Source organism: Nocardia aurantia (assembly GCF_009604425.1).
In the GTDB taxonomy this organism is placed as follows: Bacteria; Actinomycetota; Actinomycetes; order Mycobacteriales; family Mycobacteriaceae; genus Nocardia; species Nocardia aurantia.
The window spans coordinates 1-56,692 of sequence record NZ_WEGI01000004.1; the positions used below are offsets into that span (position 1 = coordinate 1).

General features: G+C 68.7%; 56 protein-coding genes and 2 tRNA genes (1 of these 58 cut by a window edge). 16 read left to right on the forward strand and 42 right to left on the reverse strand.

Features of this window, described 5'->3' with window-relative positions; translation table 11 throughout:
• The 4 genes from NRB56_RS09295 to NRB56_RS09310 form a co-directional block, all read right to left on the reverse strand.
• Positions 1-1,102: reverse transcriptase domain-containing protein (locus NRB56_RS09295; protein ID WP_319942763.1), on the reverse strand; the 1,102-nt coding region annotated here is incomplete at its 3' end.
• 578 nt (positions 1,103-1,680) lie between these two features.
• Positions 1,681-2,061 (reverse strand): transposase, encoded by a 381-nt coding sequence (locus NRB56_RS09300; RefSeq protein ID WP_194290786.1) that lies wholly within the window; start codon positions 2,059-2,061, stop codon positions 1,681-1,683.
• Between the two features lie 53 nt (positions 2,062-2,114).
• Complete coding sequence (locus tag NRB56_RS09305; RefSeq protein WP_153340522.1) at positions 2,115-2,321, reverse strand: hypothetical protein; 207 nt, start codon at positions 2,319-2,321, stop codon at positions 2,115-2,117.
• 152 nt (positions 2,322-2,473) lie between these two features.
• Positions 2,474-2,546 (reverse strand) — tRNA-Lys (locus NRB56_RS09310).
• 246 nt (positions 2,547-2,792) lie between these two features.
• Here NRB56_RS09310 and NRB56_RS09315 point away from each other — a divergent pair.
• On the forward strand, positions 2,793-3,983 hold the full coding sequence (locus NRB56_RS09315; RefSeq protein WP_153340524.1) for a L,D-transpeptidase: 1,191 nt from the start codon (positions 2,793-2,795) through the stop codon (positions 3,981-3,983).
• Positions 3,984-3,989: 6 nt separating this feature from the next.
• Here NRB56_RS09315 and NRB56_RS09320 read toward each other — a convergent pair whose 3' ends face one another.
• Positions 3,990-4,235: a hypothetical protein gene (locus NRB56_RS09320; RefSeq protein ID WP_153340526.1), complete on the reverse strand. Its 246-nt coding sequence runs from the start codon at positions 4,233-4,235 to the stop codon at positions 3,990-3,992.
• A 161-nt stretch (positions 4,236-4,396) separates the two neighbouring features.
• The gene (locus NRB56_RS09325) at positions 4,397-5,242 is read right to left on the reverse strand and encodes a 3-hydroxybutyryl-CoA dehydrogenase (RefSeq protein ID WP_319942764.1); all 846 of its coding nucleotides are present in this window, start codon (positions 5,240-5,242) and stop codon (positions 4,397-4,399) included.
• Positions 5,243-5,349: 107 nt separating this feature from the next.
• Here NRB56_RS09325 and NRB56_RS09330 point away from each other — a divergent pair, with 107 nt between their 5' ends.
• Both NRB56_RS09330 and katG read left to right on the forward strand, forming a co-directional pair.
• The gene (locus NRB56_RS09330) at positions 5,350-5,790 is read left to right on the forward strand and encodes a Fur family transcriptional regulator (protein ID WP_319942765.1); all 441 of its coding nucleotides are present in this window, start codon (positions 5,350-5,352) and stop codon (positions 5,788-5,790) included.
• Positions 5,791-5,816: 26 nt separating this feature from the next.
• Positions 5,817-8,039 (forward strand): catalase/peroxidase HPI, encoded by a 2,223-nt coding sequence (gene katG, locus NRB56_RS09335; RefSeq protein WP_153340528.1) that lies wholly within the window; start codon positions 5,817-5,819, stop codon positions 8,037-8,039.
• Positions 8,040-8,141: 102 nt separating this feature from the next.
• Here the strand turns inward: katG and NRB56_RS09340 are convergent, their stop codons facing one another.
• Positions 8,142-9,350 (reverse strand): MFS transporter, encoded by a 1,209-nt coding sequence (locus tag NRB56_RS09340; RefSeq protein WP_319942766.1) that lies wholly within the window; start codon positions 9,348-9,350, stop codon positions 8,142-8,144.
• A 153-nt stretch (positions 9,351-9,503) separates the two neighbouring features.
• Positions 9,504-9,935 (reverse strand): contact-dependent growth inhibition system immunity protein, encoded by a 432-nt coding sequence (locus NRB56_RS09345; protein ID WP_227837457.1) that lies wholly within the window; start codon positions 9,933-9,935, stop codon positions 9,504-9,506.
• A gap of 166 nt (positions 9,936-10,101) precedes the next feature.
• Between NRB56_RS09345 and NRB56_RS09350 the strand changes: the two genes are divergently transcribed.
• Together NRB56_RS09350 and NRB56_RS09355 are read left to right on the forward strand one after the other, a co-directional pair.
• Complete coding sequence (locus NRB56_RS09350; RefSeq protein ID WP_153340532.1) at positions 10,102-10,851, forward strand: TNT domain-containing protein; 750 nt, start codon at positions 10,102-10,104, stop codon at positions 10,849-10,851.
• The gene (locus tag NRB56_RS09355; protein ID WP_319942767.1) at positions 10,848-11,129 is read left to right on the forward strand and encodes a hypothetical protein; all 282 of its coding nucleotides are present in this window, start codon (positions 10,848-10,850) and stop codon (positions 11,127-11,129) included. Before NRB56_RS09350 ends, NRB56_RS09355 begins: the two co-directional genes overlap by 4 nt.
• Before the next feature lie 48 nt (positions 11,130-11,177).
• On the opposite strand, the gene NRB56_RS09360 is transcribed toward NRB56_RS09355, so the two are convergent.
• Positions 11,178-12,071, reverse strand: coding sequence for an SDR family oxidoreductase (locus NRB56_RS09360; RefSeq protein WP_153340534.1), 894 nt, complete (start codon positions 12,069-12,071; stop codon positions 11,178-11,180).
• 85 nt (positions 12,072-12,156) lie between these two features.
• On the opposite strand from NRB56_RS09360, the gene NRB56_RS09365 reads away from it, so the two are divergent.
• Positions 12,157-12,774 (forward strand): TetR/AcrR family transcriptional regulator, encoded by a 618-nt coding sequence (locus tag NRB56_RS09365; RefSeq protein ID WP_153340536.1) that lies wholly within the window; start codon positions 12,157-12,159, stop codon positions 12,772-12,774.
• On the opposite strand, the gene NRB56_RS09370 is transcribed toward NRB56_RS09365, so the two are convergent.
• Positions 12,733-14,400: a methyltransferase gene (locus NRB56_RS09370; RefSeq protein WP_153340538.1), complete on the reverse strand. Its 1,668-nt coding sequence runs from the start codon at positions 14,398-14,400 to the stop codon at positions 12,733-12,735. The genes NRB56_RS09365 and NRB56_RS09370 overlap by 42 nt on opposite strands.
• Positions 14,401-14,414: 14 nt before the next feature.
• Positions 14,415-15,599 (reverse strand): 4-hydroxybenzoate 3-monooxygenase, encoded by a 1,185-nt coding sequence (locus tag NRB56_RS09375; RefSeq protein ID WP_319942768.1) that lies wholly within the window; start codon positions 15,597-15,599, stop codon positions 14,415-14,417.
• Between the two features lie 169 nt (positions 15,600-15,768).
• Here NRB56_RS09375 and NRB56_RS09380 point away from each other — a divergent pair, with 169 nt between their 5' ends.
• The gene (locus NRB56_RS09380) at positions 15,769-18,072 is read left to right on the forward strand and encodes a hypothetical protein (RefSeq protein WP_153340540.1); all 2,304 of its coding nucleotides are present in this window, start codon (positions 15,769-15,771) and stop codon (positions 18,070-18,072) included.
• 6 nt (positions 18,073-18,078) lie between these two features.
• On the opposite strand, the gene NRB56_RS09385 is transcribed toward NRB56_RS09380, so the two are convergent.
• Complete coding sequence (locus tag NRB56_RS09385) at positions 18,079-18,744, reverse strand: hypothetical protein (protein ID WP_153340542.1); 666 nt, start codon at positions 18,742-18,744, stop codon at positions 18,079-18,081.
• 371 nt (positions 18,745-19,115) lie between these two features.
• On the opposite strand from NRB56_RS09385, the gene NRB56_RS09390 reads away from it, so the two are divergent.
• From NRB56_RS09390 to NRB56_RS09400, 3 genes are all read left to right on the forward strand, one after another.
• The gene (locus NRB56_RS09390) at positions 19,116-20,168 is read left to right on the forward strand and encodes a D-cysteine desulfhydrase family protein (RefSeq protein WP_153340544.1); all 1,053 of its coding nucleotides are present in this window, start codon (positions 19,116-19,118) and stop codon (positions 20,166-20,168) included.
• A gap of 223 nt (positions 20,169-20,391) precedes the next feature.
• On the forward strand, positions 20,392-20,637 hold the full coding sequence (locus tag NRB56_RS09395) for a cupin domain-containing protein (RefSeq protein WP_227837513.1): 246 nt from the start codon (positions 20,392-20,394) through the stop codon (positions 20,635-20,637).
• Positions 20,638-20,644: 7 nt separating this feature from the next.
• On the forward strand, positions 20,645-21,631 hold the full coding sequence (locus NRB56_RS09400; protein ID WP_194290788.1) for a TauD/TfdA family dioxygenase: 987 nt from the start codon (positions 20,645-20,647) through the stop codon (positions 21,629-21,631).
• Between the two features lie 18 nt (positions 21,632-21,649).
• Here the strand turns inward: NRB56_RS09400 and NRB56_RS09405 are convergent, their stop codons facing one another.
• The 8 genes from NRB56_RS09405 to NRB56_RS09440 form a co-directional block, all read right to left on the reverse strand.
• Positions 21,650-23,827, reverse strand: a complete 2,178-nt coding sequence (locus NRB56_RS09405; RefSeq protein WP_153340551.1) for an ATP-binding protein — start codon at positions 23,825-23,827, stop codon at positions 21,650-21,652.
• Between the two features lie 8 nt (positions 23,828-23,835).
• Positions 23,836-24,252, reverse strand: coding sequence for a hypothetical protein (locus tag NRB56_RS09410; protein ID WP_153340553.1), 417 nt, complete (start codon positions 24,250-24,252; stop codon positions 23,836-23,838).
• Between the two features lie 264 nt (positions 24,253-24,516).
• A complete protein-coding gene (locus NRB56_RS09415; RefSeq protein WP_319942769.1) occupies positions 24,517-25,251 on the reverse strand; it encodes a DUF6390 family protein in 735 nt (244 codons plus the stop codon).
• The gene (hypD, locus tag NRB56_RS09420) at positions 25,248-26,390 is read right to left on the reverse strand and encodes a hydrogenase formation protein HypD (protein ID WP_153340555.1); all 1,143 of its coding nucleotides are present in this window, start codon (positions 26,388-26,390) and stop codon (positions 25,248-25,250) included. The genes NRB56_RS09415 and hypD overlap by 4 nt, the downstream gene beginning before the upstream one ends.
• A gap of 22 nt (positions 26,391-26,412) precedes the next feature.
• Complete coding sequence (locus NRB56_RS09425; RefSeq protein WP_153340557.1) at positions 26,413-26,685, reverse strand: HypC/HybG/HupF family hydrogenase formation chaperone; 273 nt, start codon at positions 26,683-26,685, stop codon at positions 26,413-26,415.
• A 10-nt stretch (positions 26,686-26,695) separates the two neighbouring features.
• Positions 26,696-27,808, reverse strand: a complete 1,113-nt coding sequence (gene hypE, locus NRB56_RS09430; protein ID WP_153340559.1) for a hydrogenase expression/formation protein HypE — start codon at positions 27,806-27,808, stop codon at positions 26,696-26,698.
• On the reverse strand, positions 27,805-28,491 hold the full coding sequence (locus tag NRB56_RS09435) for a D-sedoheptulose-7-phosphate isomerase (RefSeq protein WP_153340561.1): 687 nt from the start codon (positions 28,489-28,491) through the stop codon (positions 27,805-27,807). The genes hypE and NRB56_RS09435 overlap by 4 nt, the downstream gene beginning before the upstream one ends.
• Positions 28,488-29,240 carry a phosphoheptose isomerase family protein gene (locus tag NRB56_RS09440; protein ID WP_153340563.1) on the reverse strand — a complete coding sequence of 251 codons (753 nt, stop codon included), beginning with the start codon at positions 29,238-29,240 and terminating at the stop codon, positions 28,488-28,490. The genes NRB56_RS09435 and NRB56_RS09440 overlap by 4 nt, the downstream gene beginning before the upstream one ends.
• 382 nt (positions 29,241-29,622) lie before the next feature.
• Here NRB56_RS09440 and NRB56_RS09445 point away from each other — a divergent pair, with 382 nt between their 5' ends.
• On the forward strand, positions 29,623-29,961 hold the full coding sequence (locus NRB56_RS09445) for a hydrogenase maturation nickel metallochaperone HypA (protein ID WP_319942770.1): 339 nt from the start codon (positions 29,623-29,625) through the stop codon (positions 29,959-29,961).
• Positions 29,962-29,964: 3 nt separating this feature from the next.
• A complete protein-coding gene (gene hypB, locus NRB56_RS09450; RefSeq protein ID WP_153340565.1) occupies positions 29,965-30,753 on the forward strand; it encodes a hydrogenase nickel incorporation protein HypB in 789 nt (262 codons plus the stop codon).
• Between the two features lie 134 nt (positions 30,754-30,887).
• On the opposite strand, the gene NRB56_RS09455 is transcribed toward hypB, so the two are convergent.
• The 13 genes from NRB56_RS09455 to NRB56_RS09510 all read right to left on the reverse strand — a co-directional run bounded on the left by NRB56_RS09455 (position 30,888) and on the right by NRB56_RS09510 (position 42,431).
• Positions 30,888-33,458, reverse strand: coding sequence for a carbamoyltransferase HypF (locus NRB56_RS09455; RefSeq protein WP_153340567.1), 2,571 nt, complete (start codon positions 33,456-33,458; stop codon positions 30,888-30,890).
• Positions 33,455-33,697 carry a HypC/HybG/HupF family hydrogenase formation chaperone gene (locus NRB56_RS09460; RefSeq protein WP_153340569.1) on the reverse strand — a complete coding sequence of 81 codons (243 nt, stop codon included), beginning with the start codon at positions 33,695-33,697 and terminating at the stop codon, positions 33,455-33,457. Before NRB56_RS09460 ends, NRB56_RS09455 begins: the two co-directional genes overlap by 4 nt.
• A 6-nt stretch (positions 33,698-33,703) precedes the next feature.
• Positions 33,704-34,174, reverse strand: coding sequence for a hydrogenase maturation protease (locus NRB56_RS09465; RefSeq protein WP_153340571.1), 471 nt, complete (start codon positions 34,172-34,174; stop codon positions 33,704-33,706).
• 4 nt (positions 34,175-34,178) lie between these two features.
• Complete coding sequence (locus NRB56_RS40440; protein WP_406603453.1) at positions 34,179-34,298, reverse strand: DUF6893 family small protein; 120 nt, start codon at positions 34,296-34,298, stop codon at positions 34,179-34,181.
• A 15-nt stretch (positions 34,299-34,313) separates the two neighbouring features.
• Positions 34,314-35,615, reverse strand: a complete 1,302-nt coding sequence (locus tag NRB56_RS09470; RefSeq protein WP_319942771.1) for a hypothetical protein — start codon at positions 35,613-35,615, stop codon at positions 34,314-34,316.
• A complete protein-coding gene (locus NRB56_RS09475) occupies positions 35,612-36,262 on the reverse strand; it encodes a DUF6084 family protein (RefSeq protein WP_153340573.1) in 651 nt (216 codons plus the stop codon). Before NRB56_RS09475 ends, NRB56_RS09470 begins: the two co-directional genes overlap by 4 nt.
• On the reverse strand, positions 36,259-36,882 hold the full coding sequence (locus NRB56_RS09480) for a DUF5947 family protein (protein ID WP_319942772.1): 624 nt from the start codon (positions 36,880-36,882) through the stop codon (positions 36,259-36,261). Before NRB56_RS09480 ends, NRB56_RS09475 begins: the two co-directional genes overlap by 4 nt.
• On the reverse strand, positions 36,879-37,697 hold the full coding sequence (locus NRB56_RS09485; RefSeq protein ID WP_153341225.1) for a NifU family protein: 819 nt from the start codon (positions 37,695-37,697) through the stop codon (positions 36,879-36,881). The genes NRB56_RS09480 and NRB56_RS09485 overlap by 4 nt, the downstream gene beginning before the upstream one ends.
• Before the next feature lie 76 nt (positions 37,698-37,773).
• On the reverse strand, positions 37,774-39,570 hold the full coding sequence (locus NRB56_RS09490) for a nickel-dependent hydrogenase large subunit (protein ID WP_153340575.1): 1,797 nt from the start codon (positions 39,568-39,570) through the stop codon (positions 37,774-37,776).
• Between the two features lie 12 nt (positions 39,571-39,582).
• Positions 39,583-40,638: an NADH-quinone oxidoreductase subunit B family protein gene (locus NRB56_RS09495; protein ID WP_153340577.1), complete on the reverse strand. Its 1,056-nt coding sequence runs from the start codon at positions 40,636-40,638 to the stop codon at positions 39,583-39,585.
• Positions 40,639-40,933: 295 nt separating this feature from the next.
• Positions 40,934-41,554 carry a dihydrofolate reductase family protein gene (locus tag NRB56_RS09500; RefSeq protein WP_153340579.1) on the reverse strand — a complete coding sequence of 207 codons (621 nt, stop codon included), beginning with the start codon at positions 41,552-41,554 and terminating at the stop codon, positions 40,934-40,936.
• Positions 41,554-42,051, reverse strand: coding sequence for an SRPBCC family protein (locus tag NRB56_RS09505; protein WP_153340581.1), 498 nt, complete (start codon positions 42,049-42,051; stop codon positions 41,554-41,556). Before NRB56_RS09505 ends, NRB56_RS09500 begins: the two co-directional genes overlap by 1 nt.
• Before the next feature lie 35 nt (positions 42,052-42,086).
• Entirely contained in the window at positions 42,087-42,431 is a 345-nt protein-coding gene (locus NRB56_RS09510) for an ArsR/SmtB family transcription factor (protein WP_153340583.1), read from the reverse strand.
• Between the two features lie 147 nt (positions 42,432-42,578).
• Here NRB56_RS09510 and NRB56_RS09515 point away from each other — a divergent pair, with 147 nt between their 5' ends.
• The gene (locus NRB56_RS09515) at positions 42,579-43,994 is read left to right on the forward strand and encodes an ATP-binding protein (RefSeq protein WP_153340585.1); all 1,416 of its coding nucleotides are present in this window, start codon (positions 42,579-42,581) and stop codon (positions 43,992-43,994) included.
• A 133-nt stretch (positions 43,995-44,127) separates the two neighbouring features.
• Here the strand turns inward: NRB56_RS09515 and NRB56_RS09520 are convergent.
• Positions 44,128-44,200, reverse strand: a tRNA-His gene (locus NRB56_RS09520).
• A 53-nt stretch (positions 44,201-44,253) separates the two neighbouring features.
• Positions 44,254-44,892: an oligoribonuclease gene (orn, locus tag NRB56_RS09525; protein WP_319942773.1), complete on the reverse strand. Its 639-nt coding sequence runs from the start codon at positions 44,890-44,892 to the stop codon at positions 44,254-44,256.
• Positions 44,893-45,041: 149 nt separating this feature from the next.
• On the opposite strand from orn, the gene NRB56_RS09530 reads away from it, so the two are divergent.
• Entirely contained in the window at positions 45,042-46,667 is a 1,626-nt protein-coding gene (locus NRB56_RS09530) for a helicase HerA-like domain-containing protein (protein ID WP_153340587.1), read from the forward strand.
• A 44-nt stretch (positions 46,668-46,711) separates the two neighbouring features.
• Here NRB56_RS09530 and lysA read toward each other — a convergent pair whose 3' ends face one another.
• The 6 genes from lysA to NRB56_RS09560 form a co-directional block, all read right to left on the reverse strand.
• Entirely contained in the window at positions 46,712-48,055 is a 1,344-nt protein-coding gene (lysA, locus tag NRB56_RS09535) for a diaminopimelate decarboxylase (protein WP_153340590.1), read from the reverse strand.
• A 144-nt stretch (positions 48,056-48,199) separates the two neighbouring features.
• Complete coding sequence (gene cmrA / locus NRB56_RS09540) at positions 48,200-48,997, reverse strand: mycolate reductase (RefSeq protein ID WP_319942774.1); 798 nt, start codon at positions 48,995-48,997, stop codon at positions 48,200-48,202.
• A 174-nt stretch (positions 48,998-49,171) separates the two neighbouring features.
• Positions 49,172-49,999: a VOC family protein gene (locus NRB56_RS09545; RefSeq protein ID WP_153340591.1), complete on the reverse strand. Its 828-nt coding sequence runs from the start codon at positions 49,997-49,999 to the stop codon at positions 49,172-49,174.
• Entirely contained in the window at positions 49,996-52,026 is a 2,031-nt protein-coding gene (locus NRB56_RS09550) for an NADPH-dependent 2,4-dienoyl-CoA reductase (RefSeq protein ID WP_319942775.1), read from the reverse strand. Before NRB56_RS09550 ends, NRB56_RS09545 begins: the two co-directional genes overlap by 4 nt.
• A gap of 4 nt (positions 52,027-52,030) precedes the next feature.
• Positions 52,031-52,579: a PadR family transcriptional regulator gene (locus NRB56_RS09555; RefSeq protein WP_153340593.1), complete on the reverse strand. Its 549-nt coding sequence runs from the start codon at positions 52,577-52,579 to the stop codon at positions 52,031-52,033.
• Between the two features lie 167 nt (positions 52,580-52,746).
• Entirely contained in the window at positions 52,747-54,159 is a 1,413-nt protein-coding gene (locus tag NRB56_RS09560; protein ID WP_153340595.1) for an MFS transporter, read from the reverse strand.
• 101 nt (positions 54,160-54,260) lie between these two features.
• Between NRB56_RS09560 and NRB56_RS09565 the strand changes: the two genes are divergently transcribed.
• Positions 54,261-55,181, forward strand: a complete 921-nt coding sequence (locus NRB56_RS09565) for a helix-turn-helix transcriptional regulator (RefSeq protein WP_153340597.1) — start codon at positions 54,261-54,263, stop codon at positions 55,179-55,181.
• Between the two features lie 93 nt (positions 55,182-55,274).
• Here NRB56_RS09565 and NRB56_RS09570 read toward each other — a convergent pair whose 3' ends face one another.
• Positions 55,275-55,895 carry a TetR family transcriptional regulator gene (locus NRB56_RS09570; RefSeq protein WP_227837458.1) on the reverse strand — a complete coding sequence of 207 codons (621 nt, stop codon included), beginning with the start codon at positions 55,893-55,895 and terminating at the stop codon, positions 55,275-55,277.
• Positions 55,896-56,090: 195 nt separating this feature from the next.
• Between NRB56_RS09570 and NRB56_RS09575 the strand changes: the two genes are divergently transcribed.
• On the forward strand, positions 56,091-56,692 hold the 5' portion of the coding sequence (locus NRB56_RS09575; protein ID WP_153340599.1) for a ferredoxin reductase. The gene runs 463 nt beyond the window's last position; the window shows 602 of its 1,065 coding nt (coding positions 1-602); its start codon is at positions 56,091-56,093; the stop codon falls past the right edge of the window.

The window sequence follows — 56,692 nt, forward strand, 5'->3', positions numbered from 1 at the left end:
CGACTCCTACCGCATGAAACACCGCACGAAAGCAGGTGACCACCCCTGACCTGACCACCCCCACCCCCGCCGGGGGGTGGGGACTTCCCACCGGCCACCAGCGGCGACTCACAAATGGCCATTGACAGGTGATCAGGGTCTTCTCCGGCGACAGGCGCAAACCCATCGCCGTCATGACCCCGGCGATCTCCTCACGCAGGGCTTCGGCGTCGGCACGAGTGCCCGACACCATCAGGCACCAGTCGTCGGCATAGCGGACCAGCCGATAGTTCGGCAGTCCCCGGCGACGGCGCCTGGCCCGTTCGACCTTGCCGGCGGCCGGGCCGCCGGGCGCCTGGGCGATATGCTCGTCCAGCACCGACAACGCGATATTCGCCAGCAGCGGCGAGAGGATCCCGCCTTGCGGGACACCCGCAGTCGCGTCCTGCAACCGGCCTTCCTCGGTGAGGATGCCCGCCTTCAGAAACGCTTTCACCAACGCCAGAACGTGTTTGTCTCCGACACGCCGGCACACCCGCTCCATCAGAGCGGGGTGGTCGATCTCGTCGAAACACGCCTTGATGTCGCCTTCGACGACCCAGTGATAATTCCGGGGCCGGGTCGTCAGATAGCGCACTTCAGCCACAGCGTCCCACGCCCGGCGGTTGGGCCGGAAACCATACGAGCACGGCAGGAAATCCGCCTCGAAGATCGGCTCCAGCACCAACTTCAACGATGCCTGGACCACCCGGTCGGCCACGGTCGGGATCCCCAACCGGCGCAACTTGCCACCGGCTTTCGGGATCATCCGCTCACGCACCGGCATCGGGCGGAAGCTGCGCTGCTTCACCTGCGAACGCAACTGGCCGAGGAAGTCCCCGACCCCCTCGAACACCGCGACGGACAAGGCTGTTCGCCCATCCACCCCGGCAGTCCGGGCACCGGTGTTCCCGCTCACCCGATCCCACGCCACCACCAAGAACGCAGGATCACACACGAGGTTGAACAGATCATCGAACCGGCGACGAGGATCGCCGCAGGCCCAACGGTGCAGCTTCGTCTGGATATTCAGTACCCGTCGGCGAGCCTGCAACAGCACCACCTCCGGATCGTCGGTATTCACCGGCGACACACATTCCTCCTGATCTTCCAGTCCATGAAACCGCTTGTCTCGCTGACCCCCTTCGCCCTGCGGCCGCTTCTCGCGGCCTCCACGGCGGGTCGTCACTCCCGCGACTACTACGGGGCCTCCGCCCCACCGCTACGGTCCTCGACCGGAACAAGTCTCCCGATCCCGCCCGGATCGGCTATCCGGAACGAAATCCACGGTCCCGCACGATGGTTCCCACGTTCACCAGGTAATCGATCGGTCAGGGAGGCACCCAGCTCTACTCCGGCAGCACCGCCACGGCTACGCCGCAGACCTTCACCATGGCCACCTCACCGCACGAGATACACGGTTTCGGAGCCGAAACCCTTGGAGCTAGAGAGTTCCGAGCACTGCACACCGGCCCACATCCGCCAGGTTGGAGCCGGCTTCGCTGTTACGGAGCTTCGACCACTGGTTCGCTCACGCTGCACCTTCTGACCTCGCCCAACGGGCCCGCACCGTCTGGCAGTTCCAGCGCGACCCGCCCTCGTCGGGGCCGCTTGCCACCCGAACCGGCCGTTCCTCCGGACCAGGCTGCCCCCAGGCTTCACTCAAGCCGCTGCGACGACCCGAGGGAGACGGCCTCTCACCACCTCTCGACTATCCCAGCGCCTCGTGGCGCACAGCTCCCGCGCGAAGAAAGCCGACGCCAGCTTGAGAATCTCGTTGGCCTGCTTCAGATCTCGTACTTCTCTCCGCAGTTTCCGCAACTCGTCACGCTCGGCCGGCGACAGACCCGAACTCGTCGGTTTGCCCGGTCGCGCGCCCTCATCGAGGGCTTTCTTGATCCAGATCCGCAGTGTCTCGTAGTGCACATCGACCAGCGGGGCGATGGCCTGCGCGGCGGCATACGGGGATCCGTACTCATCGAGACGCTCGAGAGCCAGGCGTACAGCCTTCTCCCGAACCTCGGGCGGGTAACGCTTCGACATGATGGGAACCATCTTCCACTAGGAAGAAGCGGCCCCCAACCCGTGACGGTTCATCACAGCGCACCCCGTTCCAGGTCTTCTGCGGCTTCACGAAGCTTCGCGGCGGTGACCCTGGCCGGAACCAGGTCGTCGTCGGAGTGGAACGACTGGACTCGCATGTGGCCGGGCCGGTCGGGGTCCGGGCCGATGGTGATCACGGTCGACGCGTAGTACACAGCGTCGAGAAGTTCGGCGGGGGTGGCGTGGCCGGATGCGCTCACGACGAAACCCCCTGTGCCGTAGACGGCAAGAGGGTGTGACGGTGTGCTTTGTGCCGACGGGGATCGGTTAGGATGCGGGGATGACCACCGCAGAGCATGGGCGCCAGCGCCCGGCCGTTCATTTCGAAAATGAACAGCCGGAACGCGCTAGGTGCGCCATCAGGGACTCGAACCCCGAACCCGCTGATTAAGAGTCAGCTGCTCTGCCAATTGAGCTAATGGCGCTTGGTGTCGGCGCCGTTTCCGGCGCGAGGGAAACGATAACAGGATCACCTGCCGAACGTGAAATCGCCTGTTCAGCGGGGGTGGGGGGTGTGAAGTAACGGTTGTGGGCCCAGTTCGGGCTGATTGTCGTCTTCGTGCTGATCGGCTGGCAAAATCAGCGCAGCGCGCGTGCTCTCGTCCGATCCCTGACCCGAGCTGCGACCGGAGTGGTCCGAGTCGCACATCAGACATGGAAACGGGGCTGATATGAGCATTTGTCGAGGTGGGCGGTCTCTGGGGTCGCTGACCGCGGTGTCGCTGGTGGCGTTGCTTGCGGTCGGGTGTGACCGGTTGCACGACGCGTCGCCGGCGGGGCAGGTGCATTCCGCGTTGGAGCAGATAAGACCGAAGGTCGCCGTGCCGATCAAGGACGGTGACCTGGAAGTTTCGCCGGGTGTTCCGGTCAAGGTGCAGGTGGAGGATGGGACGTTGCTGTCGGTCAGTCTGACCGCGGCGGACGGGACCGTGGTGCCGGGGCAGTTGACGCCCGACGGGCACAGCTGGGAGATCACCCAGCCCCTGGATTTCTCGACCGCTTATCGGCTGCGGGCCGAGGCGGTGGGGTTGGGGGGTAAGACCACCTCGAACATGAATTTCGCCACACTCACGCCGCGGGTGAAGACCCATCCTTACCTCGATCCGAACGACGAGGAAGTGGTGGGGGTGGGGCAGCCGGTCGCGCTGCGATTCGACGAGAACGTGCCGGATCGCAAGGCGGCGCAGGATCTGGTGAAGATCACCACTACGCCGCCGGTCGAGGGGGCGTTCTATTGGATCAACAATCGTGAGGTGCGGTGGCGGCCCGAGCATTACTGGGCGCCGGGCACGCAGGTGACCATCGATGTGAACGGCTACGGGAAGAGTCTCGGCGAGGGAGTGGTGGTGGACGGGGACGTCCATTCCGCCTTCACCGTCGGCGAGGCGACGTTCTTCAATGCCGACGATTCCACCAAAACCGTTGTGGTGGAACGCAATGGGCAGGTGATCCGGACCATGCCGACCTCGATGGGCAAGGATTCGACCCCCACCGAGAACGGCATCTACATCATCGCCGACCGCAACGAGCAGATCATCATGGATTCGTCGACGTACGGGGTTCCGTCGAGCTCCCCGGACGGGTATCGGACGCCGGTCGACTACGCCACCCGGATGTCGTACAACGGGACCTTCATGCATTCGGCGCCGTGGTCGGTGGGCGCGCAGGGGTCCTACGACACCAGTCACGGCTGCCTGAATCTCAGCCCGGAGGATGCCCGCTGGGTCTACGAGAACGCCAAGCGCGGTGATGTCGCCGTGGTGCGCAACACGTCCGGCGATACGTTGTCGGGTGTGGACGGACTCGGGGACTGGAACATTCCCTGGGCGGAATGGAAGGCCGGGAACGCCGACAATCGGTGACGCGGGTCAGGGCGTGCAGGAGAGGTGGGTGCTGCCGAGGAGTGAGATCGCGCTGCCGGAGATGACGCAGAAGGCCTGACCGGCGGCCGAACCGGTGCTCACCACATCCTGGGCCGCGGGCTTGCTCGACGCCGGGGCCTCGGAGTTGGGCGTGGTGCTCGGCTCCAGCGGGATGGCCGCACCGGCGGCGGCGCCGGTCGCGGACAGCAGCAGGGCGCCGGCGAACGCGGCGGTGAGGGCATGTCGATTCACGGTCACGACTTTCTGCGGCGGGAGTTCGTGACGAGTCTACGGAAATCGGATGTGCCGGGAGATGTTTCGGTGATCTTCACAAGCGGCCGCGGGCGGATGCCACCGCCGCCACAAATCCGCTCGGTGCCAACGGATTCAGTGGTGGCGGCGGTGGGATCGGATCAGTAGGTGTAGAAGCCGCGCTTGGTCTTCCGGCCGAGGTAGCCCGATTCGACCATGCGGCGCAACAACACCGGGGGTGCGTAGTGCGGCTCGCGGAACTCCTCGTACAGCGATTCGGCGACGGCGAGGGTGACATCGAGGCCGATGGTGTCGGTGAGCCGCAGCGGGCCCTGCGGGTGGGCGCAGCCGGACACCATGCCCTCGTCGATGTCCTCGGCGCGGGCGAAGCCGGTTTCCAGCATGCGGATCGCCGAGCACAGGTAGGGGATCAGCAGCGCGTTCACGATGAACCCGGCCTGATCCTTGGATTCGATGGTGCGTTTGCCGAGGGTGTCCCGGGCCCATGCGGTGGCCTTGTCGGCCACCGCGCGGTCGGTCTTCAGGCTGACCACGATCTCGACCAGCGGCAGCACCGGCACCGGGTTGAAGAAGTGGATGCCGAGGACCCGTTCGGGGCGGGTGGTGGCGTTGGCGATCCGGACCACGGGGATCGAGGAGGTGTTCGTGGCCAGGATGGTCTCGGGTGCGACGAGCGCGTCGAGCTTGGCGAAGAACTCGGTCTTCAGCGACTCGATCTCGGGGGCCGCCTCGACCACCAGTTCCCGGTCGGCGAAATCGTCGATCGTGGTGGTGAGGGTGATCCGGGCGCGCGCCTCGTCCGCGGCCGCCTGTTCCAGCCGGCCGGACTTCACGGCCCGGGCCAGTGAGGTCTCGATCCGCGCGACGGCCGCGTCGGCGGCCTCCCGGTCGCGCTCGAGGACCAGCACGTTACCGCCGTTCCGGGCCGTGACCTCGGCGATCCCGGCCCCCATCGTGCCGCCGCCGATGACTCCGATGCGATCCACGCTTGCCGCTCCTTCGTTCGTGGGATGCTCTGGGCCGAGCCTATCGGCGGGGGGTGATTCGCCGGAATCCCGCCCCATCCAGTCTGGAATGAGTCATACTTCTGAATGTGTCCACTGTGTCGGACTTCGAGCGGATGCTCCGGGCGGCCGCTCTGCGTGTGACAGCACCGCGACTGGCGGTGCTGGCCGCGGCGCACGACCATCCGCACTCCGATACGGACACCCTCATCGGCCTCGTCCGCGAGGCCCTGGAAACGGTGTCCCACCAGGCCGTATACGACGTACTCCGGGCGCTGACCGGCGCCGGTCTGCTGCGCCGCATCCAGCCGACGGGTTCCGTCGCACGGTACGAGACGCGGGTGGGGGACAACCACCACCATGTCGTGTGCCGAGTGTGCGGCGCCATCGCCGATGTCGACTGTGCCGTCGGCGCGACACCCTGTCTGACCGCCGCCGACAGCAGCGGCTTCACCATCGACGAGGCCGAGGTCATCTACTGGGGCCGGTGTCCCGCCTGTGCTCTGCTGCCGACTCCCGACAGCCGTTGATCCACTGTGTGTGAAAGGGAATTCCATTGTCCGAGAGCAACACCGATCACAACATCATCGCCGAGGGACCGGCCGAGACCTCGGGTGGCTGCCCGGTCGCGTCCCGGGCGCCGTACCCCACCCAGGGCAGCGCCAACCAGAACTGGTGGCCGAACCGGCTGAACCTGAAGATCCTGGCCAAGAATCCGGCCGTCGCGAACCCGCTCGGCGGCGAATTCGATTACGCCGCAGCGTTCAACGGCCTGGACCTGCCCGCGGTGAAGAGTGACATCGCCGCGGTGCTGAACACCTCGCAGGACTGGTGGCCGGCCGACTACGGCCACTACGGCCCGCTGATGATCCGGATGGCCTGGCACGCCGCCGGCACCTATCGGATCAGCGACGGCCGCGGTGGCGCCGGCGCCGGTCAGCAGCGGTTCGCGCCGCTGAACAGCTGGCCCGACAACGCCAACCTGGACAAGGCCCGCCGGCTGCTGTGGCCGGTCAAGAAGAAGTACGGCCAGGCGCTGTCCTGGGCCGACCTGCTGGTCCTCACGGGCAACGTGGCGCTGGAGGACATGGGATTCCGGACCTTCGGTTTCGCCGGCGGCCGCCCGGACGTGTGGGAGTCCGAGGAGGACGTCTACTGGGGCCCGGAGACCGGCTGGCTCGACGACGAGCGCTACACCGGTGACCGCGAACTGGAGAACCCGCTCGCCGCGGTGCAGATGGGCCTGATCTACGTGAATCCGGAGGGCCCCAACGGAACTCCGGATCCGCTGGCCGCCGCCGTCGACATCCGGGAGACCTTCGCCCGGATGGCGATGAACGACGAGGAGACCGTCGCGCTGATCGCGGGCGGCCACTCGTTCGGCAAGACTCACGGCGCCGGTGACCCGGACCTGGTCGGCCCCGAACCGGAGGCCGCGCCGCTGGAGGCGCAGGGTCTCGGCTGGAAGAACGCGTTCGGCACCGGTAAGGGCGCCGACGCGATCACCAGCGGCCTGGAGGGCACCTGGACGCCCACCCCGACCGCCTGGGACAACAGCTTCTTCGACACCCTGTTCGGCAACGAGTGGACGCAGACCAAGAGCCCCGCCGGGGCGTGGCAGTGGATCCCGGTCGATCCCGAGGCCACCGTGGCCGACGCGCACGATTCGTCGAAGAAGCATCCGCTGGTGATGCTCACCACCGACCTCGCGCTGCGCCAGGACCCGATCTACGAGCCCATCTCCCGGCGTTTCCACGAGAATCCGGCCGAGTTCGCCGACGCCTTCGCTCGTGCCTGGTTCAAGCTGACCCATCGCGACATGGGCCCGCTCGCACGGTATCTCGGCCCCGAGGTGCCGAATGAGGTTCTGCTGTGGCAGGATCCGCTGCCCGCGGTGGAGCACGAGCTCGTCGACGCCGAGGATGTGGCGAGCCTGAAGCGCAGCATCCTCGACTCCGGACTGACCGTGTCCCAGTTGGTTTCGACCGCCTGGGCGTCGGCCTCGACCTTCCGCGGCAGCGACAAGCGCGGCGGGGCGAACGGTGCGCGGATCCGGTTGCAGCCGCAGGCGGGCTGGGAGGTCAACGAACCCGATCAGCTGGCCGTGGTGCTGCGTGCGCTCGAGGGAGTTCAGCAGGCGTTCAACACTTCGCACACCGGTAAGCAGGTTTCGCTGGCCGACGTGATCGTGCTGGCCGGCGCCGCGGGCGTCGAACAGGGCGCGCGCAACGCCGGTCTGGAGATCGAGGTGCCGTTCACCCCGGGCCGCACCGACGCCACCCAGGAGTGGACCGATGTCGAGTCCTTCGCGGCGCTGGAGCCGGCCGCCGACGGTTTCCGTAACTACCTCGGCAAGGGCCTGCGCCTGCCCGCGGAGTTCCTGCTGATCGACAAGGCGAACCTGCTCACGCTCAGCGCCCCCGAGCTGACCGTCCTCATCGGCGGCCTGCGCGTGCTCGGCGCGAACTACCAGGACTCGTCGCTCGGTGTCCTCACCGACCGGCCGGGATCGCTGACCAACGATTTCTTCGTGAACCTGCTCGAACTGGGCACGACCTGGACGCCGGTCACCGACGAGGCGGAGACGTTCGAGGGTCGCGACGCCGCCGGCGCGGTGCGCTGGACGGGCAGCCGGGTGGACCTGGTCTTCGGCTCGAATTCCGAGCTGCGGGCGCTGGCCGAGGTCTACGCGAGCGACGACGCGCACGAGAAGTTCGTGCGCGATTTCGTCGACGCCTGGGTGAAGGTCTCGAACCTGGACCGGTACGACCTGAAGTGATCGCGCACGGTCCGGCCGGGTCCGTCCCGGCCGGAACCGTCTGCTGTGCAACGATTCTCGCCGCTTCCCGCGAATCCGGGGTGCGGCGAGAATCGTTTCGCGTCAGTCGTGGGTGAGGTGCAGCGGCCGGGACGCGCCGCGTAGCGCCGGAACCAGCAGCACGGTGACGAGGACCGTGATCGCGGCCAGCGCGCCGATGCCGGTCGCCAGTCCGCCGGTGCCCGCCTGTAGCCCGGCGACGACCAGGGCCGAGGCGAACTGGCCGAGGAACAGCGTGCCGGTCCACAGGCCCGTGCCGCGGCCGCGCTGCTCGAAGGTGAGCCGGTTGACCGCCCACACCAGCAGCGTCGGCAACATCAGCCCGGTGCCGAATCCGGTGACGATCGCGCCGGCGATGATCACCGGAACCGCGTGGGTCGCGGCCACGATTCCGAGACCGACAGCGGTGCAACCGAATTCGATCGGCACCAGCCGGGCGGCGGTCGACCCGGAGAGGCGGCCGAACAGGCCCGCGCCGATGGCGGTGGCCAGGGACATCGCGGCGCTGATGCCGCCGATCGCGGCGGTCGAGCCGACCCCGGCGTCGTCGAGAACGAAGGACAGCTCGACGATCAAGGCGTAGAACAGGATTCCGCCGAAGAGGGTGACCAGGCAGGGCGCGGCTAGCTGCCGCCACGGCAGCGCAACCAGTTTCGCGGAACGCGGACCGGAACGTGCCGGCTCCCACAAGATCCGGGCCATCGGCACGGCCAGCAGCGCCGCCGCCAGGTACAGCCAGAACGGGGTGCGCCAGCCCGCGCCGCCGAGTGCGCCCCCGGCGCCGAGGAATACGGTGGCCGCGATCGCGGTGGTGAGCGTCTGCAGGCCCATGTACCGGGCGCGGCGCGGCCCGGACCAGTAGTCGCCGATCATCGTGGTGCAGCTGGTCATGATGGCCGCCTCGCACAGGCCGAGCAGTACCCGGCTCGCCACGATCGCCGGCAGCGAGGGCAGATACAGCGGTGCGGTGCCGACCACCGAGTAGCAGATCATCGCGATCAGCAGCGTCCGGCGGCGGTCGACCCGATCGGCGACGAATCCGGCGAACGGCGCGGTGAGACCGACCAGCAGGGCGGGCGCCGACAACATCAGCGGGGTCAGGACCTCGACCCCGGCGGTCCCGGTGAAGGCATCCTTCACCTGCGGCAACACCGGCGCGAGCAGTGTGGCGCCGAGTACCGGCATGCAGCTCGCCGCCAGCAGCAGCGCCAACTGCGGGCGTCCGGCGGCGGGGGCTTGCGGCGCGGCGAGGGGGACTTGGATTTCCGACACGAGACACCTTCGGTACAACGAGTGAACTGGGCCACAACATGGCGTGGCTCACAGCGTGTCGGAACGGCCCGGGTGAGGGGAACCCAAAATTCGCTATACCCGCCATCCATCGGATGGATCGGCCGCGGTCGCCGAGTCGGGCGGACCCGGGTTCTACAGGATCTCGGCCTTCCGCAGAGCTTCGAGCTGCCGCCAGACTTCGTGGTCGGCCGGCAGGTAGGTGGCGAGATCGTCCTGCGCCGAAAGGTTTTCGGTGACAATACGCAGCCGGGCGGTGGAATTCGCGTTGCCGTACCAGAATTCGAGCGGGATATCGGTGAGGGCGACCAGGAGTCCGCCGGGCAGGAAGTCGCCCGCGGTGAGCGGGTCCTGCTCCAGCAGGGTCAGCGCCCAGGACACCACCGACTCCAGGCTCTCCCGTTGGCGCAGCAGCACAGACAGTTCTTCCGCGCCCAGCGCGCGGATCGGTGTCTGCCGCAGGGTGTGCACCGCCTGCTGTTCCCGCGACGCCCCGGCCGGTGGTTCCGGCCTGGTCTCGCCGTCGAGATCCTCGAGCGTCAAACTCCCCAGGTCGATGGTGTTCATACTGTCCTCGCCGTTCTGCAACCCCTCTTCGACGGTACCCGCCGGACCGATCACCAGGGCAGCGGGCCGGCGTCGGCGAAGAACTCGCACACGATTCGCCGCCGCCGCTCGCTCGTTACAGTCGAACCGGTTCTGTTCGGGTGGTACCGCGTGACGAGAGGCTCTGATGGATTTCGACGAGCTCGGCCTGATCCTGCGCGGGCTCGGGGTGCCCGATTCGGTCGCCTCGATCGGCCGGTACGCCGACGGCCATTACTGTCTGGTGCCCGCCGCGGACGGGAACTTCGAGGTCTGCCGGTTCGAGCGCGGCGCGAAACAGGATCTGTGCGTGTATGCCTCGATGAGTAGCGCGTGCCTGGGATTTCTCGGGGTCATCGGCGGCGGCTTGACCGGGTTGCAGCCGGTGCCACCGGGGCACGGGGTCCGCAACGCGCTGGGCGGGGCGTCCTACGCGCATCCGGCGGTGCAGCGGCTGCTCGCGGACGACAGCGATTCGGTGTTCGGCCGGCTGCCGGAACCGGAGTGGATCCGGCGCTTCGTGGTTCCGGAGGATCGCGCGCTGCCGATCGGGCAGCGCCGGCTGATCTGGCCGGACGCGATCCGGCATCCGGACGGGTTCACCACCCCGTCGGACCGGGCGCCGGCGCGATTGGACGCCGGCAGCGTCCTGGATTCGTTCGGGCCCACCTTCACCCGGGTCCTGTACGAGGCGGGCACCTCGTTCGGCGCCCGGTCGCTGCCCATCGATTACGCGCAGTCGGGCTATCGGCGCTGGCGGGTACTGCAACCGGTACCGGTGTGGACCGGTACGGTCGCGCCCTGGTTCGGCCGCCCGGGCGGCGCGATCCAGCACCGCACCATGACACCGGTGATCGATCTGGCCGGCGCCGGATTCGTCGAGGAACTGCCGCTGTGACCGCGCTCGGTGAGCAACTGCCCCCGCAGGACCCGGTGAGTCAGTTCGCCCTCTTCTCGAAGGTGGACGTGCCGGGCCGGCTGGTGTCGGAAAACGCTGTCCGCGAACAGAGCTGGTGCATCCTGCGCGCCGCGGACGGCTGGTACGAGGTCTTCTACTACGAACACGGTTCGCGCACCGAGAAACTCGGCCGTGCCGCCACCCGGACCGCCGCCCTCCGCCTGCTCGGCGGCCGGTTGCTGCATGCCGACATCCTCAACCGCAGGACCGCCACCTGACCGAAAGCTCCGGCGCCGCAGGCATTTCCGGAGCCTTCGGCCGGAGCGTCACGCCGGGTATCCGCCCGCCGCGATGTCCTCGAGCAGGGTCGGGCCGGTGGGGGTCCAGCCGAGCAGTTCCCGGGTGACGGCGCTGCTCGCGGCGCCGTCGGCGGCGAAGAAGCGGCCGATCCAGCCGAAGTGGCCGGCCACGTCCTCGGGTGCGACGGCGGCGACGGGCAGGTCGAGGGCGCGGCCGATCGCCTCGGCGATCTCCCGGGTGGGCACGCCCTCCTCCGCGACGGCGTGCAGGCGGGATCCGGCCGGCGCCTTCGCCAGGCCGAGGACCGCCATGCGGGCGGCGTCGGTGCGGTGCACGGCGGACCAGCGGTTGGCGCCGTCGCCGGGGTAACCGGAGACGCCGCGCTGCCGGGCGATATTCGCGAGGACCGAGATGAAGCCGTGGTCACCCAGGCCGTGCACCGTCGGCGCGAAGCGCAGGCTCACGCTGTGCACGCCGCGGTCGACGTACTCCAGCGCGAGATTCTCGGTGCCGCCGCGCGGCGCATCCGGCCCGTGGAACGGGCTCGGGTCGGCCTCGGTGGCGGGCCGGCCCTGGGCGAGCCCGGCTGTGCCCGATGCCAGCAGGAACGGCCGGCCCGAGCCGGCGAGGGCGTCGGCGATGGCCTGCACCGCCGCGCGTTCGGCGGCGGCCGTGCCGATCGGGTCGGCGAAGTCGTGCTTGTTCGCCAGGTGGAAGACGGCCTCGGCGGCCTCGGCGCCGGCCCGGATGCCGGCCGGATCGTCGAGATCGCCGCGGCGGACCAGGGCTCCCTTGGCCGCCAGGGCCGCGGCCGAGGCCTCCGACCTGGCCAGGCCGGTGACCTCGTGCCCGGCGGCGAGCAGTTCGTCGACGATCGCGGAGCCGATCCATCCACTGGCTCCGGTGACGAAAACGCGCATGACGAGTTTCTCCTTCGACTGATGTCAGTGACAGACATCAACCTACACCCGAAGTCAGTCGCTGTCATCACCTAGAATCGTCGGCATGGCGCGTTGGGAACCCGGGACCGCGGAGCGGCTGCAACAGGCCGCACTCGAACTGTTCGCGAGCCGCGGCTACGAGCAGACGACCGCCACCGAGATCGCCCAGTCCGTGGGCCTGACCGAGCGGACCTTCTTCCGGCACTTCGCCGACAAGCGGGAGGCGCTGTTCCACGGTCAGGAGCGGCTCGAGCAGGCGTTCCTGAGCGGGATGGACGCCGCGCCCGCGGACGCCGGTCCGCTGGAGATCGTCATGGTCGCCCTGCGCCGGGTGGCGACGGAATTCTTCCCGGACGAACGCCGCGCGCGTTCCCGGACGCGGCAGGCGATCATCGACCGGAACGCGGCCCTGCGGGAACGCGAACTACACAAGCTGGCCACGCTGGCCACCACGGTCGCCGCCGCCCTGCGCGATCGCGGCGTCGGCGAACTGCCGGCGGGTCTAGCGGCGGAATCCGGTATGACGGTGTTCGCGCTGTCGTTCGGGCTGTGGCTCCGCGAGGACGAACAGCGCTCCCTCGCGGACATCCAGGCCGACGTGTTCACCGAACTGTCCGGACTGACCGCGGCCGCGGCCAGGTCAGCCGTGGACGACGTGCAGCAGCGCGAAGTCCAGCGGTAACCGCCGCTGGCCCACCAGTTTCAGGCCCGCCGCGGCGAGCAGCGTGCCGTAGTGGTCGTAACTGCGTTCGCGCCCACCGACATTGCAGAGCATGTGCAGATCCCACGCCGGAGCCAGTGAGCCGGTACCGGTTTCGGGCAGCAGGCGCTCGACGATGTAGAGATCGGCGTGCGCGGGCATCGCGTTCGCGCAGCGCCGCAGGATCGTCGCGCACTGCTCGTCGTCCCAGTCGTGCAGCACCCGCGACAACAGGTAGATGTCGCCGCCGCCGGGCACCGTCGTGGTGAAGTCACCGGGGACCAGATCGCAGCGCTCCAGCAGCCCCGCCGCCCGCAGTCCCGGCCGCGCCTGCTCGAGGGTGACGGCCCGCTCGAACAGCACCCCGCGCAACTGCGGATTCGCCTGCAGCACACCGGCGAGCAGCTCGCCGTTGCCGCCGCCGACATCGACCACCGTGTTCGCGCCGGCGCAGTCGAGCAGCTTGCCGACGCGGCCGAACATCGCGGCGCCGGCGGCCATGGCGTCGTCGAACATCGCCGCGCGATCGGGTTCGGCGGCGAAATAGTCGAAATGGTGCTGCCCGAAGTGATGATCGAAGGCGGTGCGCCCGGTGCGCACGGAATAGCCCAGCTCGGCGAAGGATTCGTAGAAGTAACCACCGTAGAGCCGGGCCAGCGGCCGCAGCGACCGCTCGGCGGTGGTGGCGAGCGGGGCGCCGACATCGGTCAGCGCCCAGCCGTCACCGGCCGGCCGGACCACGTCCAGATCGGCGAGATACCGCAGCAGCCGGGCCAGCGCGTCCGGATCGGTGCCGGTGTGCCGCGCGAGATCCGTTGCGGCGCTGCCCGGTGCGGCGGCGAGCCGGTCGGCGATGCCCAGATCGGCGGTGGCGGCCAGCGCCTGCGTGGCCCACGCGCCGGTGAGCAGCCGCAGCAGCCGGGTGGCCGGATCGGTGGTCTCGGCCAGATGCGCGGCCAGCACCTCCGGATGGTGACCGGCGACGAACAACTCGAGGCGCCGGTGTGCTTCGCGGGCGTGCCCGGTGCCGGCGAAGTACAGCACGGTGCTGTTCTCGTGTTCGTTGTAACCGCCACCGTCGCTGCCCATTCGGCCGGGCCCGGTGAGCAGCGCCCGCAATCCGGTGAGCGTGACGGTGTCGATCGGACCGGTGGCCAGCGCCACATGGTTCTCGTGCGCGGCGTCGCGCTCGGCCGCCGCCACCTGTGCGGGTCCGTCGACCAGAGCGAAAATCTCCACCTCGCACGGTGTTCCGTCGGCGGCGGGTATCCCGGCCCGCACGATCGATACCGGCAGTTCCGCCGCGGGCAGGCCGTGCCGGGCCGCGAGCCGTTGCCGCACAACGACACTCGGCATCGGCGGCCGGGCGGTGACCCGATGGGCGGCCAGCGCCTCGTCCAGCGCCGCCAGATCCGGCGGGAACACCAGGACCGCGGCGTGCGCGAGCCGGCAGTGCGCGGCCACGGCGACGCGCTGGGCCTCGGTCAGATCGGGCACCAGGGCGGCGAGTACCCGTGTGCTGTCGTGGGTTCGGATGAATCGAACGGCCGCGTCCACCTGATCCAGGTCGGCGGGGTCGAGAGTCGATAGTGCCAGCGAACGGGTCATGCGCCCTCCTGGGTTCAGATGTCGACGTAGCTTTCCGCGAAGAAGTCCCGATGAGAGCGCGAGGTGGCCAGGCTGTGCAGTTGCGCGCGCTGCAGATCCCGCCGGAAGGCGGCCGCGGGGCCGGTCGGCGGGTGCAGCAACTCGATCATGCTGTTCGAGAACTGTTGCGCACGGAGAATTCTCGGCAGCAGATCGGCGGAGTAGCGGTCCAGTGCGGTGTGGTCGTAATGCCGGACCGCGCGGGTGAACGCCTCGGCCAGGGCGCGGGCGCCGAGGACGGCCAGATTCGCGCCCTTGGCCGCGGACGGACTGATCGAGGTGGCCGCGTCGCCCGCCAGGAACAGCTTCCCCTCCTGGAGGGGGTCGAGGATCTCCGACCGCAGGTGCACCAGGCTGCGCTCGATGATCGCGCCCTCGCGCAGCGGCCCGTGGCGGTCGGCGCCGAGCCGCCGGGCCAATTCCGCCCAGATCCGCGGTTCTTCCCAGTTCAGCGCGTCGCCGTGCGGAGCGCACTGCAGGTAGTAGCGGGTGATCTCGGCGCTGCGCGGCATCTGCCCGGCGAAGCCGTCCGGGTGCACCCCGTAGACGACCGTCGAGGTGGTGGGCGGGGCCTGGGCCAGCAGCGCCAGCCAGGTGATGTCGTATTCGTTCACCGTCCGGGCGACGGTGACCGTCCGGCGGGCGAGGCCGCGAGCGCCGTCGCATCCACCGATATACCGTGCGGCGAAACGATGTTCGCGGCCCTCGGCATCCCGGGCCTGAACCAGCGGCCGGTCGCCGAAGCGGTCGTGGATCTGCTCGGCGGTCAGTTCGAAGCGCAGATCGCCGCCGCGCCGGAGGAACTCCGCGACCAGGTCGGTGACCAGATTCTGCTGCGGATACACCGTATGTGGCTCGCCGCGCCCCAGCTCGGCGTAGTTCAGTTCGAAACGACCCGCCGCGCTTCGGAATTCACAGATGCCGTGGGTCTGCCCGCCGGCTCGCAGTCCGGCGTCCAGACCGTGCTCGCGCAACACCGCGACACTCTCCGGGGCCAGGAATCCGGCCCGGGCGCGCTGCTCGATATGGGCCCGGCTGCGCCGCTCCAGGATGACGCACTCGACGTCGGCCGCCCGCAGCAGGTTGCCGAGGACGAGACCGGCGGGACCTGCGCCCAGGATGAGAACCGCAGTGGTGTGGGTACTGCCATCGGCGCGCACGATTCGAAACCTAGATCAACTGTGGTGGTTTGTCAGATCAACCCAGGCGTGTCGGCGAATCTGTGGCGCAGGCAACACATGTCCGGCAGGCGGCGCGGATGTGAACGCGCTATGAATCATGCTGCGCGCAATGGTGTTTCACCGAAAGCAGCGACCGTACCCTCGGCCGATGCGGTCATTCGGGCGATCGGCGTGGGGTGATGCGGGGCAGGCTGCCCTGTTCGGGGATGCGGCGCGATGGCGGCCGCGGGTGGTGTGGCGGCGTGCCGCCGAGTGGCTGACCGCCACCCGGGCCCGCCGGGTCGCGGTCCGGCTGATGTCGGGCCTGGCGATGCTGTCCGCGCTCGCGCCGGCCGCGGGGATGGCCGGCGCGGCGACGCGCACCGACGCCGCGGGGACCACCACCATCGACGCGATCTCCTGGATGAACGTGCGGGACTCGTCGGGAATCGCGTTGTCCGACTATGTGTTCGCGACCGACCACGGTTCCCTGCTGCATCCCTCCGATACGGTGCTGTCGACCGTGCTGGACCTGGAGTTCGCCGGATTCATGGCGCTGGTGGTCACGGCGATCTGGCTGATCGGATACGCGATCAGCTTCCGCTGGCTGGACCTGGTGGCGCAACCGTTGAGCGGCGCCGCGGACGCCCTCGCCGGACAGGTGGCCACCACTGCGCTGCTGCTGGTGGCCGCGACCGCCGGGGCGTTTTTCGTCGGCTGGTTCGTGTTGCGCGGCCAGATCGCCAAGGCCACACTGCAAATCGTGACCATGCTGGCCGTGGCGGTCGGCGGGGTGCTGTGCCTGGCCCATCCGCTGGCCGATGTGCTGTCCGGCGACGGGCTCGTGGTGCAGGGGCGCGATGTCGGGCTGGCCGTGGCGGCGGGCCTCAACGGGGACGCCGATCCGAATCCGGCATCGGTGGCGGCCGGCATGCAGGGTACGCTCGCCGACAATTTCGTGCGACATCCGTTGCAGGTGTGGAACTTCGGGCACGTCGTCGACGATTCGCCGGCCTGCCGCGCCGAATGGTCGGCCGGGGTGGCGGCCGGCAGCGACGACCGGATCACCGCCGGGATGCGGCGCTGCGGGGACGCCGCGGCCTACGCGAAGGCCGAGAATCCGAACGCGGGCCAGATCTGCACCGGGTTGCTGCTGTTGCTGTTCGGCGGGCTGCTGCTCGTGTTCGGGGTCTACCTGGCCGGCAAGATCGTGGTGGCCGCCGCGGAGGCGATCTATCACGGCTTCCTGAGCATATTCGGTTTCGCCGCAGGTGGTTTCGTCTACGGGCCGACGCAGGTCTTCCTCGTCCGCAATGTGGTGGACGTGTTCGTCGCGGCCGCGAAGATGGTCGCGTTCACCGTCTATCTCGCGGTGTACTCACTCGTGCTCGACGACGTGTTCCGGCAGGCCGAGGGCCACGGAGTGGCGGTGATCTTCATCGGTGGCGCGGTGATGATCGTCGGGGTGATCCTGCTGCGCCGGGCCGGACGCACGGTGGCGGCGCAGGGCGGCCGGATCACGGATCGACTCGGCAGCGTGCTGGCGACCGGGCAGGCGCCCGCGCCCGCCGGTGCGTCGATGGCCGCGGCGGGCGCCGCCTCCTCGGGCTCGGGCCGCCTGCTCACCGCCCTCGCCGCGGTGAACACCCTCAACGCTAGCCCGGTGACCGAATACCTGATGGGCCGCAGGCGTTTTCCGCTCAGCTCGCGATCGCGGCTGCGGCAGCAGGCGGAGCTCGCGAACATGGAGACCAGTGCCGAGGCCGGCCGGCGGGGCTGGATGCTGAGCTACTACAGCACCCGCGAACAGGTCCTCGATTCGGCCCGGTCCGCCGCTGCCGAGCACGGCCACACCGCACTCGGCGCCGCCGTGGCGGTGGACCGCGTGATCGATCGCGGCGGCAACCTCGGTGATGTCGAATCAGCGCTCGCCGCAGCCGGTTTCGCGGACAAGAGCATGCGGATCGCCGCCATCGAGGCTTACCGTCACCGCACCGGCTGGGCCCCGAACATGTGGGACGGCGACCGCTACCTCGGCGAGGCCATCGCCTCCCTGAACATTCTGAAACTCGGCCGCACCCCGGCGAATCTGGCGCTGTTCCAGCGCACCGCCCATCGGCTGGCGAACGACCGATTCGCCGATCCCGAGCTGCAATTCGCGCGCTTCACCCCCGCGGAGCAGACCTTCCTGCACCGTTATTTCGCGGCCCCGGCGAAGCCGCTCCACGACGCCATCGACCAGGTCGCCACCGGCGCCGCCACCACCATTCCCGGTCTGCCGGGCACGGTTTCGGCGGACCGCGCCGCGATGCTGAACAGATTCCTCAACGTCCACCTCAGCCGGGAATATCTGGCCGCGGCACAGGCCGGCGACCTACCGGCAGCCGCCGAGACGCTGCGGAAGATGGCGCTACCGGAATACTGGGCGGGCACCAGCCGGTTCACTCCGGCCAAGACCATCCCGGCCTTCTGAACGAGCTCAGCCCAGGTCGTAGGTGTATCGGCTCGTCGGGACGACGTCGAGATCACGGTCCGCGCCGAAGGTGGCGACACTGCGCAACATCCGGGTGACCCGCCCCCGCAACTCGTCGTCGTCCCCACCGCTTCCCCAGAACGCGTGCGGATCGGTCATCGCCGCCATCGGGAACAGCTCCTCGACCAGCCCGGCGACCGCGGGCCCGTCGGTGACCGGCTCGACCACCGTGTTCTGGACATAACCGAAGGTGGCCTGGGTCTCGATGGCGACGGCGGTGTGGTTGTCGTGCCAGGTCCGCAGCCAGGTGTGCCGGCTCATCCCGTCCGGGATCCGCAGCAACGCGATATTGGCCAGCGCGTCGCACCGCTGCCCGTTCCCGGTCACCGGCGGCGGCAGCGGCACCCGCTCGTCCACGATCCACCCCGCGAGCCGATCCGCGGTGGCGGACAACAGTTTCGTGATCACGGCATGGTCGGCGCACCACACACTGATGATCGCCGTGACGGGCTCCGGCCCGGTACTGATCCGCGTCTGCGCCGCCGCGACATCGGCATCGGAGACGTTGACCTGCAAGGCCCTCGCCCCGGCGTCGGCCAGCCCGCGATGCAACGCGGACCCGTGCAACGTGGTCTCCAGATCCTCGCCCCACAGGGCATACATCAGTTTCATGGCGCGCCTTTCGATCCTGGTGCCATGATGGTGGCCCCTCGGATCTCATCAGGCAATCATCCGGATAATGGAACGGTCGCCGGCCGCGGTCCGATTCATCGGGATTTTCGTGGCCGGCGGGGTTTTGCCGACCATATCGGTGTGCCAAGCTGGATCGATGGAGCTCGATTGCGTCGAGCCTTCGCTCCGATTCCCTCGTGCGACTCACCGGGTCCCCCTGGTTCTGCTGTCGTGCGTATTCTCTTTCGCGCGTCGTTGCCTCGATCGCAGGTGCGCGCGGTGTTGCCCGATTTCGGAAATTTCTCCCGGATGCGTTGCTGTCGAACCGTGTTCGGGAGATCCGCCTGTCATCTTTTCCCGAGGAGGCCATCATGGTTGAACCACCCGCAGTCGATCTGTCCCGATTTCCCCGTGTCGCACTGGGCAATTGGCCCACGCCGCTCGAGGAGTGCCCGCGGCTGACCAAGGTGCTCGGACCCCGCGTCCTGGTCAAGCGTGACGATGTCAACGGACTCGGCGTCGGCGGGAACAAGTTGCGCAAACTGGAGTTCCTGCTGGGTGCCGCGGTGGCCGAGGGCGCCGACACCATCGTCACCTTCGGTGGGGTACAGACCAACCACGGCCGATTGACCGCGGCGGCGTGCGCGCGCCTGGGGTTGCGCTGCGAATTGGTGCTGACCCGGCAGGTGACCCGGCTGGCCGGTTCGGACGCGCTGGTCGCCCCGCAGGCGGGCGAGGCCTACGAGCAATCCGGAAATGTTGCGCTGGATCGGATCTACGGCGCCCACGTGCACGTGTGTGACGACGACACGCAGGCGGAGGCGACCGCCGATCGCATCGTCGCGGCAGCAAAGGCACAGGGGCGCGAGGTCGTCCGGATTCCCGTCGGTGGCTCCAATGCCGTGGGCGTGCTCGGATATCTCACGGCCGCCGTCGAACTCGCCGGGCAACTCGAGCTGATGGGCGAGCGGGCGGATCGCATCGTGTGCGCCATCGGCAGTGCCGGCACGGTGGCCGGCCTCGCCCTGGGCAGCGGGTTGCTCCGATGGCCGGTGACCGTGGACGCGGTGTCGGTGTCGGGCACCGAATCCGAGTGCCGGGCCGATGTCGACCGATTGGTCCGCGATGCGTCGGAACTGATCGGGGTCGACCCACCCGCCATCAATGTGCAGGTGACCGATCGCGCGGTCGGTGACGGCTACGGGGTGACCACGGCGGCGATGTGGGACGCGGTCCGCCTGTTCGGCCGTACCGAAGGGATCACGCTCGATCCGGTCTACACCGGTAAGGCGGCCGCCGCCCTCGTGGAAGCGGTTCGCGGCGGCGAGATCTCGGATTCCGAGTCGGTGGTGTTCCTGCACACCGGCGGTCTCCCCGGCCTCTTCGGCTACGTCCCGGAGTTGATCGAACAGACCGCGGGCTGAGGGCCGGCGCGCGCCTGGCACGGCAACCGTGTGGCGAAAGATCCTGCGCGCTTTGGCAATTGACTGACTACCGGCCATGGGTGAGAATTGCCGTATGGCCGGTGAGTCACCTGTCCGGGGTGTGGTCGCGCACAAGAGTCTCCCGAATCGAAGTCCCGCGCACGGTTGTGCCGAGAACAGTGTGTTCCCGTGGCCGGAAGCCGGACTTCCGCCGTTCGGTGCGATGAACTGTTGCATCGCGGCGGGCGCGCGATCCGATCCGGACAGTCACAATCAGGATGAAGTCGCATTCGTCTACCGCGGTTCCGGAGAACTCCTGACGGGATCGGAACGGACCGCGCTTCGCGCGGGAGACATGATCTTCCTGCCGCGCAATGTCGAACATGTCTTCAGCAACACCGGCGCCACGGAGGATCTGGCATTCTTCTCGGTGTGGTGGCCGCGGATCGAACCACCGAACCTACCCTGAGGCGAATATGCCGGGAACCGCACCGACGGTGATGGAATATCGACTGTCCATCGAGGAGATCGAATTTCTGCGCCGGCTCGCGGCGTCGCTGGCCGGAACCGGTCGCGATATCGACGACGCCGACTTTCTCACCCGGATCGCCGGGCACGCACCGGCGTTGCCGCACGGCTTGCGCGGTTTCTTGCGCGGCTTCCGGGACGGTGACCGGCCTGCCTGCCTGGTCCGTGGCCTTCCGATCGACGAGGCGCGGATGGGTCCGTCGCCGACGGTATGTAACCGACTGCGCGACAAGGCCTTCGACGAGATCCGGCTCGAAGTCGTACTGGTGCTGCTGGGTTCGTGTCTCGGTGACATCTTCGGCTGGCGGCTCCAGCACGAGGGATCGGTCGTACACGATCTGGCGCCGCGGCCCGAGCACGAGGCCCTCGGCTTCGGCACGGGCAGCCGGCAGCACATCAACTGGCACACCGAGGATTCGTTCCATCCCTATCGGGCCGATTATCTCGGCCTGTTCTGTGTTCGCAATACGTCCGGGGTGACGACCACCGTCGGTGCGCTCGACGCCGGCCGGCTCAGCGCGCACGAGCGCCGGTTGCTGTTCGCGCCGGTGTTCACCTTTCGGCCGGATCCGTCCTACCTCACGGCGGACGCGTCGCCGCTGCCGGATGCCGATCTCGGCGGAATTCTGTTCGGCGATCCCGGCGATCCCTTCCTGCGTTTCGATCAGGACTACATCGAATGGCCGGATGTCGAGGGGATCGGGGCGGCCGTCGAGGCGCTGCGCCGCGCGGTCGAGGCCAGCCTCGTCGATCTGCCCCTGCGGGCGGGAGACTTCCTGCTTCTCGACAATCGCCGCGCGGTGCACGGCAGACCGGCGTTCGTGCCCACCTACCGGGGCGCCGACCGATGGGTCAAGCGCATCAACATCACTCGCGATCTGCGGCGGTCACGACCGCGCCGGCGCTCCGACGGCGATCGCGTGATCCACATCTGACCGGCCGGGTCGTAGCGTTCAGACCTCGACGTCCGCGCCCAGTTCGTCGAGTTCCGCGCGGACCCGCTGGGCATCCTCCGGACGATATTTCTCCCGGTAGATCCGCAACGCCGCGGTCCAGGCGTCGCGGGCGGACTCGGGTCGGCCCTGGCCGGCGTGGATCTGTCCGATCCGGTCCAGGGTGTCGGCCTGGTAGTAGGTGCTGCTGAGGTCGCGGAACAGCGCCAAGGCCTGCTGGTAAAACGCCAGCGCATCCGCCGGTCGGTCGGTGCGCTGCGCCACGTAGCCAAGGCTTACCAGGGTGTTCGCCTCGCCCACCCGATAGTCGTGGCGCCGGCACACGCGTAGCGCCGCCTCGCAATGTTGCTGTGCGCCTTCGAAATCCCCGAGCCGGGATTCGAACCAGCCGGTCGCGTTCAGCATCGCCGCCACCCGGACCGGCTCGCCGAGTGCGCGATACAGGCTCAGGGCGGCGGTGGCGTGTTCCAGCGCGGCGCGATCGTCGTGCTGCCGCCCGCAGGCCCAGGTGAGAATGCGGTGGGCGTGCGCCTGCGAGAGCCGGTCATCCGCCTCCTCGGCGACGCGCAGCGCCTCGCCGAGTTCCCGAAGTGACGCGGCGTGATTGCCGAGATTGAGGTGGACGTCGCCGAGCAGCCGGTGGGCCAGCGACAATACCCGGGGATCTCCGATCGCGCGGGCGGATACGAGGCTGGTCTCCCAGGTGGAACGCCATTCGTGCAGCCGCCCCCGGCGGTAGTGGAAGGTGTCCAGCGACCAGGCGAGTTGCCAGGTGGAATCGTGGCGGCCCAATTCTCCCGCGAGCAATTGAGTGGCCAGCAGATTGGCGTGTTCGGTCTCGAACCAGACATCCGCCGCAGCCAGGTCAGGCAGTGCGAGCGGATTGCAGTCGGCGGCGGGTGGATCGATATCGATCGGGTGCCGGTGCGGGTCCAGCAGCCGCTCGGCGGTGTGCGCGGTGTGTAGATAGAACGAGAGCAGGCGATGCAGGGCTGCCCGGCGCCGATCCTCGGACAGGTTCAGCCGGGCCTGTTCGGTCGCGTACAACCGCAACAGGTCGTGAAAGCTGAAGCGTCCGGGAACCGGCTGACTCACCAGATGGGCCGTCTCCAGCTGGAGCAGCATGAAACGGGCGCGGGCGATGGGGAGGCCGGCGGATTCGGCCGCCGCGGGCAAGCCGATGTCCGGACCGGGCGCCAGACTCAGCAGCCCGAACAGTTCGGCGATGTCGTCGGGCAGCGCGCGATACGAGAACGAGAACACCGCCCGCAGATTCAGCGGGATCTCCCCCGCGTCCAGCGAATCGAGACGGATATTCTGGTCGTGCAGTTCATCGGCCAGCGCGGCGAGCGGAAAATTCGGATGGGCGGTCGCGCGGGCGGCCACGATGCTGAGCGCCAACGGCAGGCCCGCGCAGTAGCGCAGCAGACTGCCGACGGCCTCCGGCTCGGTGTCGAGCCGGGCGGCGCCGATATGCCCGGCCAGCAGCCGGCGGGAATCCTCCTCGGACAGCACGGACAGGTCCACCGACCGGGCGCCATGGTTGACCACCAGACCGGCCAGGCGCAACCGGCTGGTGACCAAGACGGTGCAGGCGTGACCACCCGGCAGCAGCGGGGCAACCTGCTGGGCCTCGCGCGCGTTGTCCAGCACGATCAGCATGCGCCGATCGGCGACCAGACTGCGATACAGCCCGATCTGCGCGTCCAGATCGACCGGCAGTTTGGTGGGATCCTCGCCGAGCGCGTGCAGGAAGCCGCGCACCGCCTCGGCGACCGACATCGGTTCGGCGGTCGGCGAGAATCCCCGGAGATCGACGAACAGCTGACCGTCGGGAAACCGGTCCAGGTGTTCGTGCGCCCAGTGCACCGACAGCCAGGTCTTCCCGATGCCACCGACTCCACCGATCGCCGAGATCACCACGGGTGTAATGGATTCGGTGGCCTCATCGAGCATCTCGGTGAGGACGGCCAGCTCGTCGGCGCGTCCGGTGAACCGATACGGCGCCGGTGGCAGCTGTCTGGGCACGATCCGCTTGCCGGTGTCGACGGTGATGAACTGGTTGTGCTGATCCCGGCCCGATTGGAACACCCTGCCGTCGTCGGCCGCATGGGCCTGTTGCCCGGCCCGCCGCGGTGGATCGTCGTTGCCGCCCTGGGTCGAATCTGCCTGGGACATGGGGGAACTCAGACTCCGTTGTTGTATTGATCCCGACCGGCCTGGAATACGCGGCCGCTGCCGGAGACGGTCGCCGTCTGCACGATGTGCCACACGCGGGCGGAGTCGTCCGCCGACAGTGCCGGGGCCCAGCACTCTTTCAGAATCGTGCGCAGGGACGCTTCGAGGGTGGGATCGGTGGTCAGCAGCCGGCCGAGCTTGCGTTGCCACTCGGTGGCCAGTTCGGCCTCGACCCGCACGTCGCCGGACGTGCGCGCTGCCATGATCTCGTTGCGGACGTCGAGCAGTTCCGCTTCGACGGCGGAAACTCGTTCGGGGTGAATGCGATGCCACAAGGCCGCCGCGGCCGCGCGAACGTCCTTCCACCCGTCGGTGGCCATCGCCGTCACCAGTGTCGTGCCCGCTGTCAGGAGAAGTGGGTCCACGATTCGCGCCCCCCGTGTTCGAGAATCCGAACGATATCCTGCGCCCAGTTTAGGTCGCGCGTCGAAGCGCCGCAGGAAAAATATTCGCGCGCACGCAGCGGAAGACCGCCACTCGGCCGGCGGTCGCCGAGATCGGCATGGAATTCGTCCAGCTCGACGGCGGTCCGCTCGCCTGCTACATCGAGTTGCTGCGGCTGCCACCGCAGTCGCGGTCGATGTTCGACGGCATGGTCCTGCGGGATACCGCAATTCGTGAATGGCCGGCTAACGGCGAGCCCGCACGAGGCGGCGGTTGGTCAGCGTCAGTTGCCGTGCGGTGCTGTTCTCCAGCGCCTCGTGCTGTTCGGCGGTGAGGCGGTCGCACACCCGGCCCCAGTGCAGGGCGACCAGGTCGCCGGGCGCGATCTCGGGCGGGGTGCGTTCGTCGGCGGTGACCCGGGTGGTGACCGGTTCGGTGCGGGTCAGGGTGGTGCCGGTGCGGGTCAGTCGCCGGCATCGGACCTCGAAACCGGCACTGTCGCACGCTGTCACGGTGGCCGAGGTGATGCGGCAGCTGTCGAGCACGTGGAGGGGGTGGTCGTCGTGGCCCGTGACCGGCAGCCGGGTCCACGGGTAGACCCCGAGCACGTGGAAGCAGTGGTTGGCGGCGGCCTCGGCGGCCAGATCCTCGGTCAGATGGGACCATTGGGCGCCGGAGCCGATCGTCGCGAGCAGTTCGGCGGTGAAGGTCAGCGGGTCGATCGTTTCGCCGACTCCGCCGCCGAGCCAATACGATTCGACGAGGCGGTGGTCCAGTGGGTCTGCGATGCCGGTCAGCCGGGACAGCACCCGCAGGTACGGCCAGGCGCCGGAGAAGTGCGGTGCCGCGGCGCGGATCCGGTCGGCGCTGTCCATCGCGGCCGGGTCGGCGGGCCCGCAGTAGCCGAGCCGGTTCGGGGCGCCGGCGTAGCGGGCGAACATCTCCGGTCCCCGGACGTCCCGGGCCGGTGCCGCGGTCACGCCGGCTCGACCTGGACCAGTGCGGCGGCGTCGCGGTGCATGCGGCCGAAGTTGTAGTAGGCGGCGCAGGCGCCCTCCGGCGACACCATGCAGGTGCCGATCGGGGTCTCCGGTGTGCAGGCGGTGCCGAACACCTTGCATTCCCAGGGTTTCAGCACTCCCTTGAGCACCTCACCGCACTGGCAGGCCTTCGGGTCCGCGACCCGTACACCCGGCATCGAGAAGCGTTGCTCCGCATCGAATTCCGCGAAGTCGTCGTGCAGCCGCAGCGCGCTCTGCGAGATGAAACCCAGTCCGCGCCACTCGAAATGCGGCCGCAGGGTGAACACCCGGCCCAGCAGGGCCAGCGCCTCCGGGTTGCCGTCGGGATCCACCACCCGCGCGTACTGGTTCTCCACCTCGCAGCGGCCCTCCCGGATCTGGCGCAGCAGCATCGCCACCGAGGCGAGGATGTCCAGGGGTTCGAAACCGGCCACCACCAACGGTTTCCGATAGACCTCCGGCACGAACCGGTAGGGCCGGTTGCCGACCACCGTCGAGACATGGCCCGGGCCCAGGAATCCCGACAGCCGCAGGTCCGGGGACTCCAGGATCGCCTTGATCGGCGGCACGATCGTGACGTGATTGCAGAACACGCTGAAATTGCGCACCCCGAGATCGCGGGCCCGTACCAGGGTCACGGCCGTCGACGGGGCGGTGGTCTCGAAGCCGAGCGCGAAGAACACCACCTGTTTTCCCGGATTGTCGGTGGCGATCCGCAACGCGTCCAGCGGTGAGTAGACGAACCGGACGTCGGCGCCGGTGGCCTTGGCGTCCAGCAGGGAACCGTGTGAGCCGGGCACCCGCATCATGTCGCCGAAACAGGTGAAGATCACCTCGGGCCGCCGGGCCAGCCACATCGCGTCGTCCACGCGGCCCATCGGGATCACGCACACCGGGCAGCCGGGGCCGTGCACCAGTTCGACGGTCTCGGGCAGCAGATGCTCGATGCCGTGCCGGTAGATGGTGTGCGTGTGCCCGCCGCACACCTCCATGAACTTGAAGCGCTCGCCGTCGGCGCCGCCGTCCGCCAGCTGTTCGATGGCGCGGAGCAGGGTGCGCGCGGCCGCGGGGTCGCGGAATTCGTCGACGAACCGCATTCTCACCTCCGGATCGGGTCGTTCAGCGGATGGCCGACGAGTCGAACGCGTCGATCTCGTCGGTGTAGGCACTGCCGAGCTGCCGGATCGCCGCGAGCGTCAGCGTCGCCTCGGCCTCGTCGATTCGCGCCATCGCGAACCCGACGTGCACGAGCACCCAGTCGCCGGGACCGGGCGGTGCGTCCGCGAGCAGTCGCACGCTGATCGCGCGCTGCACTCCGTCGACCTCGACGGTCGCGAGATGATCCGCGGCGTCGACGATCTCGACGATCCGGCCGGGAATTCCGAGGCACATGCCGTACTCCTCAGCAGATCCGGGGCAGCGGGTCGCCGACCAGGGTGTCCACGATCCTGGTGCCGCCCAACGTGGTTCGCATGACCACGGTCGCCGCCGGTTCGGCGACGATCTCGCCGATCTCGACGGCGTCCGCGCCGAGCGGATGCGACCGCAGCGCCGCGAGACCCGCCGCGCTCTCCTCGGGCGCGACGACGGCGATGAACTTGCCCTCGTTGGCCACGTAGAGCGGGTCGATGCCGAGCATCTCGCAGACGCCGCCGACCTGCGGGCGCACCGGTATCCGGTCCTCGCGCAGCAGGACGCCGTGGCCGCAGGCCCTGGCCAGTTCGTTGCAGGCGGTCCCGACGCCGCCGCGGGTGGGGTCGCGCAGCCAGCGGGTGGACGGCGCGGCGGCGAGCAGCAGTTCCACCAGCGGGCTGACCGCGGCGGTGTCGGAACGGATGTCGGCGTCGATGCCGAGGTCGCCGCGGGCGAGCATGACGGCCGTGCCGTGATCGCCGATCGACCCCGACAGCAGCAGCCGGTCACCGGGGCACACCCCCTGTGGGCCGAAACGCCTTCCGGCGGGCACGATCCCGGTTCCGGCGATGGTGACGAACATCCCGTCGGCGGCGCCGCGCGGCACGACCTTCGTATCGCCGGTGACGATCTGGATCCCGGCGGCGGTGGCGGCATCGGCCATGTCCGCGACGATCTCGTGCAGGTCGGCGATCGGGAAACCCTCCTCGAGCACGAAGGCCGCCGCCATCCAGGCCGGCACCGCACCGGTCATCGCCAGATCGTTGGCCGTGCCGTGCACCGCCAGCCGGCCGATCGAACCGCCGGGAAAACGCAACGGCTGCACCACGAACGAGTCGGTGGACATCGCCACCCGATCGCCGCCGGGCAGTGTGACCACGGCGCCGTCGCCGAGGGCCTCCAGATACGGATTGCGGAACGCCTCGAGGAACACCGCGTCGACCAGTGTCGCCGAGGCCTTTCCACCCGCGCCGTGCGCCATGGTGACGAATTCGTCCCGCAGCCGGGGGCGGCGCCGCCGGAAGGATTCGATCCGTTCGATCACCTCGCCTTCGGCGAATCCGGGACCCGACGCCAGGTATTCGTCGACGGTCTTCCTCATCGGACCTCGCTTCCTTCGGCGTATTCCTGTCGCGAATGGTGTTGCACCGCAAGCCACAACTCGTAGCCCAGCAGCGCCTGCGCCTCCTGGATGCGGTGCACGCTCTGCGAGCGGACCACGAAACAGGTGTCGACGTCCGGGCTGTGCGCGAAGGCGCCGCCGTCGTAACCGGCGAAGCCGATCGTGTACAGGCCGCGCTGCCGCGCCTCCCGCAGCGCCACGGTGAGATCGGCGGAATTCCCGCTGGTGGACATGGCGACGGCGATGTCGCCGGGCCGGGCGCGGGCGATCAGTTGCCTGGCGAAGACGAGGTCGAAGCCCACGTCGTTGCCGAGGGCGGTGAGGACGGCCTGGTCGGTGGTCAGTGACCAGGCCGGGTGCGGGTCGCCGGCCGGGGGCCGGGCGAACAGGGTCGCCAGCGTGGTGGCATCGGTGCTGCTGCCGCCGTTGCCGAAGGTGAAAAGCCTTCCGCCCGAATCGAATCGGCGGCCCAGCTCGGCGGCCGCGCCGGCGATCAGGCCGGCGTTGTCGTCGAGGGTGGTGCGGCGCAGGGTCACGCTCTCGGCGGCCTTCTCCCGCGCCGATCGTGCGAGATCGGCCAGCAGCGTGGCACTATCGTGTTCCGTGGCGTCGAGGAACGGGTAGAGGAATCCGGGCCCCGAGTCCGGTGATTGCCCGCTCATCGCGGTAATCCGATGTCGGCCAGCGATTTCCGATCGTCCACGTGGGTGCCGACCGTGCCGATGGCGGCGCCGGCGTGCAGGACGACCAGATCGTCGGTGGCGACCGGGCCGGTCACGGTGAGTGCCACGGTCTCGATTCCGGTCGCGGTCCGGACCGTCGCGGTGCCGCCATGGGTGGCGATCACCTCCGCGAGGCGGCCCTCGTCGGCGCAGGTGACGCAGACCTCGGCCGGGCATTCCGGCGACGTCAGCAGGCCCGGATGCTCGAAGCACACGTGCGTCAGCTCCCACAGCAGGTGATAGGTGCGCACGAAGCCACCGGCGGCGGGCAGTCGCGGGTCGGGATCGTCGAACCACAGCACGCGGTCCGCGGCGCCGGTCGGCGGCCGGGGGCCGTGGCCGATCCAGACGGTCACCGCACCCCACGCCGGAGCGCGCCGCATCAGCGAGCACACCTCGGGGTCGTCGGCGTCGGCCACCGCGATCAGAATGTCGCCGGGGCGCACCGACATTCGGGCGGCGCCCACCGGATCGTGACCGGTCAGGGCGACCGCCGGCAGGGCGCGTTTCCCCACGATCACCGGATGGACGAATTCGACCGCGATGTGCTGGGCGTGCGGCTCCCACGCCGGGGCCACACACCACAGGGTCGCACCCGCGGCGAATCGGCGGGCCAGGATCAGTGCCGTCGCCGCGAGGTCGGCGGTCGCATCCGCGTCGAGCCCGTGATCGATCACTGTCGTACTCATCTCGATACCGCCCGTTCGTCGTCGAACAGTCGTGCTCCGATTTTCCGGCTGAGATTTCGCGATCGGATCGGAACGACCGGCCCGGGACGGGTGCATCCGGACATTCCGCACTCGGATATCGCCCCGAGCGTAGCGTGAGCAGCGGCTCCTGTCAGAAGAGTCCGCGTAAAATGCCGGACGCGTTGTATCGGGCCGGTCGTACCCGGTCGCTTCGCGGGAAACAACGGTGATGTCACGGACGCGCATTACGGATCGGTGACGAATTCGGGCCGCGGGTGTCGGTGATCCGGGACGGCCGACAGGATTACGGGATTCCGGTACGCGTGCGTGCCGAGAAATCCGCCGTTCCGCCGGGCACGCGCAGATTCCGAGGAGGCCGGTCGTGCACGAACTCGCTGTCTGCGAATCCATCGTGAGCGCCGTGCGAATGCACGCGGACGGGCGACCGGTTCGCACGATCCATCTCCGGATCGGAACACTGCGCCAGATCGTGCCCGACACATTGTTGTTCTGCTGGACGCTGGTCACCGAGGGCTCCGATCTCGCCGATTCGGAACTGCTGGTCGAACGGATCGACGGACGGATCCGCTGCCGCCACTGCCAGGGCGAACGGGTGCTCGACGACTACGTTCTCGCCTGCGATCACTGCGGCGGGGTCGACGTCGAGGTCGTGGCCGGCGAGGAATTCCTCATCACCGCACTCGAACTCACGGAGGCATGAACCATGGGCCGGTTTCATCGTCACGAGGACGACCACAGCCATTCCCACGACCACGGTCACGCGCATTCGCACGACCACGGTGACCATTCCGGATACGGCACCGAGGCCGAACGCGTACTGGTGTTGGAACGTATCTTCCACGAGAACGAGAAGACCGCCGCCGCCAATCGCGCCGATTTCGAGGCCTGCGGCGTGGTGGCGGTCAACCTGATGTCCTCGCCCGGCGCGGGAAAGACGCATCTGCTGCGGGCGGCATTGCGGCACCTGGAGGGCGCCCGCAGAATCGGCATCGTCGAGGGAGATATCGAAACAAGTATCGACGCCGACCTGCTCACCGGATTCGGGGCGGAGATCAGTCTGCTGAACACCGCCAACGGATTCGGCGGCGAATGTCACCTGGACGCGCCGATGGTGCGGTCGGCCCTGCCCCGGCTGCCGCTACCGGAATTGGATCTGCTGATCGTCGAGAATGTCGGGAACCTGGTGTGCCCGGCGGAATTCGAGATCGGTGAACACGCCCGCGTCATGGTGCACTCGGTCACCGAGGGCGAGGAGAAACCGCTGAAGTATCCGGTCATGTTCCGGTCGGCGGACCTGGTGCTGCTCAACAAGATGGATCTGCTGCCGCACCTGGATTACGACCTGGAATTGTTCTACGCGAATCTGCGCGCGGTGAATCCGCGGGTCACCGTCATCGAGACCAGTGCGCGCACCGGCACCGGGATCGGCGCCTGGTGCGACTGGCTGACCGAACTCCAGCCGGTGCGCCGGGTGACGACCACCTCGGCCTGATCGCGGCGAAACAGGTTGTGGTACCGGCAGTTCGGCGGTCCGGGTGCGGACCGCCGAATCGGTGGGCTGGGTGGTGTGCGGTCTCCGCCGGAGGTCACAACGGGTGTCGCCGAGCGGGCCGGTCGCCGCTTTGCTCAGCCGGCCCCCGCGACCAGTAGTTGGCCGAAGGCCACGCCGCCGTCGTTCGGCGGTAGCCGCCGGTGACAGAGGACACGGAAGCCGTTGTCGGTGAGCAGCTTCCGGGTTCTCGTCAGCAGCAGAGTGTTCTGGAAGACCCCGCCGGACAGGGCCACCGAGGTGCCTTCGGTCGCGAATTCGGTTGCCAGGCCGAGGATCAGCTGCGCCACGGCCTCGTGGAAGCGAGCGCCGATCACCGTTACCGGTACACCGCGAGCCGCGTCGGACACCACCGCGGCGAGCACCGGGCTGGGGTCGATCTCGGCGGTCGGGTCGTCGGAGCAGTCGCCATCCCGGTGGGATTCGAACGGGGGAAGTCGATTCGAGCCGTGGCCGGAGCCCGGGCCGTGGTCGGAACCTCGGTGAACCGCGAAATGGTAACGGACCGCGCCGGGATCGGTGGCCCGCGACAGGCCCTCTAGTTCGATGGCGGCCTGCGCCTCGAAATCCGCCACGTGCCGCACTCCGGCCAGCGACGACACCGCATCGAACAAACGGCCCATGCTCGACGTCGGCACACATCCGACGCCGGTGATCAGCTGCTGCGCCAGCATCCTTCGCTCGGCCGGCGGGCAGGCCCGCACCGACGCGATACCCTCGTCCCAGTCGATGCCCGCCGCGTACAGGTGGGCCAGCGCCATCCGGTACGGCCTGCGTACGCTCGCGTCGCCGCCGGCGAGCGGGACGTAGCGGAGGTGCGCCGCGCGCCGGTAGCCCTTGTACCGCACGGCCAGCACCTCGCCACCCCAGATCGCGCCGTCGGACCCGAAACCTGTTCCGTCGAAAGCGAATCCGATCACCGTCGTCTCCGGGTCGACACCGTGTTCACCCATGACCGCCGCGACATGCGCGTGATGATGCTGCACCGGAACCACCGGCCGGTCGGCGGCGTGCTCGTGCGCCCACGAGGTCGAGCGGTATCGAGGGTGCGCGTCGGCGGCGAGTTGGGTCGGCCGAACCCCGGTGAGCTCCTCCAGATGTCGCTCGGCGGCGGTGAAGGCGTCCAGGGTCGCCAGATCGTCCATATCGCCGATGTGCTGGCTCAGCCAGGCGTATCGGCCCTCGGCCACCGCGCACGTGTTCTTGAGATCGGCGCCCACAGCCAGCGTCGGAGGCACGGGGAACGGCAGTGCCAGGGGCATGGGGGCGTATCCGCGCGACCGCCGGATCGGCACCTCGAGTCCGTCGACCAGACGCACCACGGAATCGTCACAGGGCACCAGGATTCGGCGATCGTGCCACAGGAAGCCGTCGGCCAGGTCGGCCAGGCGGTCCAGCGCGTCGGCGTCGTCGTAGCAGAGTGGCTCGCCACCGAGATTGCCGGACGTCATCACCACTATCCGCGGGCCCGGCTCGTCACCGGGCAATCCGAACAGCAGCAGATGCAGCGGGGTGTACGCGATCAGCACACCCAGGTCCGGATTGCCCGGCGCTACCCCGTCCACCGGTTCGGCCACGTCGCCGGCTCGTGCCTCCGCGGGTAGCCATTCCGCCGTTCCCGCCGCCGGACCTGCTGCCGGCGGATCGGCAGGGATCCCGGGAGCGCCGGTCGGCGGAGTCGTGCTCACCCGCATCGCGTCGGCCCCGCCGCACCTGCCTTCAGGACGAAGGGCCGGCGCCGAGACGCCGGGGGACTTCGCGCGGCCCGGATCGCCGGTACGCGGGGCGGCGACCGTGCGGGGGAGTAGCACGATCGGCCGGGCCGGTCCGGTCAGCGCAGCGGCTGCGGCGGCGTCGACCTGCACGATCGCGCGGGCGGTCGTCAGGTCGGGAACCATCACCGCGAACGGCTTGTCGCCCCGGCGTTTACGGCGACGGAGTTCCGCGACGGCGGCGGCGTCGGTGGCGTCGCAGGCCAGGTGGTAACCGCCGATGCCCTTCACGGCGAGAATTCCGCCGGAGCGCAGCAGGTTCCGGGCGGCCGTCACCGGATCACCGCCGCCGGGGCCACGATAGGACAGGGTCGGGCCGCAGTCGTGACAGGCGATCGGTTGTGCGTGGAAGCGGCGGTCGGCGGGATCGGCGTATTCGCCGGCACATTGGGGGCACAGGGGGAATCCGGCCATCGAGGTGTGCCGCCGGTCGTAGGGCAGGGCGGCGATGATGGTGAATCGCGGACCGCAGTTGGTGCAGTTGACGAACGGGTGACGGTAGCGGCGATCGCCCGGATCGCGCAGTTCCGCAACACAATCGGCGCAGATCGCGACATCGGGGGAGGCGAGGGTGCGGCCGCCGCCGGTGTGGGTGGTGTCCGCGATGCGGAAGCCGGTGCCGCCGCGGATCGGGATCTCGGATTCCTCGATCTCCTCGATGACGGCCAGAGGTGGTGGACCGCAACGGATTCGGCCGACGAACGCGTCGACGTCGGAGCGGGCGCCTTCGATCTCGATCACCACACCGCAGCTGTCGTTGCGGACCTCGCCGGTCAGGGACAGTTCGGCGGCCGACGTGTACACGAACGGTCGGAATCCGACGCCCTGCACGACTCCCCGGACGACGACCCGTCGCCGGGATCGGTGGCGGCTCAAGCCTCCTCGCCCCGGCCGAGCAGCCGCAGCCCGGCCAGCGCCGCCTCCGCGCCGGCCTCGTCGGTCTTCTGCACCGCGAAGCCCATGTGGATGATCACCCAGTCGCCGGGGCAGGCGGGTTCGGTGTCGAGCAGGCCGATGTTCACCCGCCGCTGTTCACCGGCGACGTCGACGAGGGCGATCTGATCGTGGTAGCCGTCGACCAGCGAGACCACGCGTCCTGGAATGCCGAGGCACATCGGCGATCACACCTCCTGCCGGTCGAGCAGATCGCCGAGGATCGAGCCGACGGCGGCCGCGGCGACCGGGACCGCGGCGGCGACCGTATCGGTCAGCCCGATCCCCTCGGCCACCGATTCGGCCTGGCAGCCGACGACGAGTGTGGTGGCGGGCAGCGTGCCGCCCAGGGCCCGGACGGTCGCGAACATCGCCTCGGGGTCCATCGCGTGTGCGTCGACGTACGAACCGGATTCGGCGTCCGGGTCGACGCGCAGCACCTCCACCCGGCCCGGCGCGCCACGATTCGGCAGGGCGTCCACCAACAGCAGTGCGTCCCAGTCGCCGAGCAGGTCGTAGGCGAGATGCATGCCGCGGATGCCGTAGTCGGTCACGCGCACACCGGGGGACCCCGGTGGCGGCAGTGCGCGCACCACCGCGGGACCGAATCCGTCGTCGCCGAGGAAGATGTTGCCGATTCCGGCCACCAGCACGCGCATCGGGCTACATCTGCCTGATCTTCAAATAGCGCTTGATATCCGGGATGGAACGAACACCGATGACGGCCAGCACCGCGGCGATCGCCGCGACCACGACCGTCGAGACCACTCCTACCGATTCCATGACCGAACCTTCCTTTCAGTCGGTCGAGCCGTCGAGCGGCTCGATCTCGCCGGGAGCGAAATACAGGTAGCGGCCGTACCATTCGTGCAGATCGGCGGCCGGATCGTCCTCGACGACCACCGCGACGTGCACGTTGCCGTCGACATCGTGATGCACCGTCACCACCCGCGCGGTACGGCCGGCGTAGAACAGATCGTGGGCGTCGGCACGGCGGTTGGGGCGCAACCGTACCCGGCTGCCGTTGCGCACCGGTACGCCGTCGATCGTGACCGAGTCGGTCTCCGGGCACACCGCCTCGTCGGCGACCGGATCCCACCACGGCGCCTCGTCCGCCGGTCCCGGATCGCGCAGCACTCCGTGCAACCGTTGCAGCTGTTCGGGTGTCATGGCGTCGCAGCGGTCGATGATCTCGGCGCCGCGGGGATCGGTGGCCCGGGCCTGCTGCTTCTCCGCGTCGGTCAGCGTCATGACCCGCAGCGCCAGGATCTCGTCGATCTCGGTGCAGTCGAACAGCGGAATCTCGCTCTGCTCCGCCACTTCCGGGTGGTCGTAGAGGATGATCGGCGAGATCAGCAACTGGCTGTGGTCACCGACCGGACCGGCGAGTACCGGGAAACAGCGATGCTGGGTGCACCCGGCGACCACGCCGGCCGCCGACTCCGGCGGTTCCAGAAGCGAAACGAACTGCGCGCCGGTGAGTTCCGCGACGACGTGGGCGCCGAGGAAGGAGCGGCCCGCCGCGTCGTCGCGGTCGGCGGCGGGTGCGCCGGTGTTGCGGACGGTGACGGTGAGGCGCCGCAGACCGGCGACCGGTTCCACCGAGACCTCCAGCGCGCCCTCGAGCGGTTGCCGGACCCGCATCACGCGGCCGGTGTCACCGGGCAGTTCCTCCATGTCGCTGCCGCCGGCGACGCGCAGCAGAAAAGTGCCGTCGCGCACCGGCATCGGGCCGAATCGCAACTCCTGCTCGACGGCCTCGTCCCAGCCGAACCAGGTCCGGTCGCCGGAGCGAATCTCGGGAACCGGGACGCCGTCGACGGTGCAGACCGTGCGCCGCTGCCGTTGCAGGAAGCGGACGGTGAGCACGACGGTGGCGGCGTCACCGCCGTCGACCGGGAATTGCGCCGACAGGTGCGTGTCCTCGCCCAGACCCGCGGCGGCCGCCTCGGCGGGACCGAGTACGCCGAACTGCCAGCGGGACCGGTTCTTCTGCGTGTCCGCCCGATAGGGGTACAGCAGATAGCCCTCGTACAGGACGGTATCGGCGAGGACCCGGACCCGATCCCGAACCGGTCGCGTGGTGCCGTCGACGGTCACGACGCCTCCCCGGGCCCGGTGGCCAGCAGTTCCGCGACGGCCTCGTCGTAACCGAGCAGGCCACGCCGGGCCTTGAAGGCCGACAGCGCGTCGAGGCTGCCACGTGACAGCCGCAGCCAGCCGGTGTCCGGGAAGTGCTGTGCCATCAGGTGCTGCCAGGTGGCGATCGGCATGTCGTGCGCGACGTCGCAGTTCCACGGCACGTTGCGGATCGCGAAACCGTTGCCGCCCTTCACGAATACGGTGCCGCTGAACAGGAACAGCAACGGCACCGTCCCTTCCCGCAGGGCGTGCAGGTATTTCGAACCGGCGACCTCGAAGTCGTAGGTGCACGGCAGCGGCAGATCCACCTCGGTGCGATCCCGGAAGCCGGGAATCATGGCGGCGCAGTACATCCACAGGAACGAGCGCTGGGTGTCGTGCCAGCGCTCGCGCGGCCCGAACAACTCGACCAGCCCGGCGCCCTCCGCGTCGCTGTAGCCGCGGCGGTGCGGTTCGATCCGCACCTGCGCCCGTAACGCGATGGCGTGCACCGCCTCCCCGGGTGCGGCGGTGACGGCCAGCCGGGCGGACAGCGTCGGGGTCAGCGCGTACGGTTCCGGCCCGATCCCGGTGACGGCGAACGCCGTATCGCAGGTCGCCGTCATGGGCGGCCGCCCGCGGCGCGGTCGGTCACGGTCGCGAAGAATTCGTCGATGTAGCGCCGGGCGTCCTGCCCGCCGTCGAAGCCACGCCACAAGGTCCGCATGCGGCCGACGAATTCGTAGCACGCGTCGATCGGCACAAGTACGCAGCCACCTGCGCCGCCGTGTTCGGGCATCCGGATCAGCAGGGCCTCGACATCGTCCGCGACCGTGGCCAATTGCGGGTGCCGGTCCAGGATTGCCTGCCAATGTTGCAGCGGCAGTTCGGATTCGGTGGCTCCCGCCGGGCCGGGATAGACCGCGACGGTCCGGTCCAGCATCGAATTGCGGAAGAAGAAGGCCAGTCCGACCGGTATCTCCAGGGCGTTCCATTCGGCCGGATCGACGACGACCTCCGGGAAGTCCCGGCAGCGATCGGGCACCGCCCGGTACCGCAGGGTCGCGGCCGGGTCGGTGAACAGCAGATAGCAGCTGCGGCACACGCACATCAGTTGCCGGCCTTCGAGATCCACGACGTGCTGGTGAGCGCCGATCGTGTCGGAACACATCTCGCAGCGTTCCCCGGCCGCGGTGGCGGGCGCCGCGGCGGCCAGTCGGCGCAGCACGCCGAGCGAGGCACTCACCCCGCCACCTCCGCGGGCACGGCCACCGACATCTGCCCGGCGCGCATCAGCATCGGCAGCGGATCGAGATGACCGTCCCCGTCGAGCCGCGCGCCGGCGTGCACCGCGTCGTACTGCGCGGGACACGCGGGGCATCGCAACACGGCGTCGCCCACCGGAGAGTCCGGGCCGCCGTGCAATTCGGCGCCGGCCAGCGACTGTTCACACGCCGGGCAGCGATCCCGGTACACGTACAGGTCCGCGCCGACCCGGCACACCAGCACCGGGACGCCACCGACCGCGAAACCGCCGACCTCACCGGGCCGCAGATCCGCGAACTCGGGCACCTCGACCCAGCCGCCGGCGGGCGTCGCCGCCCGATTCACCTGCGAGAACAGCGATTCCGCGGAAATGACCGAGGTCGTCTCGGCCGCGGTGTCGACCTCGATGGTGTCGATCTCGGGTGCGGCGGCCGCAATCGCTTCGCGCACAGCCAGTTCCAGTGTCACGGACGAGGACGGGCAGCTGCGGCAGCTGCCCGCCAGGCGCAGCCGCACCACCGAATCCCGCACGTCCAGCAGGGAGACGTCGCCGCCGTGCGAACCCAGATACGGACGGACCTCGTCGAGGGCCGTCCGCACCCGGGTGCGCACGTCGTGCGGGTGCAGGCCGTGCACGAGCAGCAGGCTCGCCACCAGGTCGTCGCGGACCAGTTCCTCGGCCGCCTCATCGCCGAGGAGCTCCAGGATCCGCGACAGTCCGGCGCCGTACAGGTCGACGACCTCGTGAACCAGCAGCTCGGCCCGCTCCCGCGCCGCCGCACCGTGCGCCGACATCGCGTCGAGCAGTGTCTCGATGCGGTCGCCGGCGGCGCGGCTGTGCTCGTCACCGGCGGGCCGCCGGGTTTCCGCGCTACTCACCGGTCAGCGCCTGGGTCGGCGAGTGCAGCGTCTTCAGGGTCTTGCCGTCACCGAGGTACATGTGGACGCCGCACGGCAGGCACGGATCGAAACTGCGCACGGTGCGCATGATGTCGATGCCCTTGAAGTTCTCGCGGTCGTTCTCCTCGAAGATCGGCTGACCCTGCACCGCGTCCTCGTACGGGCCGGGCGTGCCGAAACTGTCGCGCGGGCTCGCGTTCCACGGCGTCGGCGGATACGGGTGATAGTTCGCGATCTTGCCGTCCCGGATCACCATGTGGTGCGACAGCACACCGCGGACCGCCTCGGTGAAACCGCAGCCGATGCCCTCGTCGGGCACCTCGAACTTCTCCCAGGTCTTGGTGCGGCCGGCCCGGATCTCCGTCAGCGCCTTCTCGGCGAAGTGCAGCGCGCACGCCGCCGCGTAGGCCTGGAAATAGGTGCGGGCCCGATCCCGTTCGATGGTATTGCTGCCGAATTGCGGGATCTTCCACTCGAATTCGACGGGACCCTTCAGCGCCGTCTTGGGCAGATTGATCCGCACGCTGTGCCCGGTGGCCTTCACATAACCGATGTCGACCAGTCCGGCCAGCGCGGTCGTCCACAATCGGGCCAGCGGACCGCCGCCGGTGTCGAGGGCCAGATGGTCCTTGCCGTCGAACCAGCGCGGCGACATGACCCAGCTGTATTTGTCCTCCAGATCGCGCTTGTGCGGATGCGGATTGGTGTGCTGATTCCAGGGATGCCGGCGGTCCACCGGATTGCCCAGCGGGTCGCGGCTCACGAACATCTCCTGATCGGTCCAGTCGTCGTAGTACGAACTGCCGAGCAGGATGCGCAGGCCGAGATTGATGTCGATCAGGGAGGTCGTGACCAGTTTGCCGTCCACCACCACGCCGGGGGTGACGAACATCTTCCGGCCCCAGTCCTCCATGTCCCGATACCGGAAATTGCAGAACTCGGGATCCTGGAAGGAACCCCAGCAGCCGAGCAGCGTGCGGCGCAGGCCCACCTGTTCGTAGCCGGGCAGCGCCTCGTAGAAGAAATCGAACAGGTCGTCGTGCATCGGCACGGTCTTCTTCATGAATTCGACGTACCGCATCAGCCGGGTCATGTAGTCCGTCATCAGCTGCACCGTCGCGACCGTGCCCACACCGCCGGGATACAACGTCGACGGATGCACGTGCCTGCCTTCCATGAGGCAGAACATCTCCCGGGTGTAGCGACTGACCTGCAGCGCCTCCCGGTAGAACTCGCCGGTGAACGGATTCAGCGCCCGCATGATGTCGGCGATGGTCCGGTATCCGTGAGCCTCCGAATGCGGCGCGAGCGTCTTCTCGGCGCGGGCCAGCACACCGGGATTCGTCTCGGCGACCATCTTCTCGCAGAAGTCCACCCCGACCAGGTTCTCCTGGAAGATGTTGTGGTCGAACATGTATTCCGCGGCCTCGCCGAGATTCACGATCCACTCGCCAAGATGCGGCGGCTTCACGCCGTACGCCATGTTCTGGGCGTAGCAGCTACAGGTGGCGTGGTTGTCGCCGCAGATACCGCAGATGCGGCTGGTGATGAAATGCGCGTCGCGCGGATCCTTGCCGCGCATGAAGATCGAGTAACCGCGGAAGATGGACGAGGTGCTGTGACACTCCACCACCTCCCGGTTCTCGAAATCTATCTTGGTGTAGATGCCCAGGCTGCCGACGATCCGGGTGATCGGATCCCACGCCATCTCCACGAGGGTGCCGGGATCGTTCGGATGCTGCGAGGGGCGCGGGATGATCTGCGTCATCGAAGTCCTCTCCTACCAGGTGCGGGTGGCGCCGGTCAGCAACTCTCTGCCCTTGTGCCGCCAGTGCGGTTCCTTGTCGACGGTCCGGCCGGTGATGTGCCGGAGATTGCGGATCACCGAGCCGTACAAACCCGATGCGGCCGACGAGAACTTTCCGCCGGGCGGCTCGTCCATGAACGGCATGAACTTGTCCGGGAATCCGGGCATCGTGCAGCCGATACAGATGCCGCCCACGTTCGGGCAGCCACCCACCCCGTTGATCCAACCCCGTTTGGGCACATTGCATTTCACCACCGGACCCCAGCACCCCAGTTTCACGATGCATTTCGGGGACCCGTACTCGGTGGCGAAATCGCCCTGCTCGTAATATCCGGCCCGGTCACAACCCTCGTGCACGGTGGCGCCGAACAGCCACTTCGGCCGCAACGCGTCGTCCAGCGGAATCATCGGCGCCTGACCGGTCGCCTGATAGAGCAGATAGGTCAGCGTCTCGGAGAGATTGTCCGGCTGGATCGGACATCCCGGCACGCACACGATCGGAATTCCCGCCTTGGACTTCCACTCCCACCCGAGATAGTCGGGCACACCCATGGCGCCGGTCGGATTGCCGGCCATCGCGTGGATACCGCCGTAGGTGGCGCAGGTCCCGACCGCCACGACGGCAGTGGCCTTGGGCGCCAGCCGATCCAGCCACGCACTGGTCGGCATCGGCTGCCCGGTGTCCGGGTCGTTGCCGAAGCCACACCAATAGCCCTCGTCGTGCAATTGCTCGTTCGGAATGGATCCCTCCACGACCAGTACGAACGGCTCCAATTCGCTGCGGTCGGCCTTGAAGAACCACTCGAGGAAGTTGTCCGCACCGCCGGACGGCCCGCATTCGAAATCGATCAGCGGCCAGTGCACGGCGATTTTCGGCAGACCCGGCAGCGCGCCGAGCGCGATCTCCTCGATGCTGGGCTGCGTGGCGGCGGTCAACGCGACCGAATCACCGTCACAACTGAGCCCCGCGTTGATCCACAGCACATGTATGAGCGTTTCCTCGGCTTCGACAGCTTCTCGAGTCGGCATGGACCGCCACCCTTCGGAAGTGCGGTTCGTCGGCGGGCGTTCCGGGACCGGAACGCCGAATTATGACCAGGATCACATCAGCGTCCGTAGTCTAGGCACGGGCGCGATAACGGCTCAACAGCGTTTCGAGTAAACCGGCGCCGACCCCGCATTTCCGTCCATCGCGGTGATATCGGTTCGTGACTCTTGCGCGGGCCCGCGCAGCCGAAGGGCCCGGTCCGGCTTTCGCCGAATCCGGGCCCTCAGGTCATGGAACAAACACGTGCCGGTGCGGACCGTTGTCGACGACCGGCGGCTACCGCTTCCGGACCGCGTAGGTCAGGTGGGTGACCCGTCGGGTCGACTCGCCGTGAATCTGTTCCAGGGCAACGCGGCTCGCGTCGACACCTTCGAAAAGCCGGATTCCGGAACCGAACAGCACGGGCGAGAGCGCGATCGTGAACTCGTCGACCAATCCGGCGTTCACGTATTCCAGGATCGTCGCGCCACCGCCCGCGATGCGGACGTCCCGATCACCGGCGGCTGTACGAGCCCGGTCGAGCGCCGTCTCGATACCCTCGTTCACGAAGTGGAAGGTGGTCCCGCCCGGCCGCGCCCAGGGATCACGCTGCTCGTGCGTCACGACGAAGACCGGTGTGTGGAACGGCGCCTCCTCCGGCCACGCCTGCTCACCGGCCTCGAACATGCGCTTGCCCATCACGCTCGCGCCGGTGCGCTCGAATGTCGTTCGCGCGATGTCGTTGTCGGGTCCTTCTTCCCCGCCCTCGCCGAGCTTCAGGTTCTCCCGGAAGAACCGCAGCGGAAATATCCACTGCTGCAATTCCATCCACTGCTGTCCCATCAACTCCTCCGCCGACTCGGGTGCGATGAACCCGTCCAGCGACATCGATACGCTGAAGAAAACCTTCCCCGCCATCAGCCCGCCTCTCCCTTCCGAACGACCTCGGCGACATAGGCGGCCAAATTGCCCAGGGTCTGTTCGCCACCCTCGATCGCGTGGAACTTCTCGGCCGCCTCGTCACGCAATTCCTTGGTCGGGAACACCGTCCGCATCTCGACCCGCGTCGCCGCACCCTCCGCCGCGAACGTCACGACCGACTCGAACGCCTCCGGATCGCCGCGAAACTCACCGTGCAGCAACGAGATCCGCTCGGGAGCGACGATCTCGGTGAACGAGATCCACTCCCGGTAATCCGTCCCGTCCGGCCCGTGCATGACGAACACCCACTCCCCGCCGGCCCGGAACTCGAAAGCCGTTGTGGTAGTGGTGAACCCGTCCGGCCCCCACCACTGCGACAGGTGCCGGACCTCGGTGAACGCCTCGAACACCACCTCCCGCCGCGCTTTGACGACCCGCCCGATCACGATCTCGCGATCGGCCGTATCGACGGTCGCTATCTGTTCCGAACCCATTCGTTTTCCCTTCTCGTGGCCATGTGCCGCATCGGTCACCGCTGCTCCCGTCCCGCTTGTTCGAGACTCTGCACGTACTCGTCCAACCGATCGAAGCTCTCGTTCCAGAACCGCTCGAACCCACCGACCCACTCGTGGACCGGCCGCAACCCACCGGCGTCGAGCCCGTACATCCGCTGCTTGCCCACCTTCCGGTCGCGCACCAGCCCGACCTCCCGGAGCACCCGCAGATGTTTGGACGCGCCCGGCTGCGTAATCCCCAGCTCCTGGGCCAGTTCGGTCACCGGCCGCTCCCCACCCCGCAGCAGCACCAGGATCTCCCGGCGCTGCGGCTCGGCGATCGCGTTGAAGACGTCCGACGTCGTCGCTAGTCGTGCCATGCGGTCGATCATATTCCGATATGGGTATGTGTCAAGGGGGCATCCGGCGGGTTCGGAAAAACGGCATAGTTGGATACATCCAAGTTTGATGCCATCAATCGTGATAGCATCAAACTTGGATGTATTCGTTCCGAGGAGGGGTGGCCTATGGACGGCTTCATCGGTAGACAACGTGAGCTCGCATCGCTGCAGCGGATGGTTCAGCGGGTCGTCGCGGGCGGGCGGGCGGGCCGACCCGGCCGGGCGATACTGATGCGCGGGCGTCGGCGAGTCGGAAAATCGCGCCTCGCGGAGGAGTTCGTCGAGCGGTCCGACTTGCCGTTCCTGTACTTCACCGCGTCGGCGCAGCGGTCGGCTGAGCTGGATCTCCGCTTGTTCGTCGAGTCCGGCGCGTCGTCATCATTGCCGGATGCAGCCAGGTTTACCGGGCAGCACCCCAGGGACTGGGATGCGGCACTTTCTTTGCTTGCGTCGGCGCTACCCGACGATCAGCCGAGCGTCGTCGTTATCGACGAAATGCCCTATCTCATCGGCAACGACGCAGGTTTCGAGGGCAGTCTGCAGAAAGCATTCGATCGGGAGCTGTCGCGCAAGCCGATGTTGTTGCTGTGCATCGGCTCCGATCTGGCGATGATGGAAGCCCTCAACGAGTATGGTCGGCCGTTCCATCAGCGAGCGAGCGAAATGGTGGTCCCGCCACTGAATCCCGCCGACGTAGCGGAGATGCTGGGACTGCCGTCCGCTGACGCGTTCGACGCCTTCCTGGTATCGGGCGGCCTGCCTCTCATTCTGGATGAGTGGCCGCAAGGCGCCACACCCGCGGAGTATCTGGCCGACGCGGTCAGCGACCCGACGTCGGCCTTGCTCGTCAGTGGCGAACGCGCACTGGCTGCCGAGTTTCCCGAAGATGCGCAGGCCCGTCGGGTATTGAGTGCGATCGGGGCCGGGGAGCGCACGCACACTCTCATCGGCAGAGCGGCGGATCTTCCCACGGCCAGCCTCGGCCGGGCGCTGCGATTGCTGACCGACAAGCGCATCGTCGAGGCGCTGACTCCGCTTTCGACGCAGCCCTCCCGTGAAACCCGCTACATCGTCGCCGATCCCCATCTGCGATTCTGGCTGGCCTTCCTCGGCGCCTACCTACCCGAAATCGAGCGGGGACGCGGCGATCTCACGCTCGCGCGCATCGAGCGCGGCTGGGCCGCATGGCGCGGTCGCGCGGTCGAATCCATTGTCCGCGAATCACTTCGGCGTCTACCTGAGCAGCTCCCCGAAGATACCAACGCCATCGGAGGGTACTGGACCCGTACCAACGATCCGGAAATCGACATCGTCTGTGCGGACCGGGAACCCATCGCCAAGAAGATCACCGCGGTCGGCTCGATCAAGTGGCTCGACAAGAGGCAGTTCGACAGCCACGACCTGACCCGCCTGTACCTGCATCGCTCCCAATTGCCCGGCGCGGACGAAAGTACTCGGATGCTGGCCGTTTCCCGGGCCGGCGTCAGCGTGCCGGGCGTCACTGGATTCACGCCGGACGACCTCATCGCCGCATGGCGTTGAACATCCGCATGCAATTGCCGAACGAGCGCATTCGCCACGGAAGGAACGGGCGTGAAACTCGGAACAGACTTGGAACAGCTCGAACAAAGACCAAGGGCAGGTCAAGAATTATGCTCTTGACCTGCCCTTTCAGGGTGGACGACGGGACTCGAACCCGCGACATCCAGGATCACAACCTGGTGCTCTACCAACTGAACTACGTCCACCATGCCGGCGTTCACCAGCGCGGTAGATCGTAACGCCAATCCGGGGCGGAAACCTAATCGGTGCCCGTGCGGGGGGTGTTCTTGCTGGTACCGGTGGTGCTCAGGGCGGTGGCGACGGCGGCTATCTCGGTGGTGGAGGGGCCGGGGGCGGGGACGAAGGCGGTGCGGCGGTAGTACTCGAGTTCCCGGATGGATTCCTTGATGTCGGCCAGGGCGCGGTGGGCGAGGCCCTTCTCGGGCTGGCCGAAGTAGATGCGGGGATACCAGCGGCGGCAGAGTTCCTTGATGGAGCTCACGTCGATCATGCGGTAGTGCAGGTGGGTGTCCACCGCGGGCATGTCGCGGGCGATGAAGCCGCGGTCGGTGGCGATGGAGTTGCCGGCCAGGGGGACGATGCCGGCGGTGGGGGCGTGTTCGGTGATGTAGGCGAGGATCTGTTGTTCGGCCTCGGCGAGGGTGACGGTGGAGCGGCGGACCTCCTCGGTGAGGCCGGACCGGGCGTGCATTTCCTGCACCACCGGCGGCATCGCGGCCAGGGCGTCGTCGTCGGCGTGGATCACGATGTCCACGCCGTCGCCCAGGATGTTCAGGTCGCTGTCGGTCACGAGTGCGGCCACCTCGATCAGCTTGTCGCTGTCGAGCCGGAGGCCGGTCATCTCACAATCCATCCACACCATCAATTTGTCGGACACGCGAGCAACATTACGCGGCGCGATTTCGGCGCCACGGTGATGTCGCTCGGCTGTGTGATCACCGGATATATGGTTTTCGCGAATTCGTGCTCGGTTCGGGTCGGTCGGCGGCAGCCGACGGTGGGACTTCGGCGGACGGAGGATCGGCGATGACTACTTCTCGGGACAGGGCGGTAGCGGCTCGGAAGGCGGCCGAGGAGGCCGCTCGGGTTGCGGCGGAGGCGGCTGCCGCGGCGGAGGCGGCCGAGCGGGAGGCGGCCGGGGGTTCGGCGGGGGCGGCCCGGGAGATCGCGGCGGGGTACTCGGTCGCGGGGGCGGCGCTGGAGCTGGGCGCCGTGGTGGTGGATGGCGTGGTGGATTCCGATGCGCGCGTGCGGATTCCGATGCGGACCGTGAATCGGCACGGGTTGATCGCGGGGGCCACGGGTACCGGTAAGACGAAGACCGTGCAGGGGATCGCGGAGCAGTTGTCGGCGGCGGGGGTGCCGGTGGTGCTGGCCGATATCAAGGGGGATCTCTCCGGGCTCGCGCTCGCGGGGGAGGGTGGGGAATCGGTGCTCGCCCGCGCTCGGGAATCGGGGGATACGGAATGGTCGCCCAGCGGGTTTCCGGTGGAATTCGTATCGCTGGGGACCGGGGGGATCGGGGTTCCGATTCGGGCGACGATCACGTCGTTCGGGCCGGTTCTGCTGAGCAAGGTGCTCGGGTTGAACGAGACGCAGGAATCCACGCTCGGGCTGATATTCCATTGGGCCGACGCGCAGGGGCTGGCGTTGCTGGATCTGAAGGATCTGCGGGCGGTGATCCAGCATCTGACCAGTCCGGAGGGTAAGGGCGATCTGAGGGGGATCGGGGGAGTGTCGGCGGCCACCGCGGGGGTGATTCTGCGGGCGCTGGTGAACTTGGAGGGCGAGGGTGGGGACACGTTCTTCGGGGAGCCGGAGTTGGATCCCGCGGATCTGTTGCGGACCGCGGGCGGGCGTGGGGTGATCACCGCCTTCGAATTGGGGGCGCAATCGGCCCGGCCGGCGTTGTTCTCCACGTTTCTGATGTGGGTGCTCGCGGATCTGTTCCAGACGTTGCCGGAGGTCGGTGATGTGGACCGGCCGAAGCTGGTGTTCCTGTTCGACGAGGCCCATCTGCTCTTCCGCGGCGCGTCCGAGGCGTTCCTGGAGCAGGTGGAGCAGACCGTGAAGTTGATCCGGTCGAAGGGGGTGGGTGTGTTCTTCTGCACGCAGCTGCCGACCGATATCCCCAACGCGGTGCTGTCGCAGTTGGGCGCGCGGATTCAGCACGCGTTGCGGGCGTTCACACCCGACGATCAGAAGGCGTTGTCGAAAACCGTTCGTACCTATCCGAAGACGAGTACCTACGATCTGGCGGAGGCGCTGACCTCACTGGGGATCGGTGAGGCGATCGTGACGGTGCTGTCCGAACAGGGGGCGCCGACTCCGGTCGCGTGGACGCGGCTGCGGCCGCCGCGGTCGCTCATGGCCGGGCTCGGGGACGAAGCGATTCGTGCTCGGGCACAAAGGAGTTCGTTGTGGGCCGAGTACGGCGCGACCGTCGACCGGGAATCGGCCTACGAGATCATGGCGGCGAAAGTGGCTGCGGCGCAACCGGAACCGCGTTCCTCCGGCCGCGTGGAGCCGGAGGAGGCCTCTGCCGCCGATCGGATCATGAGCAATCCGGCGGTCAAGAGTTTTCTGCGTTCCGCCGCCACGGTCGCCGGTCGGGAGATCGGCCGGTCGATTTTCGGAACTCGCCGGCGGTGACCGGAGGAACGCGGTGCCGGGCGCCCGGCGCCGCGGACACGGCCTCAGCCCAGGTCGCGGGCGAGCAGGTCGGCGGGGGTTTCGCGGCGGATCAGCGGCCGGCTGCGGCCCTCGGTGACGGCGACGATCGGGGGGCGGCCGACGCCGTTGTAGGAGGAGGCGAGGCTGTGGTGGTACGCGCCGGTGCAGGGGACGGCCAGGACCTCGCCGGGGCGCAGATCGGCAGGCAGGATCACGTCGTGGGCGAGGATGTCGCCCGCCTCGCAGTAGCGGCCCGCGACGGTCGCGGTCATCCGGGCGCCGGTGGGGTGGCGGTTGACGAGGACCGCGTCGTAGCGGGCCCCGTAGAGGGCCACGCGCGGATTGTCGTTCATGCCGCCGTCGACGATCACGTAGGTGTGGCCGCCCTGGACGTGTTTGACCGTCATCACGCGATAGAGGGTGACGCCGGCGCGGGCCACGATGGCGCGGCCCGGTTCCACGGCGATCCGGGGGCGCGGGAAGTGGTGCAGGGAGCAGGCCGCGTCGAGGGCGTCCTCGACGATGTCGGCCAGGACCGGGAGCGACATCTCCGGGTCGCCGCCGCGGTAGGCGACGGCGTGGCCGCCGCCGAGGTCCAGTTGCGGGAGCCGGATGCCGTGCTCGCGGCGGATGCGGGCCATCTCGGCGATCATGCGGCGGACGGCCTCGCCGTAGAAGTCGGCGTCGTGGATCTGGGAGCCCAGGTGACAGTGGAGGCCGACCAGGTGGAGCATCGGCTGGCGGAGGATCCGCTCGACCGCCTCGGTCGCCTGGGCGCTGCCCAGCGGGAAGCCGAACTTCTGGTCGGTGACGCCGGTGCGGACGGCCGGATGGCCGTGCACGTCGATGTCCGGGGACAGGCGCAGCAGGACCTGCTGGGGACGGGTCGCCAGGGCGGCCAGGAGGGTGATCTCGGTGAGCGAGTCGACCACGATGCGGCCGACCCCGGCGGCGACGGCGGCCTCGAGTTCGGCGAACGGCTTGCCGCTGCCGTGCAGCACGATCCGCCGCGGGTCGACGCCGGCGGCCAGGGCGATGGTGAGCTCGCCGGCGGAGCAGACGTCCACCGACAGGCCCTCCTCGGCCACCCAGGCCGCCACCGAGCGGATCATCAGGGCCTTCGCGGCGTAGATGATCTCCGCGTCCGGGAAGTGCTTGCGGTAGGCCCGGCAGCGGCGGCGCACCTCGGACTCGTCGAGCACGTAGGTGGGGGTGCCGTACTGGTCGGCGACGTCGCTGAGCGCCACACCGCCGAGGGTGACGCGGCCCAGGTCGTCGTAGTGGGTGTCGCACGGCCAGACGCCGGAGTCCAGCCGCGGTGACGACATCCCCGCGCGCAGTGACGGGCAGATCTCGAGCAGTGTCAAGGTGTCTCCTGCTGTTCGCCCCGCTTTCGATGGTGCTGCGGGGTCAACGCCAGAACTACGCCTGGTAGTCGATCATCGGGTCGACCGGTTACGGTCCTTCGACGCGCGAGCTCGCGATCTTGACGCCATCCTGACGAGGGTGTGTTACAGACCACCCATCCGCTTGTAGACGGCGCCGACCACCGGAGCGGTCAGCGCGCGCGGCGCGTACTGACCGGCCACGCTCATACCCTTGCTGATCAGGCCCGGGACCACGCGCATCTTGTTGCGGGCCAGGGAGTCGATGGACAGTTTGGCGGTGTGCGCGGCGGATACCCAGACGAATTCGGGGATCTTGGTGCCCACATCCTCCTGATCCGGGTTCGTGGTGCGGACCGGGCCGGGGGCGAGCAGGGTGACGTTGACGCCGGTGCCGCCGAGTTCCCCGCGCAGCGATTCGGAGAACGAGTTGGTGAACGCCTTGGTGGCGGCGTAGGTGGCGTTGTTCGGGACGGCCATGTTGCCGGCGACGGAGCCGGTGATCAGGATGCCGCCGGCGCGGCGGGCCAGCATGCCGGGCAGCACCGAGAGGGTGAGGTCGTGCACCGCGACGGAGTTGAGTTCCACCACCGCGCGCTCGTAGGCCGGGTCGAGCTTCGCGACCGGGCCGAAGGTGGCGACGCCGGCGTTGTTGCACAGGATCGCGATATCCCGTTCGGCCAGCTCGGCCGACAGCGGCCCGCGCTCCTCGCGATCGGACAGGTCGACGGCGCGGACCTCGGCCGTGACGCCGTAGCGATCGCCGAGCCGGACCGCCAGGTCGGTCAGCAGTTCCTTGCGGCGGGCCACCAGGATCAGCGAATATCCGCGCCGCGCAAGCTCTTCGGCGAGCGCGGTACCGATCCCCTGGGAGGCTCCGGTGACGACGGCACGGTTGTCGGCGGTGGGTGCAGGCAGACTCACGCCCGGCAGCCTACCGTGACGTGCTGCGGTCCTCGACGGTCGCACGGTGCGGCGACCGGGGCGCGCCGCCGCACGGGGTGCGGGAACCGGCCGGGTGTGCGGCAACTGCGGACACGTGGCGACCGGTGCGGCGGCGGACCCGGAACGACGCGGCCGCGTCGATGCGGATCCGAATCATCGAGGCTTGGGCTCCATGAATGCGATGCCCCACTTCACATGGCCGTTCCACACGCTGGCGATGCGGCCGCCCTGGACGGCGGGCTTCGGATCGCCGATCGGACCTCCGGCCGCACGGACGGCCGTGACGGTCCGATCGAGATCGGTTGTGCCGAAGGCGATCCCGGCCAGAATCGGGGGACGGCCGGACGAGACGACCTCGAGGAACGGTTTGCCGACCCGGTAGAACGCCATCTCGGGGCCGGACGGCCCGCGCGGATGGAAGCGGCGGCGCGGTTCGGCGCCGAGCACCGCGTTCAGCGCAGTCACGGCGTCGTCCAGGTCGGGAACCCAGTAGACGAGATGGTCGACGTAACTTGCGACGTTGGGATGTGTTGCGCGCGAGTCGATTCCATTGCCGAGCGAGGCGGTGCTCGAACTGGGGCCGGCCCCGGGACCGTAGCGTCCACCGATCCCGGCCGGGGAGTCCCGCGAATCCGCGGCGGCGCCGGAGCCATTCCGGGTGCCGGGTTCGGGGTGTGGGGCGCCGGCCTGCGCACCGAGGCCGGAGGCCCCGACGGATTCGGAGCCGGCTCCGGCGCTCGGGCGCCCGTCCCGGGCCGAGACCGGACTCGGATCGAGGCCCGGGATCCGTTCCGCTACCGGTATTCCCAGAACTGCCGGATCGGCGTGCACACGGTCGAACCCCCACGCGGGTTCGGCGCCGACGGTGCAGGTCACCGCGCCGAGCCGGAACGTACCGTCGGTGATGTCGAAACCCAGTGCCGCCCAAGCACTTTCGTCACCGGGCAGGCCGATGCGGTTGAGCAGTGGTCCGGTGTTCACAGGCCCGCCGCCAATCGGGTGCCCTGGTCGATCGCGCGCTTCGCGTCGAGTTCGGCCGCCAGTTCGGCGCCGCCGATGAGATGGGTGGTGACGCCGGCGGCCTCGAGCGGCTCGACCAGGTCGCGCACGGATTCCTGTCCGGCGCAGACGATCACGTTGTCGCAGTCGATCACGCGGGGGCGCTGCCGCTTCTCGCCGAAGCTGATGTGCAGGCCGCGATCGTCGATGCGCTCGTAGTTGACGCCGCCGAGTTGCTCGACGCCCTTGGCCTGCAACGCGGCTCGGTGCACCCAGCCGGTGGTCTTGCCGAGGCTCCTGCCGAACGGGGTCGACTTGCGTTGCAGCAGTACTACTTCGCGTGCGGCGGGGGCCGCCCGCGGTGGGGCGAGCTGACCTCGCGCCTCGGGATCGTCGGCGGTGACGCCCCATTCCTCCTTCCACTCGTCGAGTTTCAGGGTGGGATGGCCCTCGACGGTGAGGAATTCGCTGACGTCGTAACCGATTCCGCCGGCGCCGATCACGGCCACCTTGCGGCCGACCGGCTTCTCCTCGCGGACCAGTTCGGCGTAGGTGAGCACCTTGGGATGATCGATGCCGGGAATGTCGGGGATGCGCGGGCGGACACCGGTGGCGAGCACCACGTGGTCGTAGCGGCCCGCCACCAGTTCGGCGGCGGTGACCCGGCGCTCGAGCAGGACGCGGACGCCGGTGAGTTCCAGCCGGCGGGTGAAGTAGCGCAGCGTCTCGGCGAACTCCTCCTTGCCGGGGATGCGGCGGGCGATGTCGAACTGGCCGCCGATCCGGTCGTCGGCCTCGAACAGGTCGACCTCGTGACCGCGTTCGGCGAGGGTCACCGCCGCCGACAGTCCGGCGGGGCCGGCGCCGACGACGGCGACGCGCTTGCGGCGGCGGGTGGGCAGCAGCAGGAGTTCGGTCTCGTGCCCGGCGCGCGGATTGAGCAGGCAGGACACCGTCTTTCGCGCGAAGGCGTGGTCCAGGCAGGCCTGGTTGCAGGCGATGCAGGTGTTGATCTCGTCCTCGCGGGTGGCCAGGGCCTTGTTCACCCAGTCCGGATCGGCGAGCAGCGGGCGGGCCAGCGACACGAGTTCGGCGTCGCCGCGGGTGAGGATCTCCTCGGCGGTCTCGGGCATGTTGATCCGGTTCGAGGCGCAGACCGGGATGTTCACCTGCGCCGTGATCTTCGCGGTGAACTCGGTGAACGCGGCGCGCGGCACCGAGGTGACGATGGTCGGCACCCGGGCCTCGTGCCAGCCGATGTCGGTATTCAGGACGGAGGCGCCGGCGGACTCCAATTCCCTTGCCAGTTCCAGGATTTCGGTTTCGGTCTGGCCGTGTTCGACGAATTCCGCCATGGACAACCGGAATACGAGGAGAAAGTCGTCGCCGACGGCGGCGCGGATGCGCCGCACGATCTCCAGCGGGAACCGCCGCCGGTTCGCCGCCGTGCCGCCCCACCGGTCGGTGCGCTTGTTGGTGCGCGGCGCGAGGAACTGGTTGATCAGATAGCCCTCACCGCCCATCACCTCGACGCCGTCGTAGCCGGCGAACTGCGCCAGCCGCGCGCAGCGCACGTAGTCCTCGATCGTCCGCTCGATGCCGCGGTCCGACAGCGCGCGGGGCCGGAAGGGGTTGACCGGCGCCTTGATCGAGGAGGCGGACACGCTGAACGGCACGTAGGCGTAGCGGCCGGCGTGCAGGATCTGCAGTGCGATCCGGCCGCCCTCGGCGTGGACCGCGCGGGTGACGGTCCGATGCCGGTACGCCTCGGTTCGGCTGGTGAGTTTGGCGCCGAAGGGCAGCAGCCACCCCTCCCGGTTGGGGGCGTACCCGCCGGTGATGATCAGCCCTACTCCGCCGCGCGCGCGTTCGGCGAAATACGCTGCGAGCCGGTTGATGTCCCACGCGCGGTCCTCCAGGCCGGTGTGCATCGAGCCCATCACCACGCGGTTGCGCAGGGTGACGGAACCGACCGTCAACGGTTCGGACAGGTGTGGATAGCGGTTCACTGGTTCACCTTTCGCCCCGGGGCGGTAATGCGGCGAGTACCTCGTCGCACCATTCGACGAAGCCGGCCTCCACCCGGACGCCGCCGCGCAGCACCAGATATTGGTGCAGCGCGGTGCCGGACAGGCTCGCCGGATCGGAGAAATCCCGTTTCTCGATCAGCCGGTAGACCTCGAGCCGTTGCGCGTGCGACTCGCGATGACGGGCCACCTCGGCCCGCAGCGCGACCCGATCGCCGTGCGCGGCGCCGCGGATCTTGACGCCGAGTTCGCTGCGCAGCGGCCCGAGATCCTCCGACGGTTCGGCGATCCAGCGGGCCAGTTCGGCCCGTCCGGCCGGGCTCACGGAGTAGACCTTCTTGTCCGGGCGGCCCGACTGGGCCACGGCCTCGCCGTCGACCCAGCCCAGGTCCGCCATCCGCTTGAGGACTCGATAGATCTGCTGATGTGTTGCGCTCCAGAAGAATCCGATGGATCGGTCGAAGCGCCGAGCCAGCTCGTAGCCCGAGCCGGCCCGCTCGCTCAGCGACACCAGCAGCGCGTGCTCGAGGGCCATACCGCCGAGGCTAGCCGACGATTTCGCTTCTATGCAACCAGGTGCATAGGGAGAATTGGTAGACGTTGGGTATCATCGGCTCCGGTGCTCGCACCATCTCGGATACGGGAGGGGCGTCGGACGGGTCCGGGAGATCCGTGCGGCGCCCTTCTGATGTTCCCGCCGCCTTATCGCACGGCGCGCACCGCCAGCGCGACGGCGGCCAGGACGGTGAGGCCGATCGCGATCGCGGTGACACCCACGGCGTGCGCCGCCGTCCCGGTCAGCGAGAGGAACAGCGAACCGAAGCTCGCCACCCCGATCACGATGCCGAGCTGCACGCAGGTCACCAGGATGCCGCTGGCGTCCGAGGCCAGGACCGGCGGCACCTTGGACAGCGCGCGAGTCGTCAAGGGGCTGAACGAGACCGCGAAACCGAGGCCCATCGCGGCGTACACCAGCAACTCCGGCACGCCCATGCCGTGACCGTCGCCGAGCCGCCGCCCGAGCACGACCATGGTGGCGCCACCGAGCAGCAGCCCGGACACGATCATCGCCGGGTGCAGCCGGGCCGGCACCCGGGACCAGGTCATGCTGGCGATCGCGAACACCGTGCCCATCGGCGCCCCGACCAGGCCCGCGTGCAGGGCGCTGTACCGAAGGGCCTCTTGCAGATACAGCGAGATCACGAACATCCAGCCGCCGAACGTGCACATCACCACGAGCAGGTTGGCCGCGGTCGGGACCAGGCCCGGGGCGCGCAGCACGGCGTCGGCGAACAGTGGCTCGCCGCCGCGCCGGTGCACCCGCCGCTCGACCAGGACGAAGGCCGCGAAGGCGACGACGCTGCCGCCCAGGGCCAGCCGGGTCCACAGCGGCCAGTGCTGCTCGTGGCCGAGGACCAGCGGCAGCACCAGCAGCAGCACCGCGGCGGTGAGTACGGCGAGGCCGGTCAGGTCCAACCGGCGGTGTGCGCGCAGACCGGCGGGCAGCACCGCGGGCGCCGTCGCCAGCAGGGCCAGGCCGATCGGCACGTTCACCAGAAACACTCCGCGCCAACCGGTTCCGGCGATATCGCCGGTGACGATGAGACCGCCGACGATCTGCCCGGCCACCACCCCGCCGGAGATCACGGCGGCGTAGGCCGACAGCGCGCGGGCCCGTGCCGGGCCGGTGAAGGTGCGCTGGATCATGGTCATCACCTGCGGCACCATCGCCGCCGCGCCGATGCCCTGGAGGAACCGGAAAACGATCAGCGCCAAGCCGTTCCAGGCCAGCCCGCAGGCCAGTGAGGCGATCGTGAACCAGGCCAGACCGGCGAGGAACATGGTGCGCTGGCCGAACCGGTCACCCAGCCGGGCGCCGGTGACCAGCAGTACCGCGTAGGCGATGACGTAACCGGAGACGATCAGTTGCAGCGCCGAACCGGTGGCGCCGAGCGAGATACGGATCGAGGGGATCGCCACATTGACGATCGAGGCGTCGAGAACGGCCATGAACTGGCCCAGCAGGACCACCGCCAGGACCGCGAGAGTCCTTGGGCGCGTGGATGTCTCCGGTCCGGCCGGGGCCGCCGGTGGAGCGGGAAGCGTGCGTGTCATGGGACGAGCCTGCGCCGGGCCCGATCCCGGTAACAGGAGCCTGCTGATACTGGTAGTGCCACCACCTGGATACCGAACGCATTTTCGATGACGATGGAATCATGCCGGAGCCGAGCGTGAACGCCGATCCCCGTCTGCTGCGCAAGGCGCGGCGCGGGGAGTTGAGCGCATTCCTGAAGACCCGCCGCGCCCGCATCACCCCCGGCGAGGTCGGACTGCCGGTCGGTGCGCGGCGCCGCACGCCCGGACTGCGGCGCGAGGAGGTTGCGCAGTTGGCCGGGGTCGGGGTCACCTGGTACACCTGGCTCGAACAGGGCCGTGACATCAATGTCAGTGTGCAGGTGCTCGACGCGGTCGCCCGCGCACTGGCGCTGGACGCCGCGGAGCGTGCACATCTGTACCGGCTCGCCGATGTCCCGACGGTGCCCAGCGCGCATTCCGAGGAGCCGATTCCCGAAGAGCTGCAGGTGATCCTGGATCATCTGATGCCGCTGCCGGGCGTGCTGCTGTCGTCCCGATACGACGTGCTGGCCCACAACGAGGGATTCGCCGCGCTGTGCCCGCTGTTCCTCGCCGCGGAGCGCAACGTGCTCCGGCACGTGTTCACCACTCCGGCGTGCTGCAATCCGTACGCTCGCGGTGGCATCGAAAAGCTCACGCGCATGGTCGGTTTCCTGCGCGCGGCCTATGTGAAGAATTTGCACGATCCGGAGTGGGCGCGGTTCATCGAGGACCTGTGCGGGCGCAGCGCGCAATTCGCGACACTGTGGGAACGCAACGACGTGGCGGTCCCGCCGGCTCGTAACCATGTGATCCGCAATGTCGCCACCGGCGACGTGGCGATGATCCAGACCAGCATGTCGCTGCCGAGCATCGCCGGTTCCTGGCTGCAGATCTTCACCCCCGCCGATACCGATGCCTGGGCGAAACTGCATGCGCTGCTTGCCATGTCACCGGAGGAGCGGGAGCGTCCGTGGCGGGAGCACATCGACCGGGATCACCGTGAGCGCGTGAGCGCGTGACGTCGCGCCTCGACGGTGACCGCGGTCCGGTGGTCCCACGCCGCCGTCCGGTACCTCGGCACGGTCTACCCGTCATCGGTCCGGCGGGATCGCTCAGGATCCCGGGGCCGATCGCCAGGCCGCCATGCCCAGCGAGATCAGACGCACCTGGCCGACCGCTCGCGCGACGATCCCGCCCCGCTCGGCGGGCCGCGCGGTGACGTAGCCGGCGATGTGCTCGGCGACCGTGCCGACGATGAGATCCGCCGCCAGTTCCAGATCGTCGGTGGACCACTTGTCCAGCGCCGGAATGCGGGACAGGTCGACCACCAGTTCCCGGATGATCAGCTGCAGCTCGACCGCGATCGCCTCGCGCAGGGCGGCCGATCCGCCGTGCCGTTCGCGAATCAGGAAGCCGTACAACGACTCCCGGCCGGTGACCTGATCGAACACGAAATGCACCGTCTCGGCGAGCCGCGCGTCCGGGGTGCGGCGCAATTGCCGTAGCGCCAGGCGCATCTGGCGGACACCCTCGTCGACCAGTACGGTGCCGACCTCGTCGAGCGAGGCGAAGTGCCGATAGAAGGCGGTCGGCACGATGCCGGCCGCCCGCGCGACCTCCCGCAGGCTCAGCGCCGCGAAGCCGCGGTCGGCGGCGAGGGCGAGGGTGCCCTCGAGCAGGGCCTGCCGCGTGCGTTCCTTGCGCTCGCCTCGGGTTTCCACCGCCTCGCTCATGTCGGTGAGCATACATCCGTTCACGAACAGCCTTCCGTCCAGATTGTTGCGCCGGTCACAACCAGGATCGGTTGAATATCCGGCCGTTATCGGGGCACACTGGGTGAGTGTACAGATGTGCACCGAAATCTGGCGAGGGAGAGCGCGGAAGCCCTCGGAGTTCGGTGTGACGCGAGAGAAGATGGGAATGTCGCCATGGTGGGACTCGTCGATCTGGTGCAGACGCTGACCACGCCGCACGCGATCGATCGCTACCTCGAGCTGATCCGGCCGTCGCTGACGGTGCGCGACCTGCGCGCCGAAATCGTCCGGGTACGGCACGACGCGAACGGCTCGGTCACCCTGCGACTCCGGCCGACCCGGCGCTGGGCCGGCCACCTCGCCGGGCAGTACGTGCAGATCGCGGTGGTGATCGACGGCGTGAAGCACACCCGGTGCTATTCGCCGACCACGGTCGAGGGGCAGGTCCGCGAGCTGGAACTCACGATCCGGGCGCATCCGCACGGCCTGGTGTCGCGATATCTGTGGCGCGAGGCCCGGCCGGGGATGGTGCTCGATCTGACCCCCGCGGCCGGTACATTCGTGCTGCCGGATCCGCGCCCGGAACGGATCGTGCTCATCAGCGGCGGCAGCGGGATCACCCCCGTGCTGTCGATGCTGCGCACGCTGGCCGCCGAGGATTATCCCGGTGAGGTGCTCTTCCTGCACTACGCGCGGTCGGCGGAGGCGGTGCCGCATCGTGCGGAACTGGCCGGCCTCTCCCGCGAGCATCCGCGCCTGCGCGTCGAATTCCGTTA

What these genes read in the sequence shown, in the direction of transcription:
- hypB (WP_153340565.1), top strand. Translation starts at nt 29,965, where the DNA reads ATGGGCCGGTTTCATCGTCACGAGGACGACCACAGCCATTCCCACGAC.
- NRB56_RS09490 (WP_153340575.1), bottom strand. Translation starts at nt 39,570, where the DNA reads ATGACGCAGATCATCCCGCGCCCCTCGCAGCATCCGAACGATCCCGGC.
- NRB56_RS09505 (WP_153340581.1), bottom strand. Translation starts at nt 42,051, where the DNA reads ATGGGTTCGGAACAGATAGCGACCGTCGATACGGCCGATCGCGAGATC.
- NRB56_RS09560 (WP_153340595.1), bottom strand. Translation starts at nt 54,159, where the DNA reads ATGACACGCACGCTTCCCGCTCCACCGGCGGCCCCGGCCGGACCGGAG.
- NRB56_RS09370 (WP_153340538.1), bottom strand. Translation starts at nt 14,400, where the DNA reads ATGACCCGTTCGCTGGCACTATCGACTCTCGACCCCGCCGACCTGGAT.
- hypE (WP_153340559.1), bottom strand. Translation starts at nt 27,808, where the DNA reads ATGAGGAAGACCGTCGACGAATACCTGGCGTCGGGTCCCGGATTCGCC.
- NRB56_RS09570 (WP_227837458.1), bottom strand. Translation starts at nt 55,895, where the DNA reads ATGAGCGAGGCGGTGGAAACCCGAGGCGAGCGCAAGGAACGCACGCGG.
- NRB56_RS09395 (WP_227837513.1), top strand. Translation starts at nt 20,392, where the DNA reads ATGAACTGTTGCATCGCGGCGGGCGCGCGATCCGATCCGGACAGTCAC.
- NRB56_RS09565 (WP_153340597.1), top strand. Translation starts at nt 54,261, where the DNA reads ATGCCGGAGCCGAGCGTGAACGCCGATCCCCGTCTGCTGCGCAAGGCG.
- NRB56_RS09385 (WP_153340542.1), bottom strand. Translation starts at nt 18,744, where the DNA reads ATGAAACTGATGTATGCCCTGTGGGGCGAGGATCTGGAGACCACGTTG.
- NRB56_RS09530 (WP_153340587.1), top strand. Translation starts at nt 45,042, where the DNA reads ATGACTACTTCTCGGGACAGGGCGGTAGCGGCTCGGAAGGCGGCCGAG.
- NRB56_RS09485 (WP_153341225.1), bottom strand. Translation starts at nt 37,697, where the DNA reads ATGTCGGCGCACGGTGCGGCGGCGCGGGAGCGGGCCGAGCTGCTGGTT.
- NRB56_RS09475 (WP_153340573.1), bottom strand. Translation starts at nt 36,262, where the DNA reads ATGACGGCGACCTGCGATACGGCGTTCGCCGTCACCGGGATCGGGCCG.
- NRB56_RS09465 (WP_153340571.1), bottom strand. Translation starts at nt 34,174, where the DNA reads ATGCGCGTGCTGGTGGCCGGAATCGGCAACATCTTCCTCGGCGACGAC.
- NRB56_RS09345 (WP_227837457.1), bottom strand. Translation starts at nt 9,935, where the DNA reads ATGAACACCATCGACCTGGGGAGTTTGACGCTCGAGGATCTCGACGGC.
- NRB56_RS09315 (WP_153340524.1), top strand. Translation starts at nt 2,793, where the DNA reads ATGAGCATTTGTCGAGGTGGGCGGTCTCTGGGGTCGCTGACCGCGGTG.
- NRB56_RS40440 (WP_406603453.1), bottom strand. Translation starts at nt 34,298, where the DNA reads ATGGAATCGGTAGGAGTGGTCTCGACGGTCGTGGTCGCGGCGATCGCC.
- NRB56_RS09400 (WP_194290788.1), top strand. Translation starts at nt 20,645, where the DNA reads ATGCCGGGAACCGCACCGACGGTGATGGAATATCGACTGTCCATCGAG.
- hypD (WP_153340555.1), bottom strand. Translation starts at nt 26,390, where the DNA reads ATGCGGTTCGTCGACGAATTCCGCGACCCCGCGGCCGCGCGCACCCTG.
- NRB56_RS09350 (WP_153340532.1), top strand. Translation starts at nt 10,102, where the DNA reads ATGGATTTCGACGAGCTCGGCCTGATCCTGCGCGGGCTCGGGGTGCCC.
- NRB56_RS09515 (WP_153340585.1), top strand. Translation starts at nt 42,579, where the DNA reads ATGGACGGCTTCATCGGTAGACAACGTGAGCTCGCATCGCTGCAGCGG.
- NRB56_RS09440 (WP_153340563.1), bottom strand. Translation starts at nt 29,240, where the DNA reads ATGAGTACGACAGTGATCGATCACGGGCTCGACGCGGATGCGACCGCC.
- NRB56_RS09500 (WP_153340579.1), bottom strand. Translation starts at nt 41,554, where the DNA reads ATGGCGGGGAAGGTTTTCTTCAGCGTATCGATGTCGCTGGACGGGTTC.
- NRB56_RS09435 (WP_153340561.1), bottom strand. Translation starts at nt 28,491, where the DNA reads ATGAGCGGGCAATCACCGGACTCGGGGCCCGGATTCCTCTACCCGTTC.
- NRB56_RS09380 (WP_153340540.1), top strand. Translation starts at nt 15,769, where the DNA reads ATGCGGTCATTCGGGCGATCGGCGTGGGGTGATGCGGGGCAGGCTGCC.
- NRB56_RS09405 (WP_153340551.1), bottom strand. Translation starts at nt 23,827, where the DNA reads ATGTCCCAGGCAGATTCGACCCAGGGCGGCAACGACGATCCACCGCGG.
- NRB56_RS09555 (WP_153340593.1), bottom strand. Translation starts at nt 52,579, where the DNA reads ATGGCCCTCGAGCACGCGCTGCTGGTGTCGCTGAGCGAGCGGGCCGGC.
- NRB56_RS09300 (WP_194290786.1), bottom strand. Translation starts at nt 2,061, where the DNA reads ATGTCGAAGCGTTACCCGCCCGAGGTTCGGGAGAAGGCTGTACGCCTG.
- NRB56_RS09365 (WP_153340536.1), top strand. Translation starts at nt 12,157, where the DNA reads ATGGCGCGTTGGGAACCCGGGACCGCGGAGCGGCTGCAACAGGCCGCA.
- NRB56_RS09510 (WP_153340583.1), bottom strand. Translation starts at nt 42,431, where the DNA reads ATGGCACGACTAGCGACGACGTCGGACGTCTTCAACGCGATCGCCGAG.
- NRB56_RS09360 (WP_153340534.1), bottom strand. Translation starts at nt 12,071, where the DNA reads ATGCGCGTTTTCGTCACCGGAGCCAGTGGATGGATCGGCTCCGCGATC.
- NRB56_RS09460 (WP_153340569.1), bottom strand. Translation starts at nt 33,697, where the DNA reads ATGTGCCTCGGCATTCCAGGACGCGTGGTCTCGCTGGTCGACGGCTAC.
- NRB56_RS09425 (WP_153340557.1), bottom strand. Translation starts at nt 26,685, where the DNA reads ATGTGCCTCGGAATTCCCGGCCGGATCGTCGAGATCGTCGACGCCGCG.
- NRB56_RS09495 (WP_153340577.1), bottom strand. Translation starts at nt 40,638, where the DNA reads ATGCCGACTCGAGAAGCTGTCGAAGCCGAGGAAACGCTCATACATGTG.
- NRB56_RS09390 (WP_153340544.1), top strand. Translation starts at nt 19,116, where the DNA reads ATGGTTGAACCACCCGCAGTCGATCTGTCCCGATTTCCCCGTGTCGCA.